We start from the raw sequence: 57,671 nt of genomic DNA on the forward strand, positions 1-57,671 counted from the left end.
GATTTATATGTGGCGGAGGATCAGATGCGCCTATTGAAGATCCGAATCCATTGCTAGGAATACACGCCGCGATTACAAGAAGATTGAGTATTGAACAGCATGAGGGGTATTTGCCAGATGAAAAACTGAGTCGCTACGAGGCTGTACAATTATTTACTTCGGGCGCAGCCGCTACTATAGATAAAGCTGATTCACGAGGAAGGCTCTCCGTTGGATTTGATGCAGACTTCACTATCTTGAAAGAAGATATTTTCACTATAGAAGTAGATAGAATTACTGAAGTACAAGTAGAGAAAACTATAGTCGCTGGTGAAGTGATGTATAGAGCGAATACATGATCACCGTTTAGTAACTAGCGGATGGGGAAAACTTTCTAAAAAGGAGGTTTTACTTTGGAGTTACTAAAAGTACAAGGTGAACTGGATTGGAAGAAACTAACGCGTAACGTGTTAATTCCCGTAGTGGGTGGATCGATTATCGGATATCTTGCTAATCGCAATACACAAGAACAGTATGCCGAGTTGGAGAAACCTTCATTTTCTCCTCCTGGAGCTGCATTCCCTATTGCTTGGACGGCTTTATACACAATGATGGGTGTAGCGAATTACCGCGTAGAAATGAAGCAGGATACAAAAAAGAGCCATGCTGCTATCCCCCTATATGACGTTCAATTAGGTCTTAATTTTCTTTGGTCCTTCCTATTCTTCAAGTGGAATTTACGAGGTACTGCACTGATCGAGATGACGATTATGCTAGGTGCAATTGCTATGACTGCTTATGAATTTAATAAAAATGATCGTACCGCAGGCGCATTAATGGTCCCGTATATCGGATGGGTCATGTTCGCACTGATCTTGAATTATTCTACGTGGAAATTAAATAAGTGAAACCAAAAAATGTCCCTGCCACTACTGGCTGGGACATTTCTCATTGTTGCTTATATTGATTTTGTTTGTAATTCATACGCTCCGCAGTCTTATAGGCATCGTACATACCCCAAATCCATACAATGGGATACGTAATGAAACCAATACCTACAAACATGAGTAACCCGTTAATTCCCTGCAAAATAATAAGCAAGATCCCTTTAAGGATTTGTCCATTATAGATTTGACCGACGCCAGTCCAGAAAAAACTTAGCACGGCGGCAATACCTGGATGCTTAAACATGTCATCTCCCCTTCCTGGCTGTTATGTCTATCTTACATTATGCAGAAAGGGAATGACAAGATGTTTGCTACATGTCTTTTCAGAAGCGGTCCTTATCCAACGAGTCGCCCTTGACATCTACGTTACCTTCTTTTCCGAAGTGTACTTCCTCGCGTTTCACAGTATCGTGAATCGTTTCATTCTCTACAACTTCACGCTTCTTAAGAATAACTTCTTCCGTGACAACTGGTTTCTTAGTCACTTCTACTTGTTCTTCAGTAATGGGAATACGAATTGTTTCGTCATCTTCTTTGAATGCTGCTGCGGTATGATCATAGCGGCCGTCAACATTCGCTTCATCATTTACAACAGGTCTACGTTCAATGATGACTTCATCATGTGAAACATTGACATCTACTGATCTAGGTTCTTCCACTACTTCTTTCTCTACATGAATTTCTCCACGTTGTGTTGCATGCTTATTTACTTGAAGTTTTTCTTCATGCAGACGTAAACGTTCTTCATCCGTGGCGGCATCAGTGAAACTATGTTCATTTGTATGGAGTGCACGATCCACTTCGTTATCCTGATGGTTTACTGTTTGATCAGGTAGTGTCTGGCTCATTCTGAATGCAGGGTCTCCTCCATTCAATTCTTGGTCTGTTACGCTTAGTCCGTTAGCTCCAAGATTGACATCTGTGCTTTTTCCATCTCTGCCGTAGAAATCTGTATTATCCATGTAGTGGCGGTTCGCTTCACCGGAATCCACATAAAGCAACATGCCACCCTGTTCAATGTCGTGATAATACTTCATTGTATCTTCTTTTCCAAAATCTAAATTTTCGACCATGCGGTGTACATGATCTTCCCCTGACACGAATCCCATGAAGCGATCCCACCAAGAATCGTCGGCGGATTTAATTTCTGCATCTGAACGACTTCTAACCATAGTTAGTTGATCATCGTTTTTTACAACTACATAAATATCGTCTTCAGGCCATCCTTCTTTTTTTAGCTCATCCAGACGATTCACCAACTCGGTTTCATTAAAGTACATTCCAATATATCTATTCTTACCCATATAAATCTCCTCCTAGTATGATAGTTAATTATACTAACGTCGTGTTGATACTTTTACCCGGGATATTTAAATTAGAAACCTTTTCATTATTATTTATTCAATGCATAAATAATTCCTAATTAGGAATGCTAATAAAAAGGAGTGATTTCATGCTGGAATTAGATACGCCGATTGAAGGTAAACTAGCGTGCTTTGGAACTTTACGGGATAAAGTGGATCAGCACGGGTATCATTTTGGCGGAGGCTGGGATTATCATAAAGGCAGTTTCGATTCCGTCCTTCATAGAGAAGCTGGAGAAACCATTTACTTACGTGTTCCGTTTGAAGTCCACGACGGTGAACTTGATGATTTCAACACCTCAATAAAATTCAAAAAACCTTACGTGATTAAACATGTGGTTAACACAGGACTAGATCCCGACTCAAGTTCTTTAATAAGTGGTTCTTTCAATCAATTCCAAGAACCATTGGATCGAGATGCAGAAATTCGTGATAAAAGTCGTTGGGAAATTGCTGGTGAACTGGCAATTGAAGAAATACTGCAATACTTGGAATGAAAAAAAGGATCTTCTAGCTTTGGCAGAAGATCCTCTTTGTTATTCTGTTATACTTTGTACTTTTTCATCCATTTCAATTGAACTCAATACTTTTTTGGGAAACTTCTCGAAAACTGGTTCAAGTTCACTCATTAATTCTTCTAGTTCAGCTCCATTATAGAAAAGTGATTCGAAGTATTTAGCATTTCCAGCCGACTCCACTATTATCCGTAGACGTTGCAAAGGCTCCTTGCCTGCAAGGTCTTCATCCGTCATGATTACTTCTTCTCCTGCATAATCCGCTTGCTGGACCCAAGATGTTCCCGTTTCATACGCCTTTTCAGCAAACGCCAATAGTTCTTCTGTATTCATCGTCTGTTGCTTCATGCAAACCCCTCACTTTACCTGTTTTATATAGTGTTCCCTGTTGGTCATGGTTAAAACCATTCAGCTACTTGCCTCATTTTCAAAGTACAGTTCCTTATGCAGACCGCAACCTGGATTAAAATCCGCCAGACAAGAAGGACATTGATAGTCGCTTTGCAAGTACTCGGTAATAGTGAGTTCGTCTCCGCAACTACCGCACAGTACGGCTAATTCATTATATAGACTAGCTGGCCAGACGGCGTGATGACCGCAACCTGTTTCTTCATGACATAGGTGACATGGGTAGTATATCTTGCAACAATAAAACTTGATTGCAATTCGATCATTTTCTGTCGAGTAATGAACACAGCGCGTTTCATCATCCACCAGCAAGCCCTGAACTTCTTTACTGTATTTTTTCATTTCACCCACTCCTCTTATGTATATCATAAAAGCAGAATAGTAAGTATGCAATGTAAGTAAAAGATCTGTAGTTTAATGTAATGGATAAGCTTGAAGAAGTTTTTCATAGGCAATTTACAGAACAAAGATGCGCTAAAGTTAATTTTGTTATTTTGAAGTGGAACCAGAACTTCAATAAATTAAAACCTAACACGAATTCACACACTATCGATAATGAGCGATCTAAGAAGTACCTCTACCTTATAAGTAGGATTGAAGTGGAAGCTGGGTCAACTCCTGAAGAATAAGAGTGACCTTGAGATCCTGGACAGAGCGTTAGCGAAGGAAGCAGCTCAAGATTGCTCCCCCGGAAAGCATCCCTAGCTAGAGCTTCAATCCCCTCGTACACACTACCTCCCCCTAGCATTCCACATGCTTGTTGATCTTGAATTAAACCATATAAAAGGACATCCCTAACAATCGTAAGTTCACGACTGTAGAGACATCCTCTATTTACATATCCTTATGAGTAAATGGACACTTTCCAGTTATAGGCACGCAGTCGTCACCGATGAAAAACTGTTTCCATTCGTTATGCGTTGGATCACCGAAGTGGCTTATATCCGGATGCTTCGGTAAGGCATCCCATACCTCTACACGTTCACGAACTTTTTCGCGTGAGTTGATGCCACCCTTTTCAGTGCCTGTCAAACCTTTGAAAATTTTTCGTGGCTGGAAACCAATGACCATGGCATTTCCTAGATCACGAGTCTTCCGCTGTTTATACGCAGGAGCATTACCAAAAGCAAAAATCGGCTCGCCATGGAAGTGAAAATCCCATAGATAGTGATCTGGGTCCAGTGGAGCTTCAGCCGGCCATTCTTCAGTATCTTCTATATGCAAGTACTGCAAAATATCCCAAAACTGCTGACGATATTCTTCTATTGTTCCTTCTTTTTCAAAGGGTTCTACAAACACAAATAACCCGTGCCGTTTATGCTTTGGATTTTTAAATAGTGTTAAGAAAGATTCCAATGCTTGAGGTAAATTCGACCAGTCCTCTTGAGAAACATAGGCATAGCGCAACTCACCTTTATTTTCACCAGCCATTCCAAAATAACACGGGAATGTTTTGTCAGTCACAATATTATGAAACGTCTGGTATTCTCTAAGTAGCCATTCCGGTAAATCATCACGTTTTGTAAAGTCTTCCTTTGTCAATAAAGCGTTTGATGTTTGAATCAACGTTTTATATCCCCCCTCTGAATTACTATGCTGTATATCCGCTACCCTGTCTTCAGCATAATGAAACATATGAAACAATGGTTATTATCCCACATGTATATCGCTTTCTTAGTAACCTATATAGCACGGAAGTAATATGGGATCTTCATGAATGATTTATTAACCATTGAGATCTAGTTCTTCTATTCCGCTTCCATCTTGATTCATTCGATATAGATGGTAATCAGGCTCGCGCGAACCAAATTTACGATCTACCATAAAGTAAATTTTATCGTCAGGACCGAGTGCAGGTCTTGATGTAGACTCTTTTAATGTCGTAAGTTGTTCCGTTTGATATGTTTTCCAATTAAATGTGAACAACTCATATTCGTAAATTCCGTTAGGTCTAGTTCCTGCTACTGCCTGATAAATAATACATTGTTGTTCAGGTAACAGGATGAAGTCATACACATCCTCGGCTTCAACAGGGCTGCTGACGACTGACATTTTATCAGGTGTTTCTAGTGGTATTTCAAATATCCTCTCTTTACTTACGAAAATTTCTTCTGCCGTTTCGTTGTATGTGTCATCATTCGTCTATACATAAACAGAATTCTTTTCAGCAGAAACTTGTAGTGAGCCCATACTATATTTCTAAATATCTGTATGTTTTGTATGAACACCTTGCATTAAATCAAAGCTATACACATCGAAATCATGGGGCCGTTTCGAAGCAATCGGTGAATAATTTGTATAGGTGCTTGCCTCAAGATAAAACAACTTCTCAGGATATTTTGGATCAAACGCAATCTCAGTGATTAGATTGTCAGATGTGTGTATTACCTCCTCTACAAGCGAACCCAAATCAATTATATGGATATCTGACCGTATATGATTTTCAAGATTTTTATCCCGTACTACATAAGCAAGATATGTACCATCTTCCGAGAATATTATATCTGCAATTTCTTTCTCGACAGATAATTGAACGATTTTCTGTTGACTATCTAGATTGATTGTTGCTTGTCCTTTGTCATAAGAAATATAGGCAATTTCATTTTTGGTTGATATCGCATAGATATCAGACATTCCTTCTTGTTTTTGATTCTCATCTTTATTAAACAATACACCTAGCACAATACACACCGCGGTTAGCAGTGCGATGGAACTTAGGATGAATCCTAGCGACTTTTTCATAGGTCAACCTCCTTATATTCATAAAATCCAAATCATGATCGCCGCTATAATCCATAGAAACTGAAAACCTGTAACACTATACGCCCAGTTTCCAATAAATGAAGTTGTATCGTATAGATGATCCACAAGACTAACGGAATAATAATTAGTAAGGTTACCTTTATTTCTACGGCAAATATTAAAAATGCCCATAGCCAAAATAAAGATAAAGCCAATACTATGAGACCGATTGTAACATTGATAAAATGAATTCTCTTCGCATCTTTTTCAAGGAATTGTCTAGAGGAAGGAAAATCATAAATGGTTGTACGGTAAACCAGAACAATCGAAAACAATACTATTGCGTAAGAAAATATGGTTAATGGAACCAAGTAAGCTGATTCTAAATCCGTCGCTAGTCAACTACCGTAAATTACTAACAAGGTATGACCGATCAGTAACCCATTTACCGTTAGACGGCGGTGCAACGCTGTGATAGGATGCAGCGCTTGCTAAAGTTGCTTACCTCTTCTTTCTCATTACCGAAACTCGCCATCGCCAACTCCACCGCCTCCCCATATGAGAACCCCTGTTTCCGCAAATCCTCATAAGCACAATACAAATGACTAAGTAATTCCTCAGTCAAATCCTCCCGTTCTGCAGCATTACCGTCTGTTTGTTTTACCACCTTACTAACGAAACGCTCAAACACCGTTTTCATATCAAACCATCCGAACTTTTATGGATAAGCGCATTCACCCACTCCCAATTTTCCTGTTTTGCTTCTAATGCCACGCTACCTTCATCAGTTAGACAATAGTATTTTCTACGGCCACTTTCACCTTCTTGCCAATATGATTCAACCCAAGCTTTTTTCTCTAAACGTTTTAAAGTTGCATATAACGTTCCTTCACTCACTTCTTCAATTCAAATTATAACAATGTACATCGTTATACAATGCATAAAAAACACCTCATCGATTCTACTCGACAAGGTGCTCACTTATTGTAAAGGTTTAGGATTTCCCTGCAATTCGTCTATTGTCTGCATAACTAATGTGACGGCTTGACTCAAAGCACTTCCACCGCCAAGTGCCGCTGCTACACCGACCGCTTCCAACACTTCTGGAACTGTACAATCTGCATCTATGCAAGCTTTTGTATGGAAAATAATACAATACTCACTATGGGCGTAGACACTCACTGCAAGTGCGATCAGCTGCTTATATTTTTGACTAATTTCTCCTTCTTCAAAACTAATTTCCGTAAATGCATGGAACGATTTCATTAACTTCGGCAATTGTTCGCTCATTGCACCCATACCGGTTTTATAATCTGCCAGTACCGCATCTGTAAATGTATAGTCTTCCATATAGATCGCCTCCCGTTATAGCAACAGTATGTCCTATTCTTTGTTTGCTATGCAGTGATAAAGGAAATGATATATGCAATAACAAATCTAGGAGGTTCGTCATGAAAATTGTCATAACAGGAGATACACACATTCCTAGTAGAGGAAGTGTTTTGCCTTCACGGTTAACAAAGGAATGTATTACGGCTGATTTAGTTTTACATACAGGTGATTGGCAATCACTTGACGTAGTACAGATGCTATCTGAATTTGCGGAAGTAAAAGGAGTCTCTGGAAATGTAGATGGAGAAGATATAAAAGAACAGTTTCCATTGCAGCAGGTGGTTCAAGCAGGACACGCAAAGATCGGCTTGGTACATGGACATGGAGAGAAAAAAACGACGGAAAAGCGTGCAATTGAAGCATTTGAAGGAGAACCACTAGATGTCATCATCTTCGGACACTCCCACATTCCATTGCTTCGTTACATGAATAAAACCTTGTTGCTGAACCCTGGATCCCCGACAGACAAGCGGAAACTACCTCATTATTCATTCGCTATCTTACATATCGAGGAGGAGATTCGTGCAGAATTAGTTTTCTTTGATGATAAAACGTAACCTACAAAAGGATTAGAACATCCAGCCACGTTTATATTGAACAGGAGATTCAATTTCAACGTTAAGCTCTTTAGCTGCTGTATACGCCCAATAAGGATCGCGTAATAATTCGCGAGCGAGTAATACGATATCGGCACGATCGTTTTGAAGAATTTCTTCCGCTTGCAGCGCTGACGTAATCAACCCTACCGCACCCGTTGCAATATTTGCCTGCTGACGAATTGTATCCGCAAACGGCACTTGATAGCCTGGGAAAGGATGAATAGCAGCTGGTACTACACCACCAGAGCTCACGTCGACTAAATCGACACCTTGCTCTTTCATCCAACCCGCCATTTCTGCATACTGCGAAGGGTTCATGCCGCCTTCTTGATACTCTTCTGCTGAGATTCTGACAAATAATGGACCTTCCCAAACGGACCGGATTGCATCAATCACTTGTCCTAATATACGGTAACGATTTTCTGCTGTTCCGCCATATTCATCTTCACGATGATTACATAACGGAGTTAAAAACTCATTTAGTAAATATCCATGTGCGCCATGAATTTCAATCACGTCAAAACCAGCTTGATTGGAACGGATGGCACCTTGTTTAAATGCTTCAATTGTTTCATCAATATCAGCAATAGTCATTTCCGTTGGTGTTTTATGTTTTTCATTGAATGCAATGGGGCTTGGAGCATGAATCGTTCCGTCCACTGTCGCTTTTCTGCCTGCGTGTGCTAATTGGATACCAGTACGGGCACCTTGCTGTTTCATCAAACGAACGATTTCGGTTAGACCTTTGAGATGCTCATCTGACCAGATCCCTAAATCCTCACTTGAGATTCTTCCTTGTGGTTGAACAGCTGTTGCCTCAACAATAATTAGGCCGACTTGTCCTACTGCACGAGTTGCATAATGAGTTTTATGCCAATCTTCTACTTTACCATCTTGATTATGTGAAGAATACATACACATCGGTGCCATTGCAATTCGATTTTTGAACTCGACGCCACGTATAGTATAAGGACTAAATAATTTTGCCATGAATAATTTCTCCTCTAATAGTTGCTAGGGAAATTATAGCAAATCTATGTGTTTATTTAATGTTTGAGGATTTTAAACCAACTTTATGAAACATATGGTAGAGCTCTAACGTATAGTAAACTATATAAAAGGAGGTTTTCCCATGAAACCGCTCATTTCGATATGGACACAACCTAAGCAAACGATTCGTTATGTTCTCGAATATAAAACATGGAGTTATAGTTTCTTTATCTTATTCCTTACTTCGGTCAGCGTCGGTATGACATCCTTTACTGAAACTGATTTCTTACCTGACCTTTCATTACCTGTAATTATTCTGCTCAGTATCGTGTCGTCGTTCATCGGAACTATTATCAGCCTGTTCATCAGTTCTGCTCTCTACACTTGGGTCGGTAAATGGCTTGGAGGTAAAGGGAATTTCAAGGATATGGTGCAAATGTCGCCTATCGCTTCGATTCCGATGATTTGGATGATGCCGATCAACTTACTACTAGTCATTATTTTCGGTAAGAATTTATTTGTTGATATGATGAACAACGCTGATGCTGATGTATTTGGAACTTTGTCTACCACGCTGATGATCACTAATTTCCTCACATTTTCTCTAGGTATTTTCAGCACGGTGATCTTGTCCAAAGGTATTGGGATTGTGCACCACTTTTCTTCTTGGCGCGGATTTGGCACGATTATGATTGTTGTCGGATTCTTTGTAGTTTTGCTGATTCCAATTGTTTTGTTACTGATATTCGCTCTATTTGCCAACACATTCTAAAAAAACAAAAAACTGAAGACGACTCCACCTCTGGAATTGTCTTCAGTGTAATGCAAAGCTTAATAGGCTTTGCATTTTTTATTTATTGACCATTTTCATAAACTCTCTCATTAAACCCGGAAGATCTGGCCAAGCATGTCCTGACACTAGATTTCCTTCCGTATGAAGATCTTTTTCAATATATGTGGCACCAGATGCTGTAACGTCTGGCTTACACGCGATATATGCCGTATATTCTCGGCCTTTCATTAAATCTGGAATGACAGATAACACCTGTGCAGCATGGCAAACTGCCGCCACTGGTTTATTTTCTTCAAAGAAGTGCCGGACAATAGCTGGTAATGATTCGTCTAGACGAATATATTCCGGTGCACGTCCACCTGGAATAATGAGCGCATCATAGTCTGCAGGATTGACATCTTTGAAGGCAATATGTGAATCCAAACCATACGCTGGTTTTTCAACATATGTTTCCATTCCATCGATGAAGTCATGGGTAACGGTATATAATTTCTTTACCGATGGCGAAGCAATAGTCGTATCAAATCCTTCTTCCAAACAACGATAGTACGGATAGAAAATTTCCAGTGCTTCTACGGCATCTCCGCCAAGAATTAATACTTTTTTACTCATATGCAGATCCTCTCCCTATTCTGAAATGTATGACTACTGTACTTCATTCGACAATTTACTAATGAATCCTCTTTCTTTCAATGAGATTCTCTTCTTTATGTATGGTTATCTCAAATTAAACCATATTATGATGAGGAGGGATTTCTATGGATAAAGATATACGTCATTTGTTTCATAAAGGAACGATCAACGAAGAAATGGGAATGGAGTTTGAAGCCACTGCCGAAGAAGTTTCACGCGCTCGTGAAAATGCAAGCGGTAAAGAGTATCGGGATGCTTTGAAAAAAGTCTATCGCGCAACAGAGGATAAAAGAAAATAATTAGTAAAAAACCCCAACAGGTTGAACTGTTGGGATTTTTCACATCTTACTATACGAATTCCTTTGCCTTCTACGTATCATATATTGCTCAATAATGATCGCAAGGATCGTTCCTGTAATCAATCCGTTAGATAGTGTTGAAGCTACCACGGCAGGAAGTTGTGACAGGCTTTCTGCTGGGACGAACATTGTACCTACACCTACCATCAATCCAAATGCTACCGCTTGGCGCGCGCGTTCCTTTTCTGGGTCAGCATCGAGTTCATTGAATGCCATCGACACCATTTTCGTAAAGATGGCAAAAGTTACAGCGTATGCAACGGGCGCAGGCAAAGCCGCAAATATGGCCATGATACTTGGAAACAACGTGATTAACACTAGGAGTGTGCTACCAATTATAAATGGTTTAATGGACGGCATACGTGTCGTGCCAACAAACCCAGCAGATCCTGAAATCGGTACGGAACCAATGGCAGAAAAGGCACCCGCAATTAGATGGATAAATCCTGAAGCAAATGCTCCTTGGCGTAAACGATCCGGCTGAGTAATTTGAAAAGATTGCTCCAATAAATGTTCCATGACACGGATCGATGCGAGCATATTCGCTACTAGCAATAATGTGATAAAGATCGCTGTAACGAGAACACCACTGTCCAATACGGGCTTTCCATAGACGAACATTTTCGGTAGTTGGATTAGTTGATCGGATACTTTCGCGATGGTTGGTGTTTTCCCTAGCATTAAGAAAATTCCCCAGCCAAGTGCAATCGAAATCAATATGGCATATCTAGATATGGACGGCCGTTTATTAGCCATCGCAATAAAAGTGATCAATAAAACAATGAAACTTCCGAGTAAAATGACTGGATCCAAACGGTCTCCTGCTTCTTCGACACCCATCATGCCTTTAATAAAGGTTCCGCTTAATTGTAAGATTAGCAACATTAAATAAGTGAACGTGATCGCTGGTGTGAAGAGCACTTTCATTTTTGTAATAATTCCCGTGGCTGCAAGGATAATGAATAGCACTCCACTGTACAACATACCACTTTGCAATGCCTGCAGGGCGTCTGTTGACGTTGTATAAAAAATACCGACCATGCCTGCATAGACTACATAGATTCCCCACCATAAGCCTGCGGGTCCTTCGTTAATTGGCATACGATGTCCGAAAAATGCTTGGATCAGACAGGCAATACCGAGAACGAATATGGTTCGTTGCATGAATAGCGATGTGGCTATGGGGTCCATACCGAAGACGTGTGCGATCGCGATGGGGGCTGCAATAGATGATGCGATGAGAAAGACGGTCCATTGTATGCCGCCCGCTAGATATTTCATTGTAAAATTCCTCCGATAATACTTTGCAAATTAGAATCCATATAGTATACCATGTGAGATGTGTTTTTTGCTTTTTGAAATTAAACTGCGCTTTTTTGGAGTGACCGTGGCTAGAGAGGTCATAGTTTTGGACCGGGTAAGTAAGATGCGGCAAGATCATTTATTTGTCTGTTTTGAACAGAGCTACTCGTTTGACTGCCTATAGAGTGTAATGCTTATTGGCCCCACTGCGGGGTAGGCCGTGGCCATGAGACAACTGACAGCACTATCGCCAGCTGGCTCCTGGCTGGAGGCAATCCCCACTTGCCTACGCGGGTCGAGAAAGCAGACACGTACTAACTTCAGTACCCAACAACTAGTCGAGCAACGCCTCCAACAATAACTGACCAAAACGCGCAGCGCAACTAAAAAAGACCGTCGCAAGAAGCAGTAAATCACTACTTCCCAGAGATGATCCTTAAGCAATTCTGATTATTTTCCTATAGGCTGCAACGTAAGTACACGACCGTCGGGAACATTTTGGCTCATCAGTGTTTCGTGGTATTGGCCACTTGCCCAGTCCTCTGCTTGGTCGTGGAACCATTTGGATTTTAAGTGTCCGCTTTGACCAGGTCCGACGACGTGATATGTCTTGGTTAAATCGTCTAGATCAGCAACGAAACGCCATGATGCGCCGTGGTTGACAGAGCCGTCATCTTTGAAGGCGGCGGCTTGTACTGTGATATTGGATCCGCCGATTGGTTGCTTTTCAGGATTTAATAGTTTTGCGAGTATGGGTGATGCACTTGCAAGTGGGTGAGGGAATGTTAGTTGGTGATAGTCGCCCCATGCCCATTTTTGTTGCTTGTCACCGAAGTCATTGGCGATGTTTTTCATTGCGTTGCTAAATGAATCGTACACCCATTGATCGATGCCTTGTTTTTCTTCTAACCAGACGCTTTCTTCTCCGCTATATCCTTTACGCAGAAGTTCGTCTGTAATCTGATTTTTGCCCGGCATTAGTTCATAGACATCCGCCGGCATTTCTTCACGGAACATATCAATTTGCAATTGTTTCATCCACTTATGGAAAATTAGCGGAGCACTACTATCTTTTGAATCCACTTGATCCCATTCTTTTAACGTATTCAATACTTCTTTATATTCACCTGATTGGTCTTCGTTCTCTACTGATCCAATCATGGAATGAAGGAATTCTGCTGCATAGAGATTTTTTTGGTCCATTTGCAGTTTCATCATGTCTTCCACTGTGAAGTTATCGCCTTCTCGCAGCACTTCCACAATCCGTTGGAAGCGGTATGGCTGTGCCCAGAACTTCGTGATGTGATATGGATACTCTTCATCGACCACTTCATTATTTGCTGTGGCGATAAAACCTTCTTCAGGATTCACCACACGTGGTAGTTCATCATATGGAATATAGCCTTTCCAACCATAGTCAGAAGAATCTCCTGGCACCGCCAATTGTGCGTCACCTTGTTTACGGATGGGAATGCGACCGTTTGCTTTATACGCGATTGTGCCATCCTTGGAAGCAAAGACGAAATTCTGTGCAGGTGCGTGAAACTTCTCTAATGCTTTCTCAAAACCTTCCCAATCTGATGATTTGTTCATCTCCATAATCGCTTCAAGTTCAAGTGTGGGCTCGAGTGCCGTCCACTGCATGGAGAATAATGCATCGGGATCTTCCTCTTTGTACATAACGTCTGAAATGATCGGCCCGTGTTTCGTGACGATTACTTTATATGGAATGTCTTCGGCCCCTTTAACTTTAATCGTCTCATTACGTACTTCTGCCTGCTCCCACTTTCCATCATAACGGAATTGAGCTTTTTTACTTGGATGTGGGACTTCAATGTAAAGATCTTGCACATCTGGACCAACGTTCGTAACACCCCAGGCGATTTCTTCATTATTCCCCAAAATGATTCCTGGAATTCCTGCAAAAATTACACCTTCAACATTTTGTTCAGGGGATTGTAAATGCATCTGATACCAAATAGACGGAGTACTCAGTCCTAAATGCGGGTCATCAGCGAGTAATGGTTTACCGGAAGCGGTCTTCTCACCTGATACAACCCAGTTGTTACTTCCATTGAATTCAGGCGGTGAAAGTTCCGGTAGAAAACGTCCCGCCACTGCCACGTTATGTTCTTTATTAGCCGTCATGATCGATTCTGCGTTTTCGGGATACGTCAGAAATAAATCTTTTATTTTCTCTTCAGGAAACGCATTAATCGCCCAGTGGCGGAATGCTTGCGGTTGCCATCTACCTCCCAAGTCATAAGCCATATACTTCCCGATGGTTAATGAATCGATAGGCGTCCACTCTTCAGGCTCATATCCAAGAAGCGAAAATTCGTAGGACAATTTCTTTTCAGATGTAGCTTCCTCAATGAATGCATTGACCCCTTCTGCATACCAGCCAAGCACCGCTTTCGCATGTTCTCCATATCCTTCATATGAAGCTTCCGCTGCATTTCGCAGACTGAATGTACGGAATAACTTATCCGTATCAACTGCCTTGTCACCGATGACTTCAGCTAGACGACCACTCGCCTGCCTGCGTGCTAGATCCATTTGGAATAAACGGTCTTGCGCTTGCACATAACCTTGCGCTCGGTACAGGTCTTCATCCGAAGCGGCATTGATATGCGGAACCCCATTGTGATCCCGTGTAATAACTACTTCTTGATCGACGAATGAGACTTGATGCTCTCCTGCTATCAATGGTTTCGACTTTGTTATGTAAGCGTTTGCAAATATAGCAACAAGAACCACTACAATTGATAGTATACTAAGTGTCCACAGCGTAATTTTCTTGAATCTCCCCATGTTAATCCCCCTCTTTAGAACTTAGTATACTATTAATATTCTGAAATTACTTTAATTATTATTCTTTAGTGCAGCCACATAATAATAAGTTGTAAATAAATTGGAGAGACGCGTCCCCCGTTTAAGCTTCAATCCGCTCTCACCGTATAGTAATTTTGATCTTACTCTAAGATCAAAAACACAAAAAAGAATGTCCCTTGAAGTCACGGACCTCTGGGACATCCTTTTATGGCACTACTTAGCGGGATTCGAAGATCTTTTGGATGACGTGATTATTGTTCGATTTTCCAAAGTTTTTGTGAATACAGCTTTCGGGCTTTTCACGCAAGATGGATGAGAAGCTTTTGGCCAGTTCCGCTTCCCCTGCCACATGCACTTCTTTCCATCCGCGCTTCTTTTTCATATTACCGACCACAGCGCCCATGTCTTTATAAAAACGATCTAGATTCTCTTTTAAGCGCTGATCAAATCCGTCTGTATGTCCTCCTACTCCCCGCTGTATGGAAGACTTGATGTCTTTTTGTTCTTTCCAGACATCGAGACCCGAATCAAATTCATACACTGTTTCGTCATGAACTCTCCCCATTGCTGTATCCAAAATCCGGACATTGCTGTAACTCGGGAGTATAATTCCCGCTTCTGGATATGCTTGTAACATATACTCCAATTCATTTGTCATCGCTTGATTTTCCCAATGAAAGCTCGTCTTTACTGCCACTTGAACATAATGAACAGACCAAATTTCAGGATCTGCTGCTGCAAAAATGATAGCACCTTTCGCCAAATCATTTTGCTTATCTTCAATTTCCTTCATTACTCGGTCTTTCAAAGAACGAAATGCAGTCAACTCTTTTTCATCTCCGGATGCGACGAGATATTCATCAATCCTTTTCAATCCTGATTTCAAATGAATTCTCCACGCAGCTTGCTGTTGGTCAGGATCAGCAGGGTTCGTGTTTAAGTATACGGACAGCACACATCGATCATCACAGTGAAATGCTTTCAACTTTTTCAACTCTTCACTAATACCCATCCAATCATCCTCCTTATTCCCTCAGCTGTAGCATGCCCGCTGAAATGAATATTACAAGGTAATTAGAGCTGTGAATTTTTTCAAGTAGAAAAGAAGTGCATCCTCATACGAGTAACACAACGCCTTTACTGTTTAACTAGTTATACTTTTTCCCTGTCTTTTGGATAATATTAATGCTACAACGATGATAATTGCAACTGATAAGAAAATCGTATACACACTACCTGTTATCCCCGCTACTATAAATCCTATGAATGCGGCAACAGCATTCAATAAAGCATAAGGGAACTGTGTTTTAACATGATCAATGTGGTCTGCACCAGCACCGGTCGAGGATAAAATGGTTGTATCGGAAATTGGAGAACAGTGATCTCCAAAAATCCCTCCAGATAACACTGCTCCAATACAAACGAGGAGATGTGCATCCAACGCAACTGCCATCGGAATAGCAATCGGAAGCATGATAGCGAACGTTCCCCATGAAGTACCAGATGCAATCGCCATGATGGCACCTACAACAAATAATATTGCAGGTATGATGAATGCCGGTATATTCCCTTTCATCACTTCTACGATATAATTTGCCGTACCCATTTCACCTATGACTTGACCAAGTGCCCATGCAAGCACAAGCGTTGTCGCGACATAGACCATTTTTTGCATGCCCATTGTATAAATATCAACTGATTCGCCAAACTTTTTGACTTTGAAAATTAGCATCAGCAATACAATTGTAATTGCAGCAAATAAATAGGCCGTACTCAGTGATACACGAAAATCTCCACCTGGTACTGGTTCGAACGGAAAGCCGTAAGAAACAAGCAAACTGAATAAGGTAACAAATAATACAAGCAGTGGTAACCACACTAAGATTGCACGGCTTCCAGTCGTATATTCCTCAGTGACTTCTGGTTTACGCAAAGGCTTTGATTCAGGCCAATATAGCTGACCAGTTTCACGTACACGTCGTTCTGCTTTCGCCATTGGTCCAAAATCAAGTTTTGTTAGAGCGATCACTGGAACTAAAAGAACAGCTAAGATGGCATAGAACTGGAACGGGATCACAGCAACTAATGTACTAAATTCAGAATCTGTAATATTAAGCTTATCGAATTCCGCACGAATTAATCCCATAATATAAACTCCCCATCCGATGAACGGAATTAAAACCGCCACTGGTGAAGACGTAGAATCAATGATCCACGCAAGTTTTTCACGCGAAATCTTTGCCTTGTCAAAAACCTTTTCAAATACTGGCCCCACAATTAAAGGTGTTCCCAAGTCTGAAAAGAAAATGATGATTCCACCGAACCACGCACCGAGTTGCGCTCTAGCTCGCGTAGTGAAAAGTTTCGCCGAAGATGTAGCAAGTGCTGCACCGCCACCTGACTTTTCCATTAGTGCAACAAATCCCCCAATGAAAAATAGAAGGACTAATACAGCTGCATTATAACCGTCAGTTAATTGCGGAAATAAATATTCTCCTATCGTAGAAGTAGTAGCGGTCAGCGGATTACCGCCAACTATGAGAAGCACGCCAATAAAGACACCTGAGAATAAAGCAATGATGACATTCTTCGAGATGATCGCTAAGACAACCGCGACTACTGGTGGTATAAGCGATAGTATTCCCATATGGTCCATAAATATTTTCTCCTCAGTTTATGTAATAGTCTGCATATACAAAAAATTCGCAGACTATTTTATTATAAATAATGAAGCGATAGATAGCAACGCTTTATCAAAAATTCCCAGTTCGCAAAAAACGTGCAGTTAATTCAGCTACATCTTTCTGATGATGGATTTCTTTATGTCCATACGGCAACGTAATAAAATCAGCTAGTCCCGGATAATACACTGAATCCAACTCTACTCGTCCATCATTTTCCCCTTGGAGTAACTTTCCAAGCCATAAATGATTTCGGGTTCCCGCGATTGCGCCAATTGAAAAGGGTGTTATATCCGGCAAATTCAGCTGCTCAATATACGTAGCGTTCAATGAACGTAATGTTCTATAGTACTCAGTGTACCCAGTAATTTTACTCGCCACGTGCGCGAGCTGACTTCCTCGATTTGGCGTGGCAATTTGCACACAGTGACCAATTGAATCTTTCCATTGTGTTTCCTGCAATACTTTTCGAATAAGTAGACCGCCTGTACTGTGACCGACTAAATGAATAGGTGCATCTATTTGTGAAATCATATGGGATAGGTGTTTTTCTACAAGAAAAAAAGAATGATCAAATTCAAGATAGGTTAACGGTAAGTCGAGTGATCTGCACTGAAAACCGTGAAATTCTAAATAAGTAGACAACGTCTGCATATCACGTGAGTTTTTATTAAAACCATGAAGTAAAAGAACCCGTTCTTCCATGCGATCACTCCTTTATCATTACTTACCTGATTCGATTTTCTCTATAAGCTCCTTCGTTTGTTGATTTAGCTCTACTACATCGACTTTCTCTTGTTGAATATCTTCCACTCCATACTGTTGCTTCAGCAGTAAAATCCGCTCGACACTTTGATTGATTCGTCGTTCTGTAATTACTCCTTCATTTAGAGCATCTTGTAATGCAGTGAGTAGCTCGTTTACTGGAGTATATCTATGCCCAACGAGCAAAATATCACTACCTGCTACAATAGATTGGATTGCCACCTCTCCAATCGAATAGTTCTTTTCGATAGCTCCCATGACCAAGTCATCTGTAATAACTACACCGTCAAATTGTAATTCATCACGCAATAAGTCTTGAATGATTATTTTTGAAAATGAGGCAGGTGTTTTCGGATCATATGCCTCTACAAGTAAGTGTCCGACCATTACCGCATTGACGCGGCCCTCAATCGCCTGTTTAAAAGGAAGCAGTTCTACATTCTTTAAGCGCTCCTTATTATGTGTGATCACAGGCAAATTAATATGCGAGTCTACACTTGTATCACCATGTCCTGGAAAGTGTTTGACGACAGGTATGACATGTTGCGACGCCATACCATTCACTTGCTGGATTCCTGCTTTACTGACTAGCTGTGCATCATTACCATAGGAACGGTCACCAATCACTGGATTATTCGGATTGCTATCCACGTCAAGAACAGGTGCAAAATTCATATTCAATCCAAACGCACTCATTTTGCGGCCAATTAACTCGCCAACATCATATGCATATTTACCGTTTTTAGCATTCCCTAATTCACGATTAGAAGGAGTTTTTACAAGTCCCTTTGGCAAACGGGTAACACGTCCTCCTTCTTCGTCTGCACTAATAAATAACGGTGTTTTTGCATTAGTATTTGCTTGTTTTAAATCATTAATCAAACTAAGCGACTGCGAAACAGACACAAAATTACGGGTAAATAAAATGATGCCACCGACATGTCTGTCTTGGATAAATGTCTTCGCCACTGAATCCAGCTGCGGACCTCGCACACCCATCAGAATCAACTGACCGAGCTTTTCATCTAATTGCATTCCCTCTATGACAGCCTGAATTTCAGCACTTGGCTTATGGAGAACAGCAACTTCTGCGATAGATGCATCGTTTTCTGAAGAGGAAAACAGCAAGGTTAATTGATATTCATCATTCAATTTATAAACAAAAGCCGTTTGCTCATCTAGTTGTCCTAGTTTGTCTGGAGCTCCTAGTATTTCTCTAGTTTGCGACTGCTTTACATCATCGAGGTTTGATTCCACTGTACGCAATTTATAGACCAAATTATTTTCTGTCAAACCAAGCTTCAACTGTTCTTTTTCATAAACCGCATAGGTTCCTTTATTATCACGTTCTACTTTATCTGCTTCCCCCAACTGATCTTGAACTTGTTGAAAAGTAGTTTCTCCTGCTTGCCACTGTTGGTTGGGCAGCCTTCCTGTTTTAGCGGCATCGTGAATCGTAATCAACGCTTGTTTGTTCTGCTTATTTCGTATTTCTAATTGTTTAGCTTTTTCATCCTGTTCGTTCTCTTGATTTGAACACCCTGTTGCTATTATAAAAAAGGCACCGACGACGAGTAATAGTACGATTCTAGATACTTTCCGCATAGTTCCACCTCTTCTTTTAGTCATGATAACATTTTACAGATATCTATTGATGTCGTCAGCTGTCGTATAAAATTTCGGATTTTGTCCATTCTAGTCAGTAGGAGGTGGACGAACATGACGAATAAAAATAACAAAAAAACCATGAATGAACGGACACACAACCCATTGGATACGTATCAGAATAAAAACAAAGAAGCCAGTAATAGTAATAATCAACGTCCGGAAGGTCATTCAGTAGAAGAATTTTCTGCTGAGTTTGGATCTAGACCCAAAAATAAGAAGAAGAAAAAATAAAACAACTGCCGTGTTCTGATCTTCAGAATGACGGCAGTTGTTTTATTTTATCCCTCTTCATTTACCTCAAAATGACGTCTTCCATACCAGTTCCCTACTTTATTGTATGCCGAGGCAAGTACTTGCTGGAATAGCATACCGAAAACGACAGGCATGACGACTTTCGCCGGGAAAAACGTTGTCGCGATGACAACACCAGTCGCAATATTTCGCATGCCGCCCACAAACATGAATGTGGTAGCAATTACTGGGTCTTTCCATAGTACATGCGCAATCCATAAGGCGATTGCATAGCCCGTTAACGCTATGAATAGTACAAGAGCAATAATGCCGATCAGTTCCAAAGAAACCTTCTGAACATAAGGCGCTACTGCACTACCATTGATCGCAACAATCGCAAACAGACTTAATTTAGAGAAGGGAGCTAAAAAGGGGCCCCATTTCTTTTGGATGCTTCCCTTTGATAGTTCATTTAACGTAATACCTAGTATTGTAGGAAGTACAATCATCCACAGTAAATTTAAGATTAGTGACATCGTATCAATTGTTACGCTTTCTCCTACGACGAAATACAGAATAGCCGGTAAAATGATAGGTGCCAGTAATGTATCAATCAATATGATAGATAAGCACAGAGGTAGATTGCCCTTCGATATGGTTACCCAAATCACACTCGTAACCCCCGTCGGAATAGCTACTGCCAATACAAAACCTACCGTCAGTAAATGATCATCAAAAAAGACTGTGGATAAAAAGTAAGCCCATGCAGGCATTACTATATGCAGAAAAGCGATGCTTACGAGCACTACGGCAGGATACTTCCTTACCATACGCACTTCTTTGACATTCATGCCAAGACTGCCTACAAACGTCATAAAGGCAAACAACCAGGAGACGATAAATAATAACTGCTCCCCTACTTGATGAAACAATACACCGATCACTAAGCTAAGTGGTGTTAATATGGCAATCCATCGTTGTAAAAAAATATTTAAATTACTAAACATATAATTCCCTTCTTTACTAGCCTGACGTCATGGTTGATATAGTCGTATTCTAGCATAGTAGATTGTGTGAGAATTAATAATCTAACTAACAAATATAATGGATGCATAAAAAACCCGCAGCAGTACATCGCTACGGGTTTTTTATGACGACATTATTTTGTGTATGAAAGAACTGCATATTTGCTGAAGTTCTTCATCGCGTCAGTCGCTTCTGCTTTCTCAGCATATTCAAAAATACGTACGTTCGCTTGGTCGAACAAAGTAATTACCCACATGTTTGTCAATCTCCTTTTAATTTGTATTCATTTATCACCAGTAAAGCATCGCTTAGTATGTGTATGTTAGAACTGCGTAATTGTTAAAGTTCTTCAATGCTTTTGTTGCTTCTGCCTTCTCAGCATATTCAAAGATCCTTACGTTTGCTTGATCAAATAATGTAATAACCCACATGTTTGTCAGTCTCCTTTTAATTTGTATTCATTTATCAATAGTAAAGCCAACACTTAGTATGTGTATGTTAGAACTGCGTAATTGTTAAAGTTTTTCATTGCATTTGTCGCTTCGGCCTTTTCAGCATATTCAAAGATTCTTACGTTTGCTTCGTCAAACAATGTGATAACCCACATGCTGTGTAGTCTCCCTTTTGTTTGGCAGCATAGTTCCTTGAATGGAATCTGCTAACCAATTTCTTTTGTTACTCTTATCATACTCTGTTCTACAACAAAAGAAACCGATATGTGAAGTTTTTCACAAATCATTTAAAGTCAAAACGCTTACATATGTCGTAATTGTGTCTGCAAACGTTTTCTTAACAACGAATTAGAAATTATGCATCATTTTATAAATTTAATTTAATTTTTTCATCAACATAAAATTACATCCTTCGACAGGGACCGTGAACTAGCATCTCCAATTATATAAGTTCCAATTCAATTTACATGTAAAAAACCGTAGCGAAGTGCGCTACGGTTTAGGTAATAACTGCTTATCTTGTGTAAGTAAGAACGGCATATTTACTAAAATTCTTCATTGCATTCAAAGCTTCTACCTTCTCAGCATACTCAAATATTCGTACGTTCGCTTGATCAAATAAAGTAATTACCCACATGTTTGTCCATCTCCCTTTGACTTTCTTTTATATCGTTCATTATTATTAGCTATGTGTATGTTCAGTGCTTCTTATTTTGTATAGGATAAAACAGCGTACTCATTGAATTTCTCCATGGCAGTGGTAGCTTCTATTCTCTCTGCATATTCAAAGATCCGTACATTTTCTGTTTCGAACAAAGTGATAACCCACATATTATTCAATCTCCTTTAGTTGTATGTTGATTCACTAGGCGAGAATCTATAATCAACTTCTCTTGTTACCCTTAGTATACTATCCTTTTCAATTGGTTTGGCCGCATTGTGAATACCTTCACAATTCATTCAAGGTTGAACCGCTTACATATGACTACTTTGTGAATTCTAGTCACAATAAGTTTAGCTGTTTACTCATTTTTCTTTTAAACACAAATTAGAGTTCCATACATATACTATGATGAAAATATAAAGAGAGGGATGAGTGTTATCCAACAACCTGTTTCAAATTTCATATTAGCGTGTTGGTATCAGCCGATGTATGTATGGCCTTGTTTCCATATGTATCCTTCACAGCAAATGAATCAGTCTGAATTTCATTCTGTACTACCACACCATAGTCAAACAGATTATGGTCCTATGCCTTTCACGATTAATATAGAAGAGGCAACAAAAAGGAACCAAACATTTCGCACCGCGTTATGGACAGGTGACCATTTGCAACTCACACTTATGAGTATTGCACCGGGAGAGGATATTGGTTTAGAGAAACATCCCTATGTTGATCAATTTATTAGGCTTGAGGAAGGGCAAGGAGTGGTTCAGATGGGACGTAGAAAAGATCAAGTAGATTTCGAGCGGCACGTTCAGGATGATGATATTATTATTATTCCAGCTGGGTCCTGGCATAATTTAATAAACACCGGTACTGTGCCCATCAAATTGTATTCTATTTATGCACCGCCAAATCATTCCCACGGTACGGTACACGAAACGAAGGCTATAGCGGATGAAATGGAGTCCACACATACTACTCACAATACGGATATATAGTTATCTGAAATCACTATGATTATGATAGTAAAAGTTAAAAAGACAAGACACCCATTTACACGGCGTCTTGTCTTTGTCATTTCTATTTATAGTGTAAAATTTTTCATAAAAATAATAAGGCTAAGCTAACTACGATAGAAATTGAGAGCGCAATTTTACTTAACAACACAAGCTCTTCACTTCTGAACTTAATAACAACTGCCAATATAGCTACTATCCCCATTACGACGGCTAGTGTTCTTTGAATTGCGAAGTTTGAAGGAAAAGTTGTAAACGCTAGGTACGATAAAAGCAGGCCAAATAACATATTGATTATAATTATACTGTTATTGGATTTACTTTTATATAATACGACTTGAATTCCTATCGCTAGGACTATTAAAACTATATACATGATTTCCAATATGCCTAATGCCATATGAGTTCACTCCTTCTTATTAAAATTAACTAATTCAGTAATTGTAACATGAAGTCGATACTTAGTATATTTCTTCATTAACTGTTGCGCTATTAATTCAAATTCCGCATCGGTTCTATGATGTCCACATTTTTATGAGTGTATTCATCTGAATCACGTCGGACATATTAATTTTTATAAAATTTCCGGAGATTATAGGATGCCTCTTAAGGTAGAAAATAAGAAGATAAGAGAAAGTATTGGTCTAATTTTAAATTATAACAGTATACTTATATATATCTGAATAATACTAGTATTCAAATAACAAAACCATCTGATAATATTATTTTTCATCTTATAATTTCTACATTTAGTCATGTATAAAAAATACCCATGACTCTAAACTGGCTTAGAGACTGAGCATTAGACACTTTTTTATCTCTCCACTTCCAACCAAGCAACGCACTCCACATGCGACGAGTTGATAGTGTATACAAGTCTATCAGTATATTGGAGTAGCACTTGCCTAGATTTAAAATATTAAAAATGGAACCCCCTTTAATAGGATGTCTATTAAGAAAACAGTACCGGCCTATAGGAAGGTAGGGATTGTTTCCAAAGTCAAATATAAATAGTTGTTGTTTCGGTATCGAACTTTGGATTTTTCCGTTAGACTTTTCAGATTTAAACATTGGTAATTGAATCGGCGGGAGTCGAACCCGCTTCCAGAGGCTCTAAATATTTAAGTGTCTACGCGTATAAAAAACGTAGCCAGAAAAGACTCGGTTATTTATCACCGTCATCTTTTCCAGCTACGTATTGTAAAAGTGCTTAGTGGCGCAATTTAAGCATCAGTTTTATGTCCATTTTTACGGGGCTTGACCACATGTACATAAAAATCAATATATAGAAACTGTCTCTCGTGAAATTAGAGTTTAAATTGCAGCACCATTCCGTTCAGTTTCTCGGCTAGTTCGGCAAGTTGTCTGGAACTTCCTGCTACTTCTTCCATCGAACTGCTTGTTTGTTGTGAGGAGGCAGAGGTTTGTTCTACTCCCGCGGATGATTCTTCAGAAATTGCTGCAATTTCCTCAATGGATCCTCTCATCTTCTGACTGTTTCCTGCAATCTCAGATAAGTTTTCCGTGACGGTATGAATATGCCTAACCATTTCTGTCACAGCATTACTAATTCCATTGAATGTCTCAGTCGTATTATTTATTTGATTCGTGCCTTTTTCTACTTCTTCATAACCCTCTAGCAATGATCCTGCTACAGAACTTGATTCATTTTGGATACTCGTTACGTTGTCTGTTATATCCGTTACAGACACAGTCACCTGTTCTGCAAGTTTTTTCACTTCCTCTGCTACAACAGCAAAACCTTTTCCATGTTCACCTGCTCTTGCTGCTTCAATTGCGGCATTTAAGGCCAACAGATTCGTTTGATTAGCAATATCCTTTATCACGACAACCAACTTGGATATTTCTTGGGATTGTGCATCCAATCCTTGGATTTTCTGAACTGCTTCCTTCACAATTTGGTCAATCTTAGCCATTTGTTCATTCGAAGACTCCATTAATTGACTACCTTCTGAAGTCATAGAAAGCACTTCACTTGAAGCGCGTTGAATATGTTCACCTTTTTCATTCGCCTCTTCGACTTTACTTGTAAAGGACTCCATCATAACAGCCAGTTCACTTGCACTCCTAGCCTCCCCTTCGACACCGACAGCCAACTCTTGCATCGTAACTGCAATTTGATGCGCAGCTGCATTCACCTCATCCGCTGACTGGATTAATTCTTCACTTTGACCTGTTACGGAATCGGAAACTATATTGATTTGATTTAATAACTGACGCGTATTGTTGCTCATTTCATTTGTCGCATTGATAAGTTGAGCGATTTCGTCTCTAGTTCGTGTTCCAAGCATTTCTCCACTTAAATCCCCTTTTGCTATTTCATCCATTCGATCCCTCACCATTGTTATCGGTTTGGTTATCATATTTGCAGTCAGAAGAGCAGCAGCTACGCTAAGTACAATCACTAAAATGGTGACGATTGCAACAATACGAAGTGTTGCTTCTCCCCCAGCAATAATTTCTTGCTCAATCTTATTGATAGTTGTTTGGCTGTCTTCAGCCATTTTTTCATAACCGGCCATGATCTCACGAACCATAACGGCAGCTGCATCCAAATTTTGAATCGCTACCTCTGTGTTCCCTTTATCATACTCGTCAAAGACGTCTGAAGCAATCTTCGTCCGCCAAGCAATCGTCTGTTCAATAAGCTGATTGAATTCCTCTGTGGCACCAATCTCCTTTACTATATCCCCATAGTACTCCCCTTGTTCCGTATATTCGTTGAAGCGATCTTTGTAGTCCCCTCCGAATAATACATACCCACGAGCAGTCCCTATCCGATTTGCCATTGATAATGCCAATTGATCGTTGGCAATTAACAGTGGAAGCTCTTTCTCTACAATATTTCTCGCTTCTTTATTGCTCTTCATAATTACTGAAATGTTATAAACACCCAATAGAATGACTAATAAAATAACAAGTGAAAACGCGAATAACAATTTAATTTTGATACTTTTGAAGTTAAACATTTTCTCCAATCCTCTTCTCCGATTTTTTCATATCATGTCTTCTACTAACTTTATTAATATCGGATTATTTTGCCTGGTTTGAAGTGATAAAATGCCTTTCGTTTATTACCAATTATCCACTCGGGGTACATGAGTGACTGTCACTTAAAAATAATTTCAGGTCTCCCTAAATTATGTTCATTTTATATAGGAAATGAATTCTTCATTGTGCCCGATTTGCACTGTGCAATGCTATTTAACTTCGTTTTTTACGGTCAATTACTTTTTCGCCTCGAAAGAAAACTTTACTTATACTTTCAACACTTGTAATTTCTAAACCTGGAATACCTTCTGCTACTAGGAAGTTGGCATCCAATCCTTGCTCTAATCTTCCAAAACTATTTTCCCGGCCTAATAATGCTGCTGGATTTGCAGTAAGTAATGCCAAAATTTCATTTTCACCGTAGTTATTTTCTTTTAACAGGTTCATGGCAGGATGGGCAATTAACATTAATACATCAGGCCCCCTCAATGTCTGATCCTTAAATGGCAGCCAAGTATTTCCTTGATATGGCGGTAAATAAGCATCTGTTGAAATTGAGACAGTAATATTATTATTCACTAGTCTAAGAACTTCTTCTGGAGAATTAGGAGGCAAATGAGTTCCACCCATGGGGGTAGCAACTATTTCCACATGTTGTTTTGAAGCCTGTTCTATTAACTCATCCGTGATGCCATGTGCATGGTGCAAAACATCCACTTCGGCATCTAGTGCCATTTTTATACTATACTCACCAGCTACATGAACACCAACCCGCTTTCCACACTGATGGTATATTTCTACAATCCGTTTTAATTCCTCTAACGTATAAATGACTTCTCCTGCCCTTGGTACTTCATCTACAGTAAAGTTTGCCGGTGTTGCATTAATAAATATGTTTTCGCCTGGATAGTCACTTGCTTGCGCAATCATTTGTACCACATTCGGGTCAATTAAATCTGCTTTCTCGACGATTTTTGAATGAGTAACTGCCGTGAAATGAGCTAGCTTTTCGAAGCCAATCGATATGCTTGTCGTTGCAAAAGAAACATCCAACGGCATATTTAAAACAGCCTTCCGGTAATCGTTAATAGAAAAATCAAAGTGTGGATGTCCACATATTTGTTCTCCCACTGCTGTTATTCCTGATGATAGAGTATCTAAAAGAAGTGCTTTACCTACATCAAAATGATCAATTGGTAGGTCAGGATATAGTGAAGATGGTGCAAACTCTAGTAGATGAGTGTGGCAATCAACTAAAGAGGGCGTAATGACGTAAGCCGAGTAATCAATAACAAAGAAACTTGGATACCGTTTTTGAAGCTTCCTCCAATTTCCTAAATCTAAAATTTTCCCATTTAAAACTACCAAAGCCCCGTTTTCAATCGTCCCTAACCTGCTGACAGTAACAATCTTTTTCCCTTTTATGATATAACCAGCACTCTCCATCTAGTTCACCAAAAACGGCGTTAAGAAGACCGCCAATGCCCAAGTAGTTGCGAATCGAAGGATCAAGCCTATCAATGCGGCTTTTAAAGCTTCTTTTTCGTTGAGATTGGATGTTTCTACCCAAGTTACAGGTACCTGACCAAAGATAACGGATAAGGGTAAACCAGAGTTTGCCAATACAAACGCTCCTACAATCAATTGGGGATCTACTGTACTTGGTAACTCTGCAAGTTGAGCAACCGCCAGCGTAGGTGCTGCAAGTATTGAAATAATTCCCTTTGTAGGCTCAATACTCATAAATGCTAAGACAGTTGATAAAGATGCTTCAATAGCCCCCCAAACACCAAAAAACTTTAAAGCTCCTATAAAGAAAAACACAGCTGCAACTGCTGGAATTATGATTAATAAAAGAAGCTCTACACCTTCTTTTGCCGAGGTAAAGATTGTTTGAAGAAATCTCGTTTTCGGGGTGAAACGAGGCAAATATTCTAATTCGATTCCTTTTGTATCTCGATAAATCGTTTTTGACAAAATAAATGGGACTACTATAATAGGGAGGAATATTGAGAAAATCACAAGTGGAAATGCATGAATACCATATATTGACAAAGCGATTAGTCCTAACACTAATGTCGCAAAAGATTGAGGTGATTGAATCATTGTCGCTATGGCAATTTTCTGCTCATCTTTAGTAGCTTTAGCTTTGACAAGAATCGGTCCTGAAATTTTTCCTGCTGCATTAATATCACCAAGGATATTATAAACACTGGGGATCATAACAGATGGGTTTATTTTCAGCCATTTCATAACTGGAACAAATAGTCTGATTAAGCCATCAGTAAAACCTAACCGTTCCAATAATCGCCCAAAAATAACACTAACGATAATGGCAATGCCTACTTCGCTTGTTAAAAATACATCTACTACGATTGGTTTAACTTCTTCAATTATTATGTTAAAGAAATTGGCAAGTAAATTAGGAGCAAATAATAAAATAATCAATGAGAGTAACACTAACAAGATCCCAATTTTTTCAATAACATACCATTTAGATCTCGAGGACTTAACTTTAGTAGATGCTTGTTTGTTCTTCATATCATGCCCTCCTGCCGTTTTACTAATTTATGTGCAAATGCAACAGTTTGTGTTTGTCTAAGTAAAGAGCACCTGCGTGACAAACAAATAAGTACGTATAACCACTTGTCCACGTTCTATTTAACAATCATCTTCATAAAATGAATATATACCAATACTCATCTTAAATAAGGGGATTAGAATATGTATGCCATTCATTATCGTGAAAACAAAATTGAGGTACTCAATGTAGCATCACGGATAATTCCAGCCGTGGATGAAAAAGTAAGGATAAAAGGGCGAAATGGAAAAATCATAAGTGTTGAGAAGATAGGAGAGACTAAGTATTTTGTGAATGTCGAGTTTGAAAAGATTGTTGAAAAAAGCAATACAAACTTTAGAAGTATTGGTATGAAAAGAAAATGACTTTCTATTGATCAGTGCATAGTGAGAATTCAAAATGCCTGTGCAACATTGAATTCAATGTTGCACAGGCATTATTTATTAATCGTTGCTGATCATCCACAATATTACATTCTGTATTCAATACCTTCTTATTATGCATTATAGGTAACAACAAAAAGCGTGTTTGTAGACTTTGCACTTCATCTATATGAACGTTGATATAATGACAAAGCTAATTTCATTCCAGCTAATCTCTTAAATATTCTTTATATTAATTCTTATTGAACTAAGGTCATCAGTAAATCCCCCGAATCGTTCGTCCGAGGGAAACATAAAACACACTTTACTATTCAACTGAAAACCGATAAATCTAACGCTACCAAACTATGTCAATTCCAGCCAAGCTACGCACTCCACATGACTACTATGCGGGAACATATCTACCGGCTGGACTTCCTTCGTGCGATAGCCCCCATCTTCAAGAATGCGTAAATCTCGCGCCAATGTTCCTGGATTACAAGACACATACACAATCTTCTTCGGCTTATACGTTAGAATGGTTTCTAGTAATTTTTCATCGCACCCTTTACGTGGTGGATCAACGACTAATACATCAAACTGCTTACCTTGCGCGTACCACTTTGGAATAATCTCTTCTGCAGGTCCTGCTTCAAAACGTGCGTTGGTAATATTGTTTAGTTCCGCGTTACGCTTTGCATCTTCTATCGCCTGCGGCACTATTTCAACTCCGTATACTTCCTTCGCTTGTTTAGCCAAGAACAATGAAATCGTTCCTATTCCACAATACGCATCCACTACCGTTTCATTTCCAGTCAGGTTCGCATAATCAAGTGCCTGTTGGTACAAGACTTCCGTTTGAACAGGGTTAATTTGATAGAAAGAACGTGCTGAAATCTCGAATTCAGTATCTCCAATTCGATCAATGATGACATCTGCTCCGTATAAATTAATCATTTCGTCCCCCATGATGACGTTTGTATTCGCTGTATTCACATTTTGCATAATAGACGTCACATTCGGTAACTGTTGTTGAATTAATTCGACTACCGCGTCTTTTTGTGGGAATTTTCTATGTCGAGTCACAAGTACAACCATTACTTGACCCGTCTGACGTGCTTTTCTAACGATTAAGTGACGTAGCATACCTTTGTGTGTATGTTCATCATACGTCTCGATTCCAAGCTGTTGAAGCTTATACTTAAGCAGTGTCATCAGTTCGTCTGCTTCTTTCGTTTGGATCAGACAAACATCTGTATCCACGATGTGATGCGTACGAGCTTTATAGAAGCCAGTAATTACGCGGTCGTTCTCCGTATCAAATGGTATTTGTGATTTATTGCGGTAACGCCACGGATCGTCCATCCCTTTTACTTCATGCACAGGCACGTCAGGAAGCTTAGCAATTCGGTTCATTACATCGCGGACAGTTTTACGTTTCTGAATCAACTGGCTTTCATAAGACAGATGCTGCAATTGGCAGCCTCCACATGTCGGGAATACATGACAAGGCGGTGTCACACGGGATGCGGAAGGTTCCACGATATTCAGTAACTTGGCGAATCCGTATTTTTTCAATGTCTTCAATACATGAATATCGACTGTTTCCCCAGGCAATGTCCCTTGAATAAATAAAGGATAGCCTTCTACTTTCGCTACGCCCGCTCCATCATGTGTTAGATCTTCTATAGTCACTCGTATTTTTTCGTTTTTATTTACTGCAAAGCTCATGATCTTTCCTCCATCTTTCAGATACTTCTAGTGTACCATGGGAAGCAAACAAAAAAACAGACGTAATCACACGTCTGTTTTTTCACTGTTTTCATATTCATTCTTTGTCACTGCATCGTCTTTCAAGACTACAAAGAACGATAGTGCGATACCTGCTATGATGACCAAAAAAGGTGCATAGAAAATCAAAAATTCGTTCATCTTTACTCCCCCTATGCATGGTAATTTTCTTTTCCTTTTACATATTCTTTATTGAACAAGAACATACGTAATAGTAAATAAAGCGATGGAATTAGCAGAAATAATCCACATATAAATGCAATGATTAAAGCAATCGCCATGGCTTGGTTCGTAAAGCTATCATAAATAGTCAAATACGGGTAGAGCAAATATGGATAATGTGATGCACCATAACCAAAGAAGGCGAACATGAATTGTCCTATTAGTAATCCGAATGCTGCACCATATTGACGCTGTTTCCAAATGAAGTAAACCGTTCCCAAAAACAATATGAACGATATTAGAAACATAGGCCAGAATCTTTGAATACTCTCGTAATGTAACGGGTTATGTTTACGTAATTCGAATATAATTCCACCAGCGGCAATGATCGTCGGCAATGCCCAGATGAGTGCATACTTCCTCAAAAGTTGCGTCGCCTCGCGATCCCCGGCTTTATTCGCATACCACGTCAAAAATGCTGATGAGATATACAGTGTTGCCGCTATGCTAAGTACTACAATTGACCACGTAAGCGGACTGGTGAACAACTTCCAGTAATCTAAGACCGGTTGCCCATTTATTAACTCAATAAATCCGCCTTCAGAAATAGTCAATACGATCGACAGCGATGCAGGAAGTAATAAACCCGTTGAACCATAGGCAAATGAATATCCTTTATGACCACGGGCTCCATACGTCTCAAATGCATAGTACGAACCTCGGACTGCTAGAAGGATAATGGCAAAGCTAACCGGGACTAGCAATGTAGTGCCATAATAAAAGGCGGTCTTCGGAAAGAACCCAATAATTCCTACAAAGAAGAATACTAGAAAAACATTCGTTACTTCCCAGACTGGTGACAAATAACGCTGAATGACATTAGTCAATATTCGCTGTCGGCCGGTAAATAAACTATACGCATTGAAAAAACCAGCACCAAAATCAATTGCACCAATCATAATATAGCCGAACAAAAACACCCATAATACCGTAATTCCTAGAATTTCGATATTCATCGAATGTCACCGCCTTTCTCCTGTTGCCGATCCACGATTTCTTGTTCAACAGGATTCCTAATGAACATTCTCCTTAATACAACCACACTACCGATACCGAGAACGAGGTATAGAAGTGCAAAGAGTACGAGCATAGTCGGTACTTGCCCACTAGTTGTCGCACCTTCGGAAGTGCGCATAATATTGCGTAATATCCACGGCTGACGTCCTACTTCTGCTAACCACCAACCCGCTTCAAGTGAAATGAAAACGAGGGGTCCCCCTATAACGATTAGCCATCGAAATAAGCGAGACTGGATAAATGACCATCTTCGCCACATACCAATCCAGTATACAGCCGACAGCATCAACAGTAGCATTCCGATCGTTACCATAATATCAAAGAGGTAATGGATATACAGTGGAGGTGTATCTTCTTCAGGAAACTGATCCAACCCAACGACTTCAGCACTAGGTACACCGTGCGCTAAAATAGATAGTGCATACGGTATTTTAATGGCGTACTTAACTTCCCCATCGTCCAACACACCATACAGAATTAAAGGAGCATTTTCTTCTGTCTCGAAATGCCATTCAGCCGCTGCCAGCTTTTCAGGTTGATACTCAGCTAAATACTTTCCTGATAAATCACCAACCAATGCGGCACTTACACTGAAGATGAATCCCACTTTCAAAGTCAGATATAAAGCTTTTTTATGGTAGACATGATTCGAACCACGCAACAAACGAAACGCTGCAATGGCAGCCAATAAAAAGGCAGATGTCATATAAGCTGTCCCGACTACGTGTGCCACTTTTGTGGGCATGGCAGGATTGAACATTGCTACAAGAGGATTTACGTTGATTAATTCCCCATTTACTAAATTAAAGCCTTGTGGTGCATTCATAAAGGCGTTTACAATGGTAATGAATACTGCAGAGAATGAAGCTCCAAGCGCAACTGGAATAAGAAGTAGAAAATGTTTCTTTTGATTTTCAAAACGATCCCATGTATATAAGTAAATACCAAGGAATATTGCTTCAAAAAAGAATGCGAATGTCTCCATGAATAATGGTAAAGCAATCACATTTCCCGCCAGCTCCATAAAGTTTGGCCATAATAAAGACAGCTGCAACCCAATTGCTGTTCCAGTCACAACCCCAACAGCTACAGTGATGACGAAACCACGTGCCCAACGTCTGGCTAGCAAGATATAATGCTCATCGTTTTTCTTAATCCCAACCCATTGGGCCAGCATGATCATAAGTGGGACACCCACTCCAATGGTTGCATAGATAATATGAAATGATAACGTCAATTCAGTCAACACTCTGGAATAAAAGACTGAGTCCACTCAATCCACCTCCTTCTTACGAAAATAGTCTGCCAATAATTGATAGTAGCATGATACCCGCAACAATAAATGCCAACCACATCAGACGCTTTTCTTGTCTTTTATACACATCATCACTCCCTGTGTAGTTCTATTTTAGGGTTTCCCCTAAAACCCATTTCAATAACCTATATATCTAAATAATTTTGTTGAAATTTAGACGTATTTTCATATTCATAACACACCTAATTGTTGTATACTAATTGATTAACTCATTTCTCTTGTAAATCTCATTAATTTACAGTATAATGGATTAACTAATGAGAGGTGAAAGTGAATGAAAAGAGTAAAAAGAAAAGTAATAGCGTATATTACAAAAGGGGAAGGCAGACACCGTAAATTGCTTGTTTATGAGCAAAAAGATCAGCCTGAAGCAGGTTTACGAGTTCCTGGTGGTACAATTGAACGCAACGAACTACTATTGGATGCATTGTATCGAGAAATCGAGGAAGAATCGGGTATAGTGCGTGATGAACTTATACTAGAAGGTAAAGTTAAAGCTTCAAAATATTTCCCAGAAGATAAAAATGTAATTTATGAACGTACGATTTTCCATTTTTCCTATTTAGGAGAAAGCAGGCATGAATGGGAATATATCGTAGAAGGTGAAGGTAAAGACGCAGGTCAATTACTCAGTTATCGTTGGATGCCGTTGCAAGAAGTTCCAAAGTTAGCTGCTAAACAAGGAGAAGCGATTGAATACATCTAATATCGACCTGATACGATGCGTATTGCATCGGGCTCACCCCATTAATTTTTCACAATAAAAGACTATTCCATCCGAACGTTAGAACTTCGACTGGAATAGTCTTTTTACTTTTATATTTTAATGGATTTTCTTCACTTGATCTTGTGGACGTAACTTCTCTAGTGGTACGAACATCTCAACATGTTGATACAAGTTCTGGAAAGTAGCGGGCAACACACCACCATATTCTCCATCTAAGTTTAACAATACTTCATTTTTGGAAGTGACCACAATTTTTTCCGCCTTCGCTGAAACAACTAATGGATCATCCATATGTTCTCCGCGAGAAGCTAATGTGACCACACGTATAAATTCTGCGATATTACATTTCTTTAAAATAAGCAATGTGAAGTATCCATCGTTAATACTCGAGTCAGGTGCTAATTTTTCAAACCCACCAACTGAGTTCGTCAAACCAATCAAAAACATCATGGCTTCTTCGTCAAACACATTTCCATCATACTCAATACGAAGATGACTGGAATGTATAGAAGGTAACATTTCAATACCTTTTAAATAATAAGCTAGCTGGCCAATTACTGTTTTGAGACGGCTTGGTACTTCATATGTTAATTCCGTCATTCGACCGCCACCTGCTATATTAATAAAGTAGCGATCATTCATCAAGCCTACATCGACCGGAATGGAATCTCCTTGGCAAATAATATCTACAGCGTCATCAATTTCTCTTGGAATACGCAACGCTCTTGCGAAATCATTCGTTGTACCCATAGGAATTAAACCAATTTTTGGGCGTTTATCAAAATGGCCGATACCTGCAACTACTTCATTGAGCGTCCCATCGCCGCCAGCAGCAATAATAACATCGAATCCTCTGCGAACCGCGTCTCGTGCTGCTACTGTAGCATCACCTTCACGAGTTGTAGCGTGAGCGGATGTTTCATACCCCGCATTCTCCAATTTTTCGAGGACTTCTGCTAAATGTTTACGGAAGACTTCTCTTCCTGCAGTAGGATTATAAATAATGCGTGCACGTTTCATACACTTTCCCCTCGATCCTTTCGCGTCTGAAACAAGTCAGACCTTTGCCATTTTCAAATGGTTTCTTACAAATAGTTACTTAGACAATTGTAAAACAGGAAGCCATGTCGAACGAATATCACTATAAACAGCAAGCCAATTTTCAGGCTTAGATGTATATTCAGACATCAACTGAGAATAAAACGCTTTTTGTTTCTCTTCAAAATCAGATGCATCTTTAGCTGGTAACTTCGCGCGACCATCCATCACATATTTCTGAAGAACCGGTGCTCGAGGTCCCCACTTTTCGACTACCTCACCTGCTGCATTTAATAGTAGATACATGGGAATCGAGCGTCCGCCATTTGTCAAATATCTGTCAATTAGCTCTGGATTCTCATCCCTCAACACAGCGCGAACATTTATATTGGCAGCTTCCGTAATCTTCCGAAGGATTGGATTATTCAGCATCGCATCACCACACCAGTCTTCTGTAATGACTAATACATGAGGTTGTTTTTCTTTCAGCAATTCAATAAATTCATCATCCTGTGGTACTTCAAATGCATTATAGATCAAAAAACTGTTTTCCTTATGTGTTTCCATTTTGTCCATATACGTTTGAAGTGATACAGCTTCTTCAAAATATTGTTGTTCTGTTTTCAATACAATCCCCCCTGTTTCACTGTATAAGTTAACGTGGAAAAACGTCCAGGATCAGACTATTTTGGCCTCTCCTGGAACGTTTTCATTTGATTGATAGATTAACGCTTCTTGATCTCTTCCATCAATAATTTATTAACAAGCGGTGGATTGGCTTGTCCTTTTGTTGCTTTCATAACTTGTCCTACTAAGAACCCAACTGCGCGATCCTTACCATTTTTAAAGTCTTCAATTGATTGTTCATTGTTGTCCAAGATGTCTGTAATGATTGTACGTAATGTACCTTCATCAGAAATTTGAACAAGTCCTTTTTCTTTGACGATATCAGCAGGATTTCCGCCTTTTTTCACAAGGTCAATAAATACTTTTTTCGCGATTTTAGAAGAAATTGTACCATCTGTAATCAATTTCACAAGCTGCGCCAAGCTTTCAGGTGTCAATGGAGTGTCATGTAGTTCTTTCGATTCTGCATTTAGATAAGCTGATACATCGCCCATCAACCAATTGGAAGCCAATTTTGGATCCGCTCCAGCTTTTACTGTTGCATCAAAGAAATCAGACATTTCCTTTGTTAAAGTTAGTACGTGTGCATCATATTCCGGTAGATCCAGTTCAGATACATAACGTGCTTTACGAGCATCCGGTAATTCTGGGATTTCTTTACGAACACGATCAATCCATTCTTGTTCGATGTGAACTTCAGGCAAGTCTGGATCGTTGATAAAACGGTAATCATTGGCACTGCCTTTGATTCGCATCAATACTGTGTCGCCAGTTGCTTCGTCATAACGACGAGTTTCTTGTTGAATAGTACCACCAGACAATAGAATTTTCTCTTGACGTGCTACTTCATTCGCAATGCCGCGGCGAATAAAATTAAACGAGTTCAAGTTTTTCAACTCTGTTTTTGTACCAAATTTCTCCTGACCGAATGGACGCAGTGAAATATTTGCATCACAACGAAGTGAGCCTTCTTCCATACGTACATCAGATACGCCTGTATATTGAATAATCGCTTTTAGTTTTTCCAAAAATGCATATGCTTCCTCTGGAGAACGTACGTCTGCTTCTGTAACAATTTCAATTAACGGCGTTCCTTGACGGTTCAGGTCTACTAATGAATGACCATTTTCCGTATGCGTCAGTTTTCCTGCATCTTCTTCTAAATGTACACGTTCAATGCGGATTTTCTTCTTCTTACCGTCTACTTCAATTTCAATCCAACCATTTGCTCCTACAGGACGTTTGTCTTGAGAGATTTGGTATGCTTTCGGATTATCTGGGTAGAAGTAGTGCTTGCGGTCAAAGTTCATGATCGGCGCAACGTCACAGTTCAATGCCATAGACGCCTTCATTCCAAATTCAACAGCTTTTTTATTTAACGTAGGTAAGACACCAGGATATGCGATGTCTGTTACGTGAATATTCTTATTTGGCTCTGCACCGAAATGAGCAGGTGCTGGAGACATGATTTTAGTGTCTGTTTTAAGCTCTACGTGGATTTCTAATCCGACAATTGTCTCGAAGTTCATGATTATTTCCCCTCCTGAATCGATGGAGTACGCTTGTGGAAATCTGTAGCTTGCTCATAAGCATGAGCGACTTTGTATAATGTTTCCTCGTCAAAGTGCTTACCCATAATTTGCAATCCAACCGGTAGTTCATTAACGAAACCACATGGTACGGATAATGCTGGACGGCCTGTAAGGTTCGCAGGTACAGCCAAGACATCATTTGCATAATGAACGAGTTGATCTCCGCCAGTTTCGCCAAGCTTAAATGCTGTTGTAGCAGTAGTTGGTCCGATGACTACATCATACTTTTCAAATACAGTATCAAAGTCTTGTGCGATCAATGTACGCGTCTTTTGTGCGCGTACATACAAATCCTCATGATGATCCGCACTCATTGCATACGTTCCGAAAATAATACGTTTTTTCACTTCATCGCCAAATCCTTCTTGACGTGTACGGAAATATGCTTGCTCTAGGTTTTCAGCATTTTCTGTGTGATAGCCATAACGCAATCCGTCAAAACGTGAAAGATTGGATTGAGCTTCCGAAGAAGAAATTACATAATACGTAGTTGGCGCATATTGAATATATGGCAATTCTACTTCTTCACAAACCGCTCCAAGGGATTCCAATACAGTAATTGCTTCTCTCACTGCTGTAGCAATTTCTGCATCAACACCTTCACCTAGGTAAGGTGTTGGAACTGCCACTTTTAGACCATTAATATCGCCTGTAAGAGCTTCCGTGAAATCAGGAACCGCTTTTGCTGAAGATGAACTATCATTGTCATCTTCACCTGCGATTACGCTAAGCAATAATGCATTATCTTCCACAGTGCGTGACAATGTACCGATTTGATCAAGTGAAGAAGCAAATGCTGTTAAACCGAAACGTGAAATACGACCGTATGTAGGTTTCATTCCAACAATTCCACAGAATGCAGCTGGTTGACGAACCGAGCCGCCAGTATCCGAACCAAGGGATAGTGGGACTTCTCCTGCTGCTACTGCTGCTGCAGAACCACCTGAAGAACCACCTGGCACATAATCTGTATTCCATGGGTTTAATGTATTACCGAAATAAGATGTTTCAGTTGTAGAACCCATTGCAAATTCATCCATATTGAGCTTCCCCATATTAATGGCACCGGCAGCTTCTAATTTATCTATAGCCGTTGCATTATAAACAGGTACAAAGTCTTCCAACATTTTACTTGCACATGTTGTCGTCATATCTTTTGTTACAATATTATCCTTAATTCCGATTGGAACTCCAAAAAGACTGCCACGTGTATTAGCAGCTTCTTGATCAAGCTGTTCTGCACGCTTTGTTGCCTCTTCTTTTGCGACGTGAATGAACGCGTGAATTTTCTCTTCTCGTTGTTCAATCGTTTGTAATGTTGCTTCTGTTATTTCTTTAGCAGTAACTTCCCCTTTTTGTAAAAGAGCTTGAAGTTCTGTTGCTGTTTTACTAGTTAACGTCATCACTTTTCCTCCTACTATCATTGTGCCATGAATGGTATTCTATACTGCGAATTCGATTACAGGATATCTGGGACCTTGATAAGTCCATCTTCCTGATCTTCTGCACTGGCTAGCATTACTTCACGGTCCAAGATATCTTTTGGCTCATCTTCACGTAAGACGTTGATCATAGCAACTGGATGCGTCATAGGTTTTACGTCTGTAACATCCACTTCTTTTAAATTACTTACACTTTCAATCAAATCTGCTATCTGTGCAGAGAATTTTTCTTTGTCTTCCTCGGAGAGGCCAATACGGACGAAATCCGCAAAATACTTGACGTCTTCATTCGAAAATGTTGTCATACATTGTTCCTCCTCATTTTGCAATCGTACAATTAATCATACCATTTAATCAGTTTCTTGGAAAGTTCGTGTTACTACCTAAAAACTGTTAATATCCATAGACGTGTACGAACGGTTCTTCTCGTTCATTGTCATTCACAATTAGCACTTCCGGTCCATTAACTGACGTTACACTTACTTCAATGGGAACATCTTTAAAATGCGTTTTAACCAGTGAAGTCAAGTATTGCGAAAATCCAATCAGCTCTGTCTTGCCAAAAAATTGTATAGGGATTTCTACTCGTAATGAATGTAGTTTCTGGTCTTTATAGAAAGCTGTTCCAATGACATTCACAAAGCTTGGGAAGTAATCATCAATGTCTTGTTTGAAGTTCTTGAATGTCGTATTCAAGTCACGATAATTTCCCGTTGATGAAGACGCGGGAAGTAATACATATTGCTCGTCCACTTCTTTCCAACCAGTAAATTCATTTTTTCCTTTTGCAGCAAATGAAGTGGCAAAATATGTGCCTGGTACAATATCGTTTCGACTTTCTTGCTTAAACAACCCGACCGCTATTGGAATATCCGCAAGCTCCGGTTTACTACGCAATCTACTCAAAATAATATCTGCCATCTTCTTGCCTTTTTCTTCAATTGTCTTATCATCAATCCGGCGTTCGCTGCCTTCACGTGGATAATAAATCGAATTCATTGCAAGTCCGATAGATATCCCCGCTAATTTCACTTTTTTGTCATCTGTCATTTGTAAATAGTTTTGCTCTACGATATGCGCAAGATAAATCGGTGCTTCATCCGCAATTTGAGCTGGTGACATATCATCAGTAATTGCAGGATTGAGACCTGCTTCAAAATTTGATTTTCTGGAGATCCATTGCTTCGCAGTATCGCGGTCTATATACTGACCTTCCTGGAAGAAGTAATCTTTAGGATCGTAATATAGCGAAGACAAGCGCAATAAGCCTTCCTCTGTTTCCTGAATATCATACTTCGTATTGAGATTATTGACGACCAACCCTCGGCTTGCACTCTTTTTAAATGGAACTGGCGTTCGGTAGTACTCCTTTTTAACTTGAGTATCAGGAATGAGCACCATTTCCTGCTCACTTTCTTCTGTTTCTTGCACTGCTTTTTCCGAATCATCGCTTGGCGCCGGTACACATCCTGTCAGCAAGACTGCCGACAGAATGCCCGTCATAAGCCATTTAGTCGTTGTTTTCATTCATATCCACTCCAAGGGCATCAAGCATGGCTTGTTCGTCCCAAATTTCAATCTCTAATTCTTGCGCTTTCGTCAATTTTGAGCCTGCATCTTCGCCTGCAATGACCAGATCCGTTTTCTTACTGACACTGCCACTGACAGTCCCGCCAAGCGATTCAATTCGTTCTTTAGCTTCTCCACGCGTCAATTCCGCGAGCTTACCTGTTAGGACAATTGTTTTTCCAGCGAAAGGTCCGGTAGTTGGCAACTCTTCACGTGTGGCACCTTTATAAACCGTATTCACACCATAAGAACGCAACTTGTTCATTACTTCCTGAACTTCTTCCGTACTAAAGTAAGTAGTCACAGAATCAGCAACAATCGCACCGATTTCAAAAATATTTACAAGTTCTTCTTCTGTTGCTTGTTCTAACGCATCAAGAGTACGATACTCTTCCGCTAGGATCCTTGCGACTTTTTCACCGACATGGCGAACGCCCAACCCAAACAACAATTTCTCTAATGAATTCTCTTTGGACTGTTCAATAGCCGTCAAAATATTCGTTGCGGATTTCTCTCCGATCCGTTCCAAGCTCAATAGTGACTCTTTCGTTAAAGTATATAAATCGGATACATCTTGTACCAAATCAGCAGTATACAATTGTTCAATTAGCTTTTCACCGACACCATCGATATTCATGGCTCTTCTTGAAACGAAATGGATTAATGCTTCTTTCATCTGCGCAGGACATTTAGGATTCACACAACGCAGCGCCACTTCTCCTTCAATCCTCACAAGTTCTGAATCGCATACAGGACAGTTATCAGGCATATGGAACGGTTCTTCTTCACCCGTTCGCTGTTCTTTCAATGACATGACGATTTCGGGAATGATATCGCCTGCCTTTCGCAACACGACGTGATCACCGATACGAATATCTTTCTCACGGATCAAGTCTTCGTTATGCAAAGATGCTCGTCCCACTGTTGTACCTGCTACAAGAACCGGTTCCAGAATGCCTGTTGGTGTCACTACACCTGTCCGGCCTACGCTTAACTCAATATCCAATAGTTGAGTGTGCACTTCTTCTGCAGGGAACTTATAAGCAATAGCCCATTTAGGACTCTTTGCTGTATAACCCAGTTGTTCTTGCGATTCGAAGTTATCAACTTTTATTACAATACCATCAATTTCATAATCGAGGTTGAGTCTATTTTCTGTCCAGTAGGCTACGTATTCTAACACTTCTTCAATTGTCGTACAGCGCTTACGTTCCTTATTCGTCGTCAATCCTAGTTCATCCACTTTATTGAGCGCATCCGAGTGACTGTCTAAGCCATATACTTCCGCATCGCCGCCTACTGCATAAATGAAAGTAGCTAAGTTTCTACTCTCCGCTACTTTTGAATCCAATTGACGAAGTGATCCTGCAGCTGCATTTCGCGGGTTGGCAAAAGGTACTTCACCTGCTTCATCACGGTCTTCATTCAATTTAACAAATGAATTCTTGGGCATATACGCTTCGCCACGCACTTCAATTGTTAAAGACTCATTCAATTTATGTGGTATCGAGCGAATAGTTTTTAAGTTGGCTGTGATGTCTTCTCCGACTGAGCCGTCTCCACGAGTAGCGCCTTGTACAAGACGACCATTTTCATATTGTAATGAAACGGCAAGACCATCGATCTTCAGTTCACAAACGTACACAGCATTCCCAGTCGCTTCTTTCACACGCCTGTCGAAATCCTTTAAGTCTTCTTCGTTAAATGCATTTGCCAAACTAAGCATCGGATGACGATGAACGACTTTATTAAACACCTCAAGTGGTGCTCCGCCAACTCGTTGTGTCGGCGAATCCGGGTAGATTAAGTCAGGATGTTCTTCTTCAATCGCCAACAATTCCCTCATCTTCTCATCATATTCTGAATCGGGAACGATAGGGGCATCCAACTCATAGTATGCACGCCCGTACTCATGCAAGGTTTTATTGAGCTCCGCTACCCGCTTCTCTAGTTCTAGAACATCATCCATCTACTCTCCACACTCCTTAGGAACGCTTTATTCTTTTTCAATCGGTGCAAATTTAGCTAATAGTCGCTTGATACCTACTGGGTTAGGGAATGCAATGTCCAGTTCCATATCATCTGCCTTACCTTTCACACTCACAACCGTTCCAGTTCCCCAAATTTTATGGGACGCCTTATCTCCTGGTTTCCACTGCATTTTTTCTCCGCCACTTTCATTATAGGCCGGACGTTTGACTGCAGGACGTTTGGTTTTCGCTTTAGGTGCTTGAGCGAAAGGTACACTCATGCCATTCCCATCTGCCAATAGCTCTGTTAGTTCATCCGAAATTTCATTGAGAAAACGAGATGGTTGATTGAAGTTTGATTTACCGAACAACATCCGGTGACCTGCACTTGTAAGGTAAAGGCGCTGTTCCGCGCGTGTAATCGCAACATACGCGAGTCTTCGTTCTTCTTCCATTTCTTCCGGATCTGCAAGTGCTCGAATATGTGGGAATATGTTTTCTTCCATGCCAAGCACAAAGACCACTGGGAATTCTAAGCCCTTTGCTGCGTGCATCGTCATTAGGACGATTTTCTCGGTGGAAGTGTTCTCTTCTTTATCCAAAGTATCAATATCCGCTACTAAAGCGAGGTCAGTCAAGAATGCAACGAGGGAAGGTTCTTCCTCTTCTTCAGCTGCACGTTTCTCAAACGCTTCTGTAACCGATAAAAACTCTTCAATGTTTTCAAGACGGCTTTCTGCCTCGATTGATTTTTCTTTTTCCAACATCTCACGATAGCCTGATTTATCAATAACTTCTTTCACTAGTTCGGTGATTGATAAAAATTCTTGCATTTGAGTGAATCCATTGATCAATTCATGGAATTTCACCGCTTCTGTTAATGCTCTTTTAGGTAAGCCCATAAAATCTACTTCCTGCAATGAATCGAAAATGGAGCGGTCATTTTGTAATGCAAACGTCGCCATACGTTCAAATGAAGTTGCACCGATACTTCGTTTTGGTTCATTAATAATTCTTGCCAGTGCTAGGTCATCATCATGATTCGCAATTAGACGTAAGTAAGCGAGTAAATCTTTAATCTCTTTTCGATCATAGAATTTCGTGCCGCCTACAATTGTATAATCAAGGTTTGACTTTAATAAGTATTCCTCAATTAGACGGGACTGTGCGTTAGTTCGGTATAAAATTGCAAATTGATCCAATGTTAATCCGAGTTTTTCTTTCAACTCGATGATTTGCTGGACAACAAATTGTGATTCATCTTTTTCATCGCGCGCTTTATAAATGGAGATTAATTCACCCTCGGGGTTATCTGTGCGCAATTTCTTATCATAGCGACTTTTATTATTGTCGATCACTTCATTTGCTGCTTGCAAAATCCTCTTGGTGGAACGGTAGTTTTGCTCTAAAAGAATGACATTCGCTTCTTTATAATCTTTTTCAAAAGATAGTATGTTACCAATATCCGCACCACGCCAGCGATAGATCGACTGATCGGAGTCACCTACTACACAGACATTACGGAATTTTGATGCCAGCATTTTGACGAGACGATACTGCGCATTGTTTGTATCTTGGTACTCATCCACATGAATATACTGAAATTTGTTTTGATAATACTCAAGCACTTCAGGAACTCGTTCAAACAAGACTGTTGTCATCATGATCAAGTCATCAAAATCCATCGACTGGTTTTGACGTAACTTTTTAGTATAACGATCATAGATATCCGCTACTGTACGTTCATGAGGGTTTTGAGGATTCGAATTTTTACGGAATTCAATCGCGTCTATACATTCGTTTTTCGCATTACCAATAATTCCGAGCATCGCACGTGGATCATTCTGTTTCGGATCGAGATTCAGTTCTTTCAATACACGTTTCATTGCAGTCAATTGATCCGCACCGTCAAGGATAGTGAAATTTTTAGATAAGCCGATTCGATCTACGAACCTGCGTAAAATTCGAACACACATCGAGTGGAAAGTTGAAACCCACATACGTTCTCCAGAGCCTGGACCTAGTAATCCATCAATTCGGTCACGCATTTCACGTGCCGCCTTATTTGTAAATGTAATGGCTAATATATTGGACGGGTACACTTGTTTTTCCACAACCAAATATGCAATTCGGTGCGTCAATACACGAGTCTTCCCTGAACCTGCACCCGCCATAATGAGCAACGGTCCCTCTGTCGTTTTGACTGCACGCGCTTGCTCGGGATTCATGCCTTTTAATAAATCATCTGATAGTTTATTCATATTAGTACCGCCTTTTAGGAACGTTTGTTCTAATTATATACTACTCACATAGGTAAAGGAACAGATTTCACAGCATCGACTGTTTTAAGAGCTACTTGTAGATCATCGTATACAACATTTCCTACCACTACAGTATCTGCAATGGCCGCCATTTCTTTCGCTTGTTCTGTTGAGCGAATTCCACCACCATAAAAGAGACGCGTGTTAGTAAGTAATTCTTTTGCTGACCGAACAATTTGTGGATCGCCGTATTGCCCACTGTACTCTAAATAAAAAATCGGCAAGGTAAATAAGTGCTCAGCCATCCGTGCATATGCTTGTACATCTTCTTCATCCGGAACACGGTCTACGCCAGTCACCTTCGCAGCTGTACAATCCAGATTTAAAATGCAGTAACCTTCTGTAACCAGCTCATCGAAGTTCATCATATGTCCGTATTCTCGAAGGGCTTCGTGATGCAAGCCGTTCAGCCATTTTGAATCCGTTGTGTTTAAGACAGTTGGAATGAAGTAATAATCGAATCCTGGCGTGACGGATTCAACAGTAGATACTTCCAATGCAAGTGGTACTGAAAAGCGACGGAAACGTGCAAGTAAATCAAGTACATTTTCCAATGTGACACCGTCAGACCCACCAATGATGACTCCATCCGTTCCAGACTCAGCTATGGCTTCTACTTGTTTATCTGATATATTTTTCGCTGGATCAATTTTAAATGCATGTCGCCATGTTTTATAGTCCATTTTTTATTTCCACCTTCTTAGGTCATAGTAGTTATATATAACTTTTAAAAAACCGGTGGGGTATTCTCCCTGGCCGGTTGTGTTAGTTGTTTTTTGTTTGATTGTTTTGAAGTTCAGGATAAAGTCGATCCAACATAAGGTTGTAGCCACCAGACCCGTAGTCTACGCAACGGCGTATGCGAGAGATCGTAGCTGTACTTGCGCCTGTTTCTTGTTGGATGCTGTCATAGGTTTTTTTCAGTTTGAGTTTATGGGCTACATCCAGTCTTTGTGCCAGTGATTGGACTTCACTCATCGTGCAAATATCATCGAAAAACATATAACATTCTTCTACATCCTTTAGTTCTAGAATTGCTCGGAACAACTGATCTATTTGTTCTCCGCGGATTTTATCTATTTGCATGTTCTCGCCCTCTCTCTATGTCGATCTTACGGAGTATAAGTGACGGAAGTAGAAGGACCTGATAATGATGGCACAATGTGGATCCAAGTTTTCCCGGCTGTTAATTTAACAGGTACACCTTGTTCCACTGGAGTTAAAAATCCATCTTTATTTTGCCATTCGATCGGTTTAGCGATCCCTTCATGAAACAGCATAGCTTGGCCGCCAGATTCTAGATCAATTGTGAGCCTGCCTTGTTGATCAACTGTTTGATGAGCCATTTCCATCACGATGATATTCGCCATTTCTATACGTCGTTCGTTTAACTTATCTACTGTATCAATACCGTTTACAGATCGATAATACCGATTTTCTTCTTGATCATATTGATACGTACTAATGAAATTCGGATCTGAACTGTACGATACTTGAACCGCTGATGCTATATCCCCTATTTTATCACTTTCATCAGGATTAAGGAAAGAAAAGGACGGCTGTGCAGTGATTTTTTCAGATGCATTCACAAGACTAAATGCTTCTGCAATATGTTCCTTTGAAATATACGAGTTATGCGGAGCCTGACGATCTGCTGAACGTTCGAATAAAGTCCCGTCATGATTTATGCCATTTATATGATCGACTACCCGATCATCAAGTAATCTCTTTGCATCCGGACTATAACCGTGAGCGATATAAAATGCATCCATACCTTCTGCTAAGTTTACGAAATAATCACGAGCACTTCGAATAGGACCTATCTGATCAGGCACTTTACTTTGAAATAGTGCAGCGAAGCGCGTAACTTGACCTTCTGCTAAGAATTCATATATCTGATCTGCATCTGAAAGTCCCGACTGTGGACGAGCAGCAGGTATATTACTAATTGTCGCTATAATAGGACGGTTGTCGATTGCATCTGTAATTTCACCTGTAAAAGGAGATACTTCAATCGAAGTTTGTTGTTCCTCTGGTTCAGGTTGACCTTTCGAAGAGCAACCCCCAAGACATAACAAGCTAACCGCGGCCGTCAAGAGTAACTTTCGTCCATTCCATCTCAATATATGTTCCTACCTTTCTACATGAGGTATTAATAGTTCATTTTTCATTACTTGCACGACACCAATCGGCGTGATGCGGACATACGGCAAGTGAACAGACTGAAGGAATAACAGCGTATATACGGCATCTCCATGCGCATAACCACGCTCTCTTAATGCTTTTTTCATAGCTACCTCTTCTTCAATGATGGTTTCCATCGCTTGAACAGACAATCCGCCTGCAACTTGTAGTGGTAACGTTTCAATTATCTTACCATTTTCAGCGAGTGCCATGCCCCCGCCTATTTTCTTAATTTCATTAAACGCTCTCTTCATCTCTTGCCAATCCTGCCCAATCAATAATACATCACCCGTATTTGAATAGGAAGATGCAAAACCTTGCAGATTATTCCCGAATCCTTTCAACATCGTATTGACTCGCCACTTGCCGTTCTTATCCAATAACATCAAATAACATTCATCACCAGAAGCAATAGTTGGACTACTGAGATCCAGATCGCTTTCATATACTTTCGTAATCACATCATTAATCATTTGAATTCCCATTGAAGATGGGAATGTGAAGTCTTCATCTGTCAGTTCATAAGGTAATTCAAATGCCGGCAACGCTTTCCAGTCCACCGCTTTGAAAGTATCAGACGGTATACTATCTCGGAGTACCCACTTCCCTTTTGATAATACATCAGTTGGCACTGGATTATGTTCATCCTCTAAAAAGTTCAATGTCGCAAAACGGCCTGTCGCAATTACACTATGCAAATCCGTAATATCGTAGTACCTCGCCACGTTATATGATGCCATTTGATACGCATCGATCGGTGGTACTCCCGCGTCAAGTGCTATCTGAATGCATTGGTCCATTACGCCTTCACGGTAGAACGATGGTGTGGAACCATCTGTCGTCATCATCAAATGATCAAAAATATCCCATTCCTTCTCGACAATACCTTTCAATAAATCTGGAAGGTCTGGACGAATTGAAGAATAGCGTAATGTGGCAGCATAGCCTTGCTGCAATCGTCTTTCCACTTCGTCCACAGTCATGGCCTCATGATCGCCGTCTGCTCCAAGCAATTTCATTCGGGCCAATGTACGTTCCGATGCGCCTGGGAAATGTCCTTCGATCTTTTTACCAAGTCGTTTGGATTCCATTAAAGACTGCATGATATTTTGATCACCTTGTAGTAGTCTAGGCCAACCTGTCAGCTCTCCTGTCATCAATACATCAGGACGCTCCATCCATTTCACAATATCTACAGGATTGAAAAGCTCTTTTTCATTTTGCAATACAGTTTGTGAATCAACACGTGCCCACCAATAAAATGAGAAGGGCAGTTCATTCAGTTGATCAATAAACGTAAACGCTGTTTGCTGATCCAGCATCGAGAACAAGATGAGATTATCTGAGATAAAAGTTGTTGTTCCTCGACGTGCTGCATAGTCAGCAAATGTTTCTGGATTATATAATTGGAAGGGATGGACATGCGGCTCGATGTATCCCGGGACTATTTTCTTGCCGTAAGCATCAACACATTCTGTTCCTTCAAGCATAGCCGGCATGCGCTCCCCTACATAAATGATTCGGTCACCTTGAATCCAAATGTTTCCTTGCGCCCATTTCTTGAATATAGAATGTAAGTACGTAGCATTTTTAATTACAATTTCAGGAGCTTTCTGTCCATCAATAATTGCAAGTTGTGACTGTATTTCTTTCGCACTCCACATGCCGATCACCGTCCCTAAAAGTAGTTTTCTAGTTTGTTAACTATTGCTTTATCGTAACATAGCAATTCAATCTGGAATAGCTACGTCACATAAATGTTGTCCACAAGCGACTTTTTATTAATCCACAAGATACTGAATACTTACACACATTACCAACAACTTACTCACACTTTCTCCACTAACAAACCACAAATTATATAATATGTTGTGGATAACTTGTTTTTTTCCAAACTGAACAAATTGTATGCAGCATCTACTACATGTTCACAGACTTCAAACGCCTACCTATAGTATTAAAAAAGACTGTCTTAGAAGTAATACAACACTTCTAAGACAGTCCCATTTAATCTTTTATTCAAATGTACGCCATCCAATATCCGTACGGTGGAAGAATCCATCCCATGGTTGATCAGCAAGGCCATTGTAGACTTTCTCCTGTGCTTCCTTTAACGTAGCTGCTTTCGCTGCAACAAGAAGTACACGCCCACCGTTTCCGACGAAGTGATCATCTTCTAGCTTTGTTCCTGCATGAAAGACGTCAAGTCCTTTATCAGTCAATACATCAAGGTTTGGGAGTGCACGGCCATTCACTACATCAGAAGGATACCCTTCCGATGCAATGACAACGCCTAACATCGCTTCTTCATACCATTCAAGATCGAATGATTCTCCAGCCATTAGTGCTTCCATGAACTTACCAAAATCCGATTTCATACGCGGTAAGACAACTTGCGTTTCTGGGTCGCCAAAACGAGCATTGAATTCAATAACTTTCGGACCTTGCTCAGTAAGTATTAAACCAGCATAGAGGATACCTGTAAAAGGAATTCCTTCTTCTGTCATAGCCTCAACAGTAGGTACGACTACGCGATCGTATGCTTCTTGCACAATTGCATCCGAAATTTGCGGTACTGGGGAATATGCTCCCATTCCGCCAGTGTTCGGACCGCGATCACCGTCATACGCACGTTTGTGATCTTGTGCAATTACCATTGGGTAGATTTGTCCGTCATGAACGAACGACATATAAGAGAACTCTTCACCATCGAGAAATTCTTCTACCACCACACGTGAAGATGATTCGCCGAACTTTTGATTGCCGATCATGTCATCTACTGCATCTAACGCTTCCTGTAATTCCATAGCGACGATTACACCTTTTCCAGCTGCTAATCCATCAGCTTTCACAACGATTGGAGCACCTTGTTCGCGGATGAATGACTTTGCTTCTTCAGCATCCGTGAATGTTCCATAAGCCGCTGTTGGAATATCATACTTGTCCATGATTTCCTTGGCGAATGACTTACTGCCTTCGATGCGAGCAGCCGCCTGAGTCGGGCCGAATACTGTTAAACCTTTAGCTAAGAAATAATCAGCAATTCCTTCCGCTAGCGGCTGTTCCGGTCCAACGAACGTCAACGTAACACGCTGTTCGATTGCAAAGTTTGCCAAAGCCTCAAAGTCTGTAGCTGCAATGTGCACACATGTTGCATCTTGCTGCATACCGTCGTTGCCAGGCGCGACAAATACTTCTGATACAGAAGGCGCTTGGTTAAACTGTTTGGCTATCGCATGTTCACGACCGCCACTTCCAATTACAAGAACTTTCATGTTGATCTACTCCCTGCACTCTTAGTGTTTAAAATGACGTACACCCGTGAATACCATCGTAATGCCGTATTCATTGGCTTTTTTAATGGAATCTGCATCTTTTACTGAACCACCCGGTTGAATGATTGCCGTAATACCTGCTTTTGCCGCTGCTTCAACTGTATCATCCATAGGGAAGAATGCATCAGATGCAAGAGCTGCTCCTTTTGCACGTTCGCCTGCTTGTGTCAGAGCGATTTTCGCAGCACCTACACGGTTCATCTGACCTGCACCTACACCGATTGTCATATGCTCATCTGTTACGACAATTGCATTGGACTTCACGTGCTTGACAACTGCCCAACCCAGTTTCATCGCATTCCATTCTGCTTCAGTCGGCTCTCGGTCTGTTGCCACCTTGATATCCGCTTCTTCAAAACCATGCGCATCAGGTTGTTGCATCAACAATCCACCTTCAACGGATACCGTGTTCCACTGATCTTTTTTCTGCTGTTCAAATGAAATTGTTAAGAGACGAATGTTTTTCTTCTTCGTTAATGTCTCTAGTGCTTCTTCTGTAAATGAAGGAGCAATGATAATTTCAAGGAATATATCAGCAAGTTGCACGGCTGTTTCCTGGTCCACTTCTTTATTCAACGCAATGATTCCACCAAAAATAGACGTAGAATCCGCTTCATAAGCTTTTTGGAAAGCTTCTGCAATAGTCTCTCCTGTACCTACACCACATGGATTCATGTGCTTAACCGCAACGGCTGCAGGCTCAGTGAATTCCTTTACAATTTGAATCGCTGCATTTGCATCCTGGATATTGTTATAAGATAATTCTTTTCCGTGAAGCTGTTCTGCATAGGCGATCGAGAAATCAGATCCAAGCGGGCGACTATAGAATGCTGCCTGCTGATGAGGATTTTCTCCATAACGCAATGGTTGCTTCAACTCGTATGTATAGGTAACTTGTTCTGGGAATTGTTCGCCTGCAAGATCTGTCAAGTAGCCTGAAATCAATGAATCATAGGCTGCTGTATGACGGAATACTTTAGCTGCTAAACGACGGCGTGTTTCAAGAGTCGTCTTGCCATCCGCTTTCAGTTCGTCGAGTACCGCACCGTAGTCAGCTGCATCCACAATGACAGTTACGTATGTATGATTCTTTGCAGATGCGCGAAGCATTGCTGGTCCACCAATATCAATATTTTCGATCGCATCTTCTGCTGATACGTCTGGTTTAGAAATCGTTTCTTTGAATGGATACAAGTTAACACAGACTACATCGATTGGCTGGATACCGTGTTCTTCCATTTGCGCTTGATGTCCAGGGTCATCTTGTTTTGCAAGTAATCCACCGTGAATCATTGGATTCAATGTTTTCACGCGGCCTTCCATAATTTCTGGGAATCCTGTTACTTCATCTACAGCCGTTACAGCAATACCATTGTCTTTCAAATGCTTCATTGTACCACCAGTAGATAATAATTCATATCCAAGCTGTTCGAGTTCTTTCGCAAATTCTAGTATTCCACTTTTATCCGATACGCTTAACAGTGCGCGTTTTTTCAAAGCTATTCCCTCCAGTTTATAAAAAAAGCCTGTCATCTCAACAGGCTCATCATTTTTTAAATAAGTTTTGCAATGTTGTGGTATATAATTCATGTTCCACGGCATGGATAGCTAAAGCAGTTCGCTCGGCATCCCCATCAATAACGTCTACTGCACGTTGGGCTAAAATTGGACCCGTATCCATTCCTTCATCTACAAGATGAACTGTAACACCTGTTACTTTAACGCCGGCAGCTACAGCTTGTCCAATCGCATCCTTACCTGGGAATGAAGGCAATAACGATGGATGGATATTGATGATCCGTTCAGGATATGCTTCTAATAAAACAGGACCGATCAATCGCATATAGCCAGCCAATATCAGCCACTCCACTTGTGCTTCGTGTAATGCTTCAAGTACTGCTTGCTCATATGCTTTTTTTGTTTCGAAATCACGAGGACGAATGGCCGCAATTGGAATACCTATTTCGTTTGCCCGTTCATTGACGAAAGCATCCGGTTTATCTGTCACCATTAAAACGATTTCTGCTGGAATGCGCTCCGCTTTACAAGCTTCTGCCAAAGCGGCAAAGTTACTGCCGCTCCCTGAAGCAAATACTGCGATCTTTACTTTATTCATTATGACAATGTCCCGTCATGCTCACCGTTAAATGTTACGCCTTCTTGCTTCGTAACACGTCCGATTACATATGCTTCTTCACCATGTGCTTTAGCGATTTCGATTGCTTGATCAGCTTCTGCTTCCGGTAAGGCTACGACGAACCCAACACCCATATTGAATACGCTATATAAATCACGATCTGTTAATTCGCCTTTTGCTTTCAACATGTGGAATACAGGAAGTACGGGCCAAGCGCCTAAATCTACTTCTACTCCAAATCCTTCAGAGAACATACGTGGAAGGTTTTCGAAGAATCCACCGCCCGTAATATGACCCATGGAGTGCACATCAAGCTTTTGATGCATTTCAAGTACCGGCTTTGCGTAGATCTTAGTTGGCTTTAACAACGCATCCGCTACTGTACCGAGATTTTCATAGCCTTCAATCGTACCGTTAATATCTGCGCCCAATTGTTCAAATACAATATGGCGTACTAAAGAGAAACCGTTCGAGTGAATACCGCTCGATGCGATTCCAACTAATACGTCACCTTCTTGTACACGCTCGCCTGTAACTAGCTTGCTCTTTTCACAAGCTCCTACAGCAAAGCCAGCCAAATCATATTCATCTTCTTCGTAAAGACCTGGCATTTCAGCCGTTTCTCCACCTATCAAGGCCGCACCCGATTGTACACAACCATCCGCTACACCTTTAACGATTGCTTCCACTTTTTCAGGAACCGCTTTACCTAGTGCAACATAGTCAAGGAAATACAATGGCTCTGCGCCTTGTGCCACGATATCATTCACACACATTGCGACACAGTCAATTCCGATCGTGTCATGACGGTCCGCCATGAAAGCCAATTTCAATTTCGTTCCAACACCATCTGTACCGGAAATCAGTACCGGTTCTTTATATTCGAGCGCAGATAGATCGAACATTCCGCCGAACCCACCAAATGCACCTGCTACCCCTTTTCGGGATGTTCGTGCTACGTGAGACTTCATGCGTTCAACTGACTCATAGCCAGCTTCTATATTAACTCCCGCTTTTTCATATGCCTTCGACATGGAAAGGCCTCCTATCGTACGATTTCTTTTTCGTGCGGCATTGTCGTATCCGAATAAATCTCTGTTGGATACTCACCCGTGAAACAAGCTAAGCACTGTCCGCAGTTTTTCATTTCAGGTGACCGACCATTCGATTCCAGCATTCCATCTATTGATAGGAATGATAGTGAATCTGCTCCGATCTCATCACGCATTTCTTCTATAGTACGACCCGTTGCAAGTAATTCTGAATCTGAACTAATATCTACACCGTAATAACATGGAGCGATCAAAGGTGGTGAAGCAATGACGACATGTATTTCTTTAGCGCCCGCATCGCGAAGCATTGAAACTATTCGTTTAGATGTTGTACCACGAACGATTGAATCATCAACCATAACCACACGCTTACCATCAACGACTTGATGTACAGGTGATAGCTTCATCTTCACACCTTGTTCACGCAGCGCTTGAGATGGTTGAATAAACGTTCGTCCGACATAGCGATTTTTGATTAATCCCAACTCATACGGAATACCGCTTTGTTCTGAGAATCCAATTGCAGCTGAAATACTGGAATCTGGAACCCCTGTGACGACATCTGCACTAATCTGTACTTCACGAGCCAATTGTTTACCACAACGTTTACGTGCAGCATGAATATTAATTCCGTCGATATTTGAATCAGGACGGGAAAAGTAGACATATTCCATAGAACACATCGCATTATCTGCCGGTTCTGCAAAACGCTCGGACGATAATCCGTCATCATTGATAATCAGCAATTCGCCAGGTTCCACAGAACGAACATGTTCAGCACCGATAATTTCAAATGCACAAGTTTCGGATGCAACGACCCACGCATCACCAATTTTCCCTAAAGATAATGGGCGCATACCGTTTGGATCTTGTGCAACCATCAAACCTTCATCTGTCATTAAAACGAATGCAAATGCACCTTTTAGAATACTAAGTGCCTTTTTCACCCGTTCTCGATGATTACGTGAACCACTGCTACGTTTGATCAAGTGAGCGAGTACTTCAGTATCGGATGTACTTTGGAAGATACTACCTTGACGCTCCAAATGTTCTTTTAAATCTGTCGCATTGATCAGGTTACCGTTATGTGCGATTGCCAAGCTACCAGTTGTTGAACGGAAGACCAGTGGCTGAACATTTTCTATACCACGTCCATCTTTTGTCGTATAGCGAACTTGTCCAATTGCGCCACGTCCTTCAAGTGAATTCAGTTTTTCGCCTGAGAACACTTCATTGACTAGACCTTCACCTTTCACTGCATGGAGACCGTTATCGCCTTTAACGACGATACCGGCTCCCTCCTGTCCACGATGCTGAAGAGCATGCAATGCGTAATAGCTGAGCTGTGCAGCATCATCATGTCCCCAAATACCAAATACGCCGCACTCTTCGTTTAGTCCTCTGAGTTCAGCAAGCATGCAATAGCCCCTTTCCAAGCAGTTTGGAATTCTTCTACCGTCCCTTCTACTAGGACAGTTCCTTCTGCATCTTTAATGACGATTTCTTCGCCATCTGTCACTGTTCCGATTTTCACTGCATTTTGAACTTTCTCTTCAAACGCAGCTACTTGATCAGCTTGTACCGTAACCAAGAAACGTGACTGTGTTTCACTGAACAACGCAGTAATTGCTGAGCCTTCCACTGTTACATCAGCACCCAAACCTTGTGAACCGAATGTACCTTCACAAAGCGCTACTGCAAATCCACCTTCAGACAAATCATCAGCCGATTGAATCAATCCCGCTTGGATTGCTTCAAGAAGTTGTTGCTGACGAGTTGCTTCTATATCCAAATCGATTGCAGGTGATTTACCGAAGATCTTTCCTTCGATCATTTGTTGCAGTTCACTGCCACCGAATTCTGTTTCTGTTTGACCAATCAAGTAGATCGCATCTCCGGCTTGTTTGAAACCAGGTGTTGTCACTTGACTTAAATCATGAACGATTCCTACCAAACCAATTGTTGGCGTTGGATAGATTGGCACGCCGTTTACTTCATTGGAAAGAGATACGTTACCGCCAATGACCGGTGCATTCAGTTTACGACACGCTTCAGAAATACCGTCAGCTGATTTTTCCAACTGCCAGAATACTTCAGGCTTGTCCGGGCTACCAAAGTTCAAGCAGTCAGTCAGTGCGATTGGCTCTGCACCTGAACAGACAAGGTTACGTGCAGCTTCAGCAACGGCAATTTTACCGCCAACTTCCGGATCCAAATAAATGAATCGAGAGTTACAATCCGCTGTCATCGCAATACCTTTATTTGTTCCTCTAACACGGATCACACCTGCTGATGCTCCTGGTGCTAGTACTGTATTCGTTCTTGCACCTGTATCGAATTGATTGTAGACCCACTCTTTTGAAGCAATCGTTGGACGTTGCAATAAATCGAGTAGTGTTTCTTTCAAGTTCGTTACTTGTGGTTCTGTATTTTCAATCGCCTGGTTTTCCGCAAACGATGCAGGTTCTTTTGATTCTTTCTGATAGCTAGGTGCATCTTCAGCTAGTAGATCTGCTGAAACTTCTGCTGCGACTTCGCCTTTATGAAGCAAACGGAGCATTTTATCATCTGTTACATGACCGATAGTTGCTGCAGTAATTCCGTACTTCGTGAATAATGCAATAACTTCTTCTTCACGACCCTTTTTCACAACGATCAACATACGTTCCTGAGATTCAGACAGCATCATTTCATACGCTGTCATATTCTCTTCACGCTGTGGTACAAGATCCAAGTTCAATTCCACACCATAACCAGCTTTTGAAGCCATCTCAGCTGCTGAAGAAGTAAGACCAGCTGCACCCATATCCTGAATACCGATCAACGCATCTGATTGAACTAGCTCTAAGCAAGCTTCCATCAATAGCTTTTCAATGAATGGATCTCCTGCTTGCATTACCGGCAGTTCTTGCTCTTCTTCAATAGATAGTTCGGAGGAAGACATGGTGGCTCCGTGAATTCCATCGCGACCTGTTGTAGCCCCCGCATATATCACTGTGTTGCCAATACCAGCTGCGACACCTTTTTGAATATCTTCATGATTCAACAAACCGACTGCCATTGCGTTGACCAACGGACGCTTCGAATAGCACTGATCGAACTGAACTTCACCAGCTACTGTTGGAATTCCCATCGCGTTACCGTAACTCGCAATTCCAGCAACTGCTTCTTCAAACAAGAATTTATCACGAGGATCTGTTAAATCTCCGAAACGAAGTGAATTGACTAATGCCACCGGACGCGCACCCATAGAAAATACGTCACGAATGATTCCGCCTGCACCTGTTGCTGCACCAATGAAAGGCTCGATTGCTGATGGTGAGTTATGAGATTCCATTTTAAACACCGCAGCTTGATTATCACCAATGTCTACAATTCCAGCCCCTTCACCTGGCCCTTGTAGTACACGTGCACCTTCGGTAGGAAATCTACGTAATACAGACTTTGAGCTTTTATACGAACAATGCTCTGACCACATAGCAGAAAACAGACCTGTTTCTACGTAATTCGGAGTACGTCCAAGTTTTTCTACTGCACGCTCATACTCTGCATCTGTCATGCCCATTTGGAGATATAGACGATTTTCTTTGATTTGCTCCGCTGTAGGTTCGTGATTAATTGACATGCTGTTCACCCCGATTGTTCATGATTGATTGGAATAAAGCTGTTCCATCTGTTCCACCGATGATTTCTTCCACTGCACGTTCAGGAAGTGGCATCATACCGAGTACATTACCTTTTTCATTTGTGATCCCTGCGATTGCTTCTGTACTGCCATCTGTATTTTCATTCGCATATGTGAAAACGATTTGATTATTATTTTTAAGTTCTTGTACTGTCTGCTCGTCCGCGTAGTAGTTACCAAATTCGTTAGCTACTGGCAATGTGAGCACTTGACCTTGTGTATATTCTTTGGTGAAAGCTGTGTTATTATTTTCCACTCGTACTGTTTCTCGAGCTGAACGGAATTTCAAACTCTGATTACGTAAGAATCCACCTGGAAGGATACCTGC

60 protein-coding genes (2 of these 60 cut by a window edge) are annotated in these 57,671 nt (G+C 40.6%); 10 read left to right on the forward strand and 50 right to left on the reverse strand.

Annotated features, from left to right (window positions below; translation table 11 throughout):
* Both CSV74_RS11530 and CSV74_RS11535 read left to right on the forward strand, forming a co-directional pair.
* Nucleotides 1–338, forward strand: the end of a protein-coding gene (locus tag CSV74_RS11530; RefSeq protein WP_099691757.1) for an amidohydrolase. The gene continues 1,237 nt to the left of window position 1, outside the view; the window shows 338 of its 1,575 coding nt (coding positions 1,238–1,575); its start codon lies off the left edge, out of view; its stop codon occupies nt 336–338.
* 54 nt (nt 339–392) lie between these two features.
* A complete protein-coding gene (locus CSV74_RS11535; RefSeq protein WP_099691758.1) occupies nt 393–887 on the forward strand; it encodes a TspO/MBR family protein in 495 nt (164 codons plus the stop codon).
* A 40-nt stretch (nt 888–927) separates the two neighbouring features.
* On the opposite strand, the gene CSV74_RS11540 is transcribed toward CSV74_RS11535, so the two are convergent.
* Nucleotides 928–1,170: a hypothetical protein gene (locus tag CSV74_RS11540; RefSeq protein ID WP_029054937.1), complete on the reverse strand. Its 243-nt coding sequence runs from the start codon at nt 1,168–1,170 to the stop codon at nt 928–930.
* A 79-nt stretch (nt 1,171–1,249) separates the two neighbouring features.
* Nucleotides 1,250–2,230, reverse strand: coding sequence for a YsnF/AvaK domain-containing protein (locus CSV74_RS11545; protein ID WP_099691759.1), 981 nt, complete (start codon nt 2,228–2,230; stop codon nt 1,250–1,252).
* Nucleotides 2,231–2,379: 149 nt separating this feature from the next.
* Between CSV74_RS11545 and CSV74_RS11550 the strand changes: the two genes are divergently transcribed.
* The gene (locus CSV74_RS11550) at nt 2,380–2,787 is read left to right on the forward strand and encodes a YugN family protein (RefSeq protein WP_029054939.1); all 408 of its coding nucleotides are present in this window, start codon (nt 2,380–2,382) and stop codon (nt 2,785–2,787) included.
* Between the two features lie 39 nt (nt 2,788–2,826).
* On the opposite strand, the gene CSV74_RS11555 is transcribed toward CSV74_RS11550, so the two are convergent.
* From CSV74_RS11555 to CSV74_RS11590, 8 genes are all read right to left on the reverse strand, one after another.
* Nucleotides 2,827–3,153 carry a hypothetical protein gene (locus CSV74_RS11555; protein WP_099691760.1) on the reverse strand — a complete coding sequence of 109 codons (327 nt, stop codon included), beginning with the start codon at nt 3,151–3,153 and terminating at the stop codon, nt 2,827–2,829.
* Nucleotides 3,154–3,213: 60 nt separating this feature from the next.
* Nucleotides 3,214–3,555, reverse strand: coding sequence for a CHY zinc finger protein (locus tag CSV74_RS11560; RefSeq protein ID WP_099691761.1), 342 nt, complete (start codon nt 3,553–3,555; stop codon nt 3,214–3,216).
* Nucleotides 3,556–4,047: 492 nt separating this feature from the next.
* Nucleotides 4,048–4,779: a YqcI/YcgG family protein gene (locus tag CSV74_RS11565; protein WP_029054942.1), complete on the reverse strand. Its 732-nt coding sequence runs from the start codon at nt 4,777–4,779 to the stop codon at nt 4,048–4,050.
* Between the two features lie 159 nt (nt 4,780–4,938).
* Entirely contained in the window at nt 4,939–5,265 is a 327-nt protein-coding gene (locus CSV74_RS11570; RefSeq protein WP_099691762.1) for a TolB-like translocation protein, read from the reverse strand.
* Nucleotides 5,266–5,412: 147 nt separating this feature from the next.
* Complete coding sequence (locus CSV74_RS11575) at nt 5,413–5,955, reverse strand: hypothetical protein (RefSeq protein WP_099691763.1); 543 nt, start codon at nt 5,953–5,955, stop codon at nt 5,413–5,415.
* A 451-nt stretch (nt 5,956–6,406) separates the two neighbouring features.
* A complete protein-coding gene (locus tag CSV74_RS11580; RefSeq protein ID WP_099691764.1) occupies nt 6,407–6,655 on the reverse strand; it encodes a permease prefix domain 1-containing protein in 249 nt (82 codons plus the stop codon).
* Nucleotides 6,652–6,852 (reverse strand): PadR family transcriptional regulator, encoded by a 201-nt coding sequence (locus CSV74_RS11585; protein WP_233190900.1) that lies wholly within the window; start codon nt 6,850–6,852, stop codon nt 6,652–6,654. The genes CSV74_RS11580 and CSV74_RS11585 overlap by 4 nt, the downstream gene beginning before the upstream one ends.
* An 84-nt stretch (nt 6,853–6,936) precedes the next feature.
* Nucleotides 6,937–7,305, reverse strand: a complete 369-nt coding sequence (locus CSV74_RS11590; RefSeq protein ID WP_099691766.1) for a carboxymuconolactone decarboxylase family protein — start codon at nt 7,303–7,305, stop codon at nt 6,937–6,939.
* A 101-nt stretch (nt 7,306–7,406) separates the two neighbouring features.
* Here CSV74_RS11590 and CSV74_RS11595 point away from each other — a divergent pair, with 101 nt between their 5' ends.
* On the forward strand, nt 7,407–7,904 hold the full coding sequence (locus CSV74_RS11595; protein WP_099691767.1) for a metallophosphoesterase family protein: 498 nt from the start codon (nt 7,407–7,409) through the stop codon (nt 7,902–7,904).
* 12 nt (nt 7,905–7,916) lie between these two features.
* Here the strand turns inward: CSV74_RS11595 and namA are convergent, their stop codons facing one another.
* A complete protein-coding gene (gene namA / locus CSV74_RS11600) occupies nt 7,917–8,936 on the reverse strand; it encodes an NADPH dehydrogenase NamA (protein ID WP_099691768.1) in 1,020 nt (339 codons plus the stop codon).
* Between the two features lie 142 nt (nt 8,937–9,078).
* Here namA and CSV74_RS11605 point away from each other — a divergent pair, with 142 nt between their 5' ends.
* Complete coding sequence (locus CSV74_RS11605) at nt 9,079–9,708, forward strand: Yip1 family protein (RefSeq protein ID WP_099691769.1); 630 nt, start codon at nt 9,079–9,081, stop codon at nt 9,706–9,708.
* Nucleotides 9,709–9,786: 78 nt separating this feature from the next.
* Here the strand turns inward: CSV74_RS11605 and CSV74_RS11610 are convergent, their stop codons facing one another.
* Entirely contained in the window at nt 9,787–10,341 is a 555-nt protein-coding gene (locus CSV74_RS11610; protein ID WP_029054949.1) for a DJ-1/PfpI family protein, read from the reverse strand.
* Between the two features lie 146 nt (nt 10,342–10,487).
* Here CSV74_RS11610 and CSV74_RS16655 point away from each other — a divergent pair, with 146 nt between their 5' ends.
* Nucleotides 10,488–10,661 carry a hypothetical protein gene (locus CSV74_RS16655; RefSeq protein WP_158231792.1) on the forward strand — a complete coding sequence of 58 codons (174 nt, stop codon included), beginning with the start codon at nt 10,488–10,490 and terminating at the stop codon, nt 10,659–10,661.
* Nucleotides 10,662–10,700: 39 nt separating this feature from the next.
* On the opposite strand, the gene CSV74_RS11615 is transcribed toward CSV74_RS16655, so the two are convergent.
* The 6 genes from CSV74_RS11615 to nagZ all read right to left on the reverse strand — a co-directional run bounded on the left by CSV74_RS11615 (nt 10,701) and on the right by nagZ (nt 19,909).
* Nucleotides 10,701–12,002, reverse strand: coding sequence for a purine/pyrimidine permease (locus tag CSV74_RS11615; RefSeq protein ID WP_099691770.1), 1,302 nt, complete (start codon nt 12,000–12,002; stop codon nt 10,701–10,703).
* Nucleotides 12,003–12,473: 471 nt separating this feature from the next.
* Nucleotides 12,474–14,837, reverse strand: coding sequence for a penicillin acylase family protein (locus CSV74_RS11620; protein WP_099691771.1), 2,364 nt, complete (start codon nt 14,835–14,837; stop codon nt 12,474–12,476).
* A gap of 238 nt (nt 14,838–15,075) precedes the next feature.
* Nucleotides 15,076–15,870, reverse strand: coding sequence for a VLRF1 family aeRF1-type release factor (locus CSV74_RS11625; protein WP_099691772.1), 795 nt, complete (start codon nt 15,868–15,870; stop codon nt 15,076–15,078).
* A 132-nt stretch (nt 15,871–16,002) separates the two neighbouring features.
* Nucleotides 16,003–17,514 carry a Na+/H+ antiporter NhaC family protein gene (locus CSV74_RS11630; RefSeq protein WP_099691773.1) on the reverse strand — a complete coding sequence of 504 codons (1,512 nt, stop codon included), beginning with the start codon at nt 17,512–17,514 and terminating at the stop codon, nt 16,003–16,005.
* A gap of 97 nt (nt 17,515–17,611) precedes the next feature.
* Complete coding sequence (locus CSV74_RS11635) at nt 17,612–18,244, reverse strand: lipase family alpha/beta hydrolase (protein ID WP_099691774.1); 633 nt, start codon at nt 18,242–18,244, stop codon at nt 17,612–17,614.
* An 18-nt stretch (nt 18,245–18,262) separates the two neighbouring features.
* Nucleotides 18,263–19,909, reverse strand: coding sequence for a beta-N-acetylhexosaminidase (nagZ, locus tag CSV74_RS11640; RefSeq protein WP_158231793.1), 1,647 nt, complete (start codon nt 19,907–19,909; stop codon nt 18,263–18,265).
* Between the two features lie 114 nt (nt 19,910–20,023).
* Here nagZ and CSV74_RS11645 point away from each other — a divergent pair, with 114 nt between their 5' ends.
* Complete coding sequence (locus CSV74_RS11645; protein WP_099691776.1) at nt 20,024–20,203, forward strand: hypothetical protein; 180 nt, start codon at nt 20,024–20,026, stop codon at nt 20,201–20,203.
* A gap of 47 nt (nt 20,204–20,250) precedes the next feature.
* Here the strand turns inward: CSV74_RS11645 and CSV74_RS11650 are convergent, their stop codons facing one another.
* The 5 genes from CSV74_RS11650 to CSV74_RS17045 all read right to left on the reverse strand — a co-directional run bounded on the left by CSV74_RS11650 (nt 20,251) and on the right by CSV74_RS17045 (nt 22,512).
* Nucleotides 20,251–21,210 carry a bile acid:sodium symporter family protein gene (locus tag CSV74_RS11650; RefSeq protein WP_099691777.1) on the reverse strand — a complete coding sequence of 320 codons (960 nt, stop codon included), beginning with the start codon at nt 21,208–21,210 and terminating at the stop codon, nt 20,251–20,253.
* Between the two features lie 152 nt (nt 21,211–21,362).
* Nucleotides 21,363–21,485, reverse strand: coding sequence for a hypothetical protein (locus tag CSV74_RS17030; RefSeq protein ID WP_255397466.1), 123 nt, complete (start codon nt 21,483–21,485; stop codon nt 21,363–21,365).
* Between the two features lie 52 nt (nt 21,486–21,537).
* On the reverse strand, nt 21,538–21,660 hold the full coding sequence (locus CSV74_RS17035; protein ID WP_255408340.1) for a hypothetical protein: 123 nt from the start codon (nt 21,658–21,660) through the stop codon (nt 21,538–21,540).
* A gap of 53 nt (nt 21,661–21,713) precedes the next feature.
* Nucleotides 21,714–21,836: a hypothetical protein gene (locus CSV74_RS17040; protein WP_255407646.1), complete on the reverse strand. Its 123-nt coding sequence runs from the start codon at nt 21,834–21,836 to the stop codon at nt 21,714–21,716.
* A 553-nt stretch (nt 21,837–22,389) separates the two neighbouring features.
* The gene (locus CSV74_RS17045; protein WP_255408341.1) at nt 22,390–22,512 is read right to left on the reverse strand and encodes a hypothetical protein; all 123 of its coding nucleotides are present in this window, start codon (nt 22,510–22,512) and stop codon (nt 22,390–22,392) included.
* A 360-nt stretch (nt 22,513–22,872) separates the two neighbouring features.
* Between CSV74_RS17045 and CSV74_RS11655 the strand changes: the two genes are divergently transcribed.
* Nucleotides 22,873–23,346 carry a cupin domain-containing protein gene (locus CSV74_RS11655; protein ID WP_233190902.1) on the forward strand — a complete coding sequence of 158 codons (474 nt, stop codon included), beginning with the start codon at nt 22,873–22,875 and terminating at the stop codon, nt 23,344–23,346.
* A 103-nt stretch (nt 23,347–23,449) separates the two neighbouring features.
* Here CSV74_RS11655 and CSV74_RS11660 read toward each other — a convergent pair whose 3' ends face one another.
* The 4 genes from CSV74_RS11660 to CSV74_RS11680 all read right to left on the reverse strand — a co-directional run bounded on the left by CSV74_RS11660 (nt 23,450) and on the right by CSV74_RS11680 (nt 28,917).
* Entirely contained in the window at nt 23,450–23,764 is a 315-nt protein-coding gene (locus CSV74_RS11660; RefSeq protein WP_099670588.1) for a hypothetical protein, read from the reverse strand.
* Nucleotides 23,765–24,671: 907 nt separating this feature from the next.
* Nucleotides 24,672–26,354: a methyl-accepting chemotaxis protein gene (locus tag CSV74_RS11670; RefSeq protein ID WP_099691779.1), complete on the reverse strand. Its 1,683-nt coding sequence runs from the start codon at nt 26,352–26,354 to the stop codon at nt 24,672–24,674.
* 235 nt (nt 26,355–26,589) lie between these two features.
* A complete protein-coding gene (locus CSV74_RS11675; protein ID WP_099691780.1) occupies nt 26,590–27,822 on the reverse strand; it encodes an amidohydrolase family protein in 1,233 nt (410 codons plus the stop codon).
* Nucleotides 27,823–28,917 (reverse strand): hypothetical protein, encoded by a 1,095-nt coding sequence (locus CSV74_RS11680; protein WP_099691781.1) that lies wholly within the window; start codon nt 28,915–28,917, stop codon nt 27,823–27,825.
* Between the two features lie 183 nt (nt 28,918–29,100).
* Between CSV74_RS11680 and CSV74_RS11685 the strand changes: the two genes are divergently transcribed.
* On the forward strand, nt 29,101–29,322 hold the full coding sequence (locus CSV74_RS11685) for a hypothetical protein (RefSeq protein WP_099691782.1): 222 nt from the start codon (nt 29,101–29,103) through the stop codon (nt 29,320–29,322).
* Nucleotides 29,323–29,685: 363 nt separating this feature from the next.
* On the opposite strand, the gene rlmD is transcribed toward CSV74_RS11685, so the two are convergent.
* The 4 genes from rlmD to CSV74_RS11700 all read right to left on the reverse strand — a co-directional run bounded on the left by rlmD (nt 29,686) and on the right by CSV74_RS11700 (nt 33,622).
* Nucleotides 29,686–31,050 (reverse strand): 23S rRNA (uracil(1939)-C(5))-methyltransferase RlmD, encoded by a 1,365-nt coding sequence (rlmD, locus tag CSV74_RS11690; RefSeq protein ID WP_099691783.1) that lies wholly within the window; start codon nt 31,048–31,050, stop codon nt 29,686–29,688.
* A gap of 66 nt (nt 31,051–31,116) precedes the next feature.
* The gene (gene cydS, locus CSV74_RS17050) at nt 31,117–31,251 is read right to left on the reverse strand and encodes a cytochrome bd oxidase small subunit CydS family protein (RefSeq protein WP_255407648.1); all 135 of its coding nucleotides are present in this window, start codon (nt 31,249–31,251) and stop codon (nt 31,117–31,119) included.
* A gap of 11 nt (nt 31,252–31,262) precedes the next feature.
* Entirely contained in the window at nt 31,263–32,288 is a 1,026-nt protein-coding gene (locus CSV74_RS11695; protein WP_099691784.1) for a cytochrome d ubiquinol oxidase subunit II, read from the reverse strand.
* Nucleotides 32,285–33,622, reverse strand: a complete 1,338-nt coding sequence (locus CSV74_RS11700) for a cytochrome ubiquinol oxidase subunit I (RefSeq protein WP_099691785.1) — start codon at nt 33,620–33,622, stop codon at nt 32,285–32,287. Before CSV74_RS11700 ends, CSV74_RS11695 begins: the two co-directional genes overlap by 4 nt.
* 316 nt (nt 33,623–33,938) lie before the next feature.
* Here CSV74_RS11700 and CSV74_RS11705 point away from each other — a divergent pair, with 316 nt between their 5' ends.
* Nucleotides 33,939–34,370, forward strand: coding sequence for an NUDIX hydrolase (locus CSV74_RS11705; RefSeq protein WP_099691786.1), 432 nt, complete (start codon nt 33,939–33,941; stop codon nt 34,368–34,370).
* A gap of 117 nt (nt 34,371–34,487) precedes the next feature.
* Here the strand turns inward: CSV74_RS11705 and CSV74_RS11710 are convergent, their stop codons facing one another.
* From CSV74_RS11710 to purQ, 19 genes are all read right to left on the reverse strand, one after another.
* Complete coding sequence (locus CSV74_RS11710; protein WP_099691787.1) at nt 34,488–35,411, reverse strand: diacylglycerol kinase; 924 nt, start codon at nt 35,409–35,411, stop codon at nt 34,488–34,490.
* 75 nt (nt 35,412–35,486) lie between these two features.
* The gene (locus CSV74_RS11715; RefSeq protein WP_099691788.1) at nt 35,487–36,056 is read right to left on the reverse strand and encodes a thioredoxin family protein; all 570 of its coding nucleotides are present in this window, start codon (nt 36,054–36,056) and stop codon (nt 35,487–35,489) included.
* A 98-nt stretch (nt 36,057–36,154) separates the two neighbouring features.
* The gene (gene gatB / locus CSV74_RS11720; RefSeq protein WP_029054964.1) at nt 36,155–37,585 is read right to left on the reverse strand and encodes an Asp-tRNA(Asn)/Glu-tRNA(Gln) amidotransferase subunit GatB; all 1,431 of its coding nucleotides are present in this window, start codon (nt 37,583–37,585) and stop codon (nt 36,155–36,157) included.
* Between the two features lie 2 nt (nt 37,586–37,587).
* Complete coding sequence (gene gatA, locus CSV74_RS11725) at nt 37,588–39,051, reverse strand: Asp-tRNA(Asn)/Glu-tRNA(Gln) amidotransferase subunit GatA (protein ID WP_099691789.1); 1,464 nt, start codon at nt 39,049–39,051, stop codon at nt 37,588–37,590.
* 56 nt (nt 39,052–39,107) lie between these two features.
* Nucleotides 39,108–39,395 carry an Asp-tRNA(Asn)/Glu-tRNA(Gln) amidotransferase subunit GatC gene (gatC, locus tag CSV74_RS11730; RefSeq protein WP_029054966.1) on the reverse strand — a complete coding sequence of 96 codons (288 nt, stop codon included), beginning with the start codon at nt 39,393–39,395 and terminating at the stop codon, nt 39,108–39,110.
* A gap of 88 nt (nt 39,396–39,483) precedes the next feature.
* A complete protein-coding gene (locus CSV74_RS11735) occupies nt 39,484–40,617 on the reverse strand; it encodes a CamS family sex pheromone protein (protein ID WP_029054967.1) in 1,134 nt (377 codons plus the stop codon).
* Nucleotides 40,601–42,628, reverse strand: coding sequence for an NAD-dependent DNA ligase LigA (ligA, locus tag CSV74_RS11740; protein WP_099691790.1), 2,028 nt, complete (start codon nt 42,626–42,628; stop codon nt 40,601–40,603). Before ligA ends, CSV74_RS11735 begins: the two co-directional genes overlap by 17 nt.
* A 27-nt stretch (nt 42,629–42,655) precedes the next feature.
* Nucleotides 42,656–44,890, reverse strand: a complete 2,235-nt coding sequence (pcrA, locus tag CSV74_RS11745) for a DNA helicase PcrA (protein WP_029054969.1) — start codon at nt 44,888–44,890, stop codon at nt 42,656–42,658.
* 44 nt (nt 44,891–44,934) lie between these two features.
* Entirely contained in the window at nt 44,935–45,633 is a 699-nt protein-coding gene (gene pcrB / locus CSV74_RS11750; RefSeq protein ID WP_029054970.1) for a heptaprenylglyceryl phosphate synthase, read from the reverse strand.
* An 82-nt stretch (nt 45,634–45,715) separates the two neighbouring features.
* Nucleotides 45,716–46,036 carry a YerC/YecD family TrpR-related protein gene (locus CSV74_RS11755; RefSeq protein WP_029054971.1) on the reverse strand — a complete coding sequence of 107 codons (321 nt, stop codon included), beginning with the start codon at nt 46,034–46,036 and terminating at the stop codon, nt 45,716–45,718.
* Nucleotides 46,037–46,062: 26 nt separating this feature from the next.
* Complete coding sequence (locus tag CSV74_RS11760; RefSeq protein WP_099691791.1) at nt 46,063–47,073, reverse strand: DUF3048 domain-containing protein; 1,011 nt, start codon at nt 47,071–47,073, stop codon at nt 46,063–46,065.
* 9 nt (nt 47,074–47,082) lie between these two features.
* Nucleotides 47,083–48,798 carry an adenine deaminase C-terminal domain-containing protein gene (locus tag CSV74_RS11765; RefSeq protein ID WP_099691792.1) on the reverse strand — a complete coding sequence of 572 codons (1,716 nt, stop codon included), beginning with the start codon at nt 48,796–48,798 and terminating at the stop codon, nt 47,083–47,085.
* 351 nt (nt 48,799–49,149) lie between these two features.
* Entirely contained in the window at nt 49,150–50,409 is a 1,260-nt protein-coding gene (gene purD, locus CSV74_RS11770; protein WP_029054974.1) for a phosphoribosylamine--glycine ligase, read from the reverse strand.
* A 21-nt stretch (nt 50,410–50,430) separates the two neighbouring features.
* The gene (gene purH, locus CSV74_RS11775) at nt 50,431–51,966 is read right to left on the reverse strand and encodes a bifunctional phosphoribosylaminoimidazolecarboxamide formyltransferase/IMP cyclohydrolase (RefSeq protein WP_099691793.1); all 1,536 of its coding nucleotides are present in this window, start codon (nt 51,964–51,966) and stop codon (nt 50,431–50,433) included.
* Between the two features lie 49 nt (nt 51,967–52,015).
* Nucleotides 52,016–52,588, reverse strand: a complete 573-nt coding sequence (gene purN / locus CSV74_RS11780; protein WP_369823716.1) for a phosphoribosylglycinamide formyltransferase — start codon at nt 52,586–52,588, stop codon at nt 52,016–52,018.
* Complete coding sequence (gene purM, locus CSV74_RS11785) at nt 52,585–53,640, reverse strand: phosphoribosylformylglycinamidine cyclo-ligase (RefSeq protein ID WP_099691795.1); 1,056 nt, start codon at nt 53,638–53,640, stop codon at nt 52,585–52,587. Before purM ends, purN begins: the two co-directional genes overlap by 4 nt.
* Nucleotides 53,641–53,651: 11 nt before the next feature.
* On the reverse strand, nt 53,652–55,076 hold the full coding sequence (gene purF, locus CSV74_RS11790; protein WP_029054978.1) for an amidophosphoribosyltransferase: 1,425 nt from the start codon (nt 55,074–55,076) through the stop codon (nt 53,652–53,654).
* On the reverse strand, nt 55,052–57,283 hold the full coding sequence (gene purL, locus CSV74_RS11795) for a phosphoribosylformylglycinamidine synthase subunit PurL (RefSeq protein WP_099691796.1): 2,232 nt from the start codon (nt 57,281–57,283) through the stop codon (nt 55,052–55,054). The genes purF and purL overlap by 25 nt, the downstream gene beginning before the upstream one ends.
* Nucleotides 57,273–57,671, reverse strand: the 3' portion of a protein-coding gene (gene purQ, locus CSV74_RS11800) for a phosphoribosylformylglycinamidine synthase subunit PurQ (RefSeq protein WP_099691797.1). Its footprint extends 285 nt past the window's final position; 399 of the gene's 684 nt are visible here — the last part of the coding sequence; its start codon lies beyond the right edge, outside the window; it ends in the stop codon at nt 57,273–57,275. Before purQ ends, purL begins: the two co-directional genes overlap by 11 nt.

It is taken from the genome of Sporosarcina sp. P19 (genome assembly GCF_002743165.1).
Classification (GTDB): Bacteria; Bacillota; Bacilli; order Bacillales_A; family Planococcaceae; genus Sporosarcina; species Sporosarcina ureae.

Bases quoted from the DNA above. Each gene is read 5' to 3' on its own strand.
- gatB (WP_029054964.1), bottom strand. From the start codon at position 37,585: ATGAACTTCGAGACAATTGTCGGATTAGAAATCCACGTAGAGCTTAAA.
- pcrB (WP_029054970.1), bottom strand. From the start codon at position 45,633: ATGGACTATAAAACATGGCGACATGCATTTAAAATTGATCCAGCGAAA.
- CSV74_RS11735 (WP_029054967.1), bottom strand. From the start codon at position 40,617: ATGAAAACAACGACTAAATGGCTTATGACGGGCATTCTGTCGGCAGTC.
- ligA (WP_099691790.1), bottom strand. From the start codon at position 42,628: ATGGATGATGTTCTAGAACTAGAGAAGCGGGTAGCGGAGCTCAATAAA.
- CSV74_RS11755 (WP_029054971.1), bottom strand. From the start codon at position 46,036: ATGCAAATAGATAAAATCCGCGGAGAACAAATAGATCAGTTGTTCCGA.
- CSV74_RS11705 (WP_099691786.1), top strand. From the start codon at position 33,939: ATGAAAAGAGTAAAAAGAAAAGTAATAGCGTATATTACAAAAGGGGAA.
- CSV74_RS11645 (WP_099691776.1), top strand. From the start codon at position 20,024: ATGACGAATAAAAATAACAAAAAAACCATGAATGAACGGACACACAAC.
- CSV74_RS11610 (WP_029054949.1), bottom strand. From the start codon at position 10,341: ATGAGTAAAAAAGTATTAATTCTTGGCGGAGATGCCGTAGAAGCACTG.
- cydS (WP_255407648.1), bottom strand. From the start codon at position 31,251: ATGAACGAATTTTTGATTTTCTATGCACCTTTTTTGGTCATCATAGCA.
- gatA (WP_099691789.1), bottom strand. From the start codon at position 39,051: ATGACGTTAACTAGTAAAACAGCAACAGAACTTCAAGCTCTTTTACAA.
- CSV74_RS11540 (WP_029054937.1), bottom strand. From the start codon at position 1,170: ATGTTTAAGCATCCAGGTATTGCCGCCGTGCTAAGTTTTTTCTGGACT.
- CSV74_RS17045 (WP_255408341.1), bottom strand. From the start codon at position 22,512: ATGTGGGTTATCACTTTGTTCGAAACAGAAAATGTACGGATCTTTGAA.
- CSV74_RS11635 (WP_099691774.1), bottom strand. From the start codon at position 18,244: ATGGAAGAACGGGTTCTTTTACTTCATGGTTTTAATAAAAACTCACGT.
- CSV74_RS11555 (WP_099691760.1), bottom strand. From the start codon at position 3,153: ATGAAGCAACAGACGATGAATACAGAAGAACTATTGGCGTTTGCTGAA.
- purL (WP_099691796.1), bottom strand. From the start codon at position 57,283: ATGTCAATTAATCACGAACCTACAGCGGAGCAAATCAAAGAAAATCGT.
- CSV74_RS11605 (WP_099691769.1), top strand. From the start codon at position 9,079: ATGAAACCGCTCATTTCGATATGGACACAACCTAAGCAAACGATTCGT.
- CSV74_RS11675 (WP_099691780.1), bottom strand. From the start codon at position 27,822: ATGGAGAGTGCTGGTTATATCATAAAAGGGAAAAAGATTGTTACTGTC.
- CSV74_RS11650 (WP_099691777.1), bottom strand. From the start codon at position 21,210: ATGTTTAGTAATTTAAATATTTTTTTACAACGATGGATTGCCATATTA.
- CSV74_RS11695 (WP_099691784.1), bottom strand. From the start codon at position 32,288: ATGAATATCGAAATTCTAGGAATTACGGTATTATGGGTGTTTTTGTTC.
- namA (WP_099691768.1), bottom strand. From the start codon at position 8,936: ATGGCAAAATTATTTAGTCCTTATACTATACGTGGCGTCGAGTTCAAA.
- purD (WP_029054974.1), bottom strand. From the start codon at position 50,409: ATGAAAGTTCTTGTAATTGGAAGTGGCGGTCGTGAACATGCGATAGCC.
- CSV74_RS11680 (WP_099691781.1), bottom strand. From the start codon at position 28,917: ATGAAGAACAAACAAGCATCTACTAAAGTTAAGTCCTCGAGATCTAAA.
- CSV74_RS11570 (WP_099691762.1), bottom strand. From the start codon at position 5,265: ATGTCAGTCGTCAGCAGCCCTGTTGAAGCCGAGGATGTGTATGACTTC.
- CSV74_RS11550 (WP_029054939.1), top strand. From the start codon at position 2,380: ATGCTGGAATTAGATACGCCGATTGAAGGTAAACTAGCGTGCTTTGGA.
- purF (WP_029054978.1), bottom strand. From the start codon at position 55,076: ATGCTTGCTGAACTCAGAGGACTAAACGAAGAGTGCGGCGTATTTGGT.
- CSV74_RS16655 (WP_158231792.1), top strand. From the start codon at position 10,488: ATGGATAAAGATATACGTCATTTGTTTCATAAAGGAACGATCAACGAA.
- CSV74_RS11685 (WP_099691782.1), top strand. From the start codon at position 29,101: ATGTATGCCATTCATTATCGTGAAAACAAAATTGAGGTACTCAATGTA.
- CSV74_RS11670 (WP_099691779.1), bottom strand. From the start codon at position 26,354: ATGTTTAACTTCAAAAGTATCAAAATTAAATTGTTATTCGCGTTTTCA.
- CSV74_RS11545 (WP_099691759.1), bottom strand. From the start codon at position 2,230: ATGGGTAAGAATAGATATATTGGAATGTACTTTAATGAAACCGAGTTG.
- CSV74_RS11620 (WP_099691771.1), bottom strand. From the start codon at position 14,837: ATGGGGAGATTCAAGAAAATTACGCTGTGGACACTTAGTATACTATCA.
- CSV74_RS11580 (WP_099691764.1), bottom strand. From the start codon at position 6,655: ATGAAAACGGTGTTTGAGCGTTTCGTTAGTAAGGTGGTAAAACAAACA.
- CSV74_RS11625 (WP_099691772.1), bottom strand. From the start codon at position 15,870: ATGGGTATTAGTGAAGAGTTGAAAAAGTTGAAAGCATTTCACTGTGAT.
- CSV74_RS17035 (WP_255408340.1), bottom strand. From the start codon at position 21,660: ATGTGGGTTATTACATTATTTGATCAAGCAAACGTAAGGATCTTTGAA.
- CSV74_RS11710 (WP_099691787.1), bottom strand. From the start codon at position 35,411: ATGAAACGTGCACGCATTATTTATAATCCTACTGCAGGAAGAGAAGTC.
- CSV74_RS17040 (WP_255407646.1), bottom strand. From the start codon at position 21,836: ATGTGGGTTATCACATTGTTTGACGAAGCAAACGTAAGAATCTTTGAA.
- CSV74_RS11765 (WP_099691792.1), bottom strand. From the start codon at position 48,798: ATGTGGAGTGCGAAAGAAATACAGTCACAACTTGCAATTATTGATGGA.
- CSV74_RS11560 (WP_099691761.1), bottom strand. From the start codon at position 3,555: ATGAAAAAATACAGTAAAGAAGTTCAGGGCTTGCTGGTGGATGATGAA.
- CSV74_RS17030 (WP_255397466.1), bottom strand. From the start codon at position 21,485: ATGTGGGTAATTACTTTGTTCGACCAAGCGAACGTACGTATTTTTGAA.
- CSV74_RS11595 (WP_099691767.1), top strand. From the start codon at position 7,407: ATGAAAATTGTCATAACAGGAGATACACACATTCCTAGTAGAGGAAGT.
- gatC (WP_029054966.1), bottom strand. From the start codon at position 39,395: ATGACAACATTTTCGAATGAAGACGTCAAGTATTTTGCGGATTTCGTC.
- CSV74_RS11655 (WP_233190902.1), top strand. From the start codon at position 22,873: ATGAATCAGTCTGAATTTCATTCTGTACTACCACACCATAGTCAAACA.
- CSV74_RS11630 (WP_099691773.1), bottom strand. From the start codon at position 17,514: ATGGACCATATGGGAATACTATCGCTTATACCACCAGTAGTCGCGGTT.
- pcrA (WP_029054969.1), bottom strand. From the start codon at position 44,890: ATGAATAAACTATCAGATGATTTATTAAAAGGCATGAATCCCGAGCAA.
- rlmD (WP_099691783.1), bottom strand. From the start codon at position 31,050: ATGAGCTTTGCAGTAAATAAAAACGAAAAAATACGAGTGACTATAGAA.
- nagZ (WP_158231793.1), bottom strand. From the start codon at position 19,909: ATGCGGAAAGTATCTAGAATCGTACTATTACTCGTCGTCGGTGCCTTT.
- CSV74_RS11615 (WP_099691770.1), bottom strand. From the start codon at position 12,002: ATGAAATATCTAGCGGGCGGCATACAATGGACCGTCTTTCTCATCGCA.
- CSV74_RS11660 (WP_099670588.1), bottom strand. From the start codon at position 23,764: ATGGCATTAGGCATATTGGAAATCATGTATATAGTTTTAATAGTCCTA.
- purM (WP_099691795.1), bottom strand. From the start codon at position 53,640: ATGTCGAAGGCATATGAAAAAGCGGGAGTTAATATAGAAGCTGGCTAT.
- CSV74_RS11590 (WP_099691766.1), bottom strand. From the start codon at position 7,305: ATGGAAGACTATACATTTACAGATGCGGTACTGGCAGATTATAAAACC.
- CSV74_RS11575 (WP_099691763.1), bottom strand. From the start codon at position 5,955: ATGAAAAAGTCGCTAGGATTCATCCTAAGTTCCATCGCACTGCTAACC.